This is a genomic window from Burkholderia sp. KL41, assembly GCF_057005415.2.
The window spans coordinates 3,170,414-3,226,601 of the sequence record NZ_CM174446.1 but is presented as its reverse complement, the minus strand read 5'-3'; the positions used below and the strand labels follow the sequence as shown (position 1 = coordinate 3,226,601).

At 67.5% G+C, this 56,188-nt stretch carries 50 protein-coding genes, 1 tRNA gene, 3 pseudogenes and 1 riboswitch (1 of these 55 only partly in view); of the genes and pseudogenes, 24 read left to right on the top strand and 30 right to left on the bottom strand.

What is annotated here, in order from left to right:
• The 8 genes from lnt to PQB87_RS15165 all read right to left on the bottom strand — a co-directional run.
• Positions 1-544, bottom strand: partial view of an apolipoprotein N-acyltransferase gene (lnt, locus tag PQB87_RS15200; RefSeq protein ID WP_489242341.1) — the start only. 1,145 nt of this gene lie to the left of the window's left edge; the window shows 544 of its 1,689 coding nt (coding positions 1-544); its start codon is at positions 542-544; its stop codon lies off the left edge, out of view.
• A 52-nt stretch (positions 545-596) separates the two neighbouring features.
• Positions 597-1,484: a CorC family transporter gene (locus PQB87_RS15195; protein ID WP_021160150.1), complete on the bottom strand. Its 888-nt coding sequence runs from the start codon at positions 1,482-1,484 to the stop codon at positions 597-599.
• A 305-nt stretch (positions 1,485-1,789) separates the two neighbouring features.
• Positions 1,790-1,939 (bottom strand): hypothetical protein, encoded by a 150-nt coding sequence (locus PQB87_RS15190; RefSeq protein ID WP_174415894.1) that lies wholly within the window; start codon positions 1,937-1,939, stop codon positions 1,790-1,792.
• A 70-nt stretch (positions 1,940-2,009) separates the two neighbouring features.
• Positions 2,010-2,642, bottom strand: a complete 633-nt coding sequence (locus PQB87_RS15185; protein ID WP_027789177.1) for a gamma-glutamylcyclotransferase — start codon at positions 2,640-2,642, stop codon at positions 2,010-2,012.
• A 12-nt stretch (positions 2,643-2,654) separates the two neighbouring features.
• Positions 2,655-3,431 carry an rRNA maturation RNase YbeY gene (ybeY, locus tag PQB87_RS15180; RefSeq protein WP_048025976.1) on the bottom strand — a complete coding sequence of 259 codons (777 nt, stop codon included), beginning with the start codon at positions 3,429-3,431 and terminating at the stop codon, positions 2,655-2,657.
• A gap of 147 nt (positions 3,432-3,578) precedes the next feature.
• On the bottom strand, positions 3,579-4,625 hold the full coding sequence (locus PQB87_RS15175; RefSeq protein ID WP_021160154.1) for a PhoH family protein: 1,047 nt from the start codon (positions 4,623-4,625) through the stop codon (positions 3,579-3,581).
• Positions 4,626-4,650: 25 nt separating this feature from the next.
• Positions 4,651-6,024, bottom strand: a complete 1,374-nt coding sequence (gene miaB / locus PQB87_RS15170; RefSeq protein ID WP_060083095.1) for a tRNA (N6-isopentenyl adenosine(37)-C2)-methylthiotransferase MiaB — start codon at positions 6,022-6,024, stop codon at positions 4,651-4,653.
• 218 nt (positions 6,025-6,242) lie between these two features.
• Positions 6,243-7,175: a LysR family transcriptional regulator gene (locus PQB87_RS15165; protein WP_059688779.1), complete on the bottom strand. Its 933-nt coding sequence runs from the start codon at positions 7,173-7,175 to the stop codon at positions 6,243-6,245.
• A gap of 144 nt (positions 7,176-7,319) precedes the next feature.
• Here PQB87_RS15165 and PQB87_RS15160 point away from each other — a divergent pair, with 144 nt between their 5' ends.
• The 3 genes from PQB87_RS15160 (at position 7,320) to ribB (ending at position 10,561) form a co-directional block, all read left to right on the top strand.
• A complete protein-coding gene (locus tag PQB87_RS15160) occupies positions 7,320-8,495 on the top strand; it encodes an MFS transporter (RefSeq protein WP_489242337.1) in 1,176 nt (391 codons plus the stop codon).
• Positions 8,496-8,702: 207 nt separating this feature from the next.
• On the top strand, positions 8,703-9,395 hold the full coding sequence (locus PQB87_RS15155) for a helix-turn-helix domain-containing protein (RefSeq protein ID WP_021160158.1): 693 nt from the start codon (positions 8,703-8,705) through the stop codon (positions 9,393-9,395).
• A gap of 188 nt (positions 9,396-9,583) precedes the next feature.
• Positions 9,584-9,732, top strand: a riboswitch (FMN riboswitch).
• Between the two features lie 118 nt (positions 9,733-9,850).
• Complete coding sequence (ribB, locus tag PQB87_RS15150) at positions 9,851-10,561, top strand: 3,4-dihydroxy-2-butanone-4-phosphate synthase (RefSeq protein ID WP_027789183.1); 711 nt, start codon at positions 9,851-9,853, stop codon at positions 10,559-10,561.
• Between the two features lie 106 nt (positions 10,562-10,667).
• On the opposite strand, the gene PQB87_RS15145 is transcribed toward ribB, so the two are convergent.
• Positions 10,668-11,354: an HAD family hydrolase gene (locus PQB87_RS15145; RefSeq protein ID WP_059688781.1), complete on the bottom strand. Its 687-nt coding sequence runs from the start codon at positions 11,352-11,354 to the stop codon at positions 10,668-10,670.
• A gap of 126 nt (positions 11,355-11,480) precedes the next feature.
• On the opposite strand from PQB87_RS15145, the pseudogene PQB87_RS15140 reads away from it, so the two are divergent.
• Positions 11,481-11,645, top strand: a pseudogene (locus PQB87_RS15140) (pyridine nucleotide-disulfide oxidoreductase); the annotation flags it as partial.
• Positions 11,646-11,737: 92 nt separating this feature from the next.
• On the opposite strand, the gene PQB87_RS15135 reads toward PQB87_RS15140, so the two are convergent.
• The 3 genes from PQB87_RS15135 to glpD form a co-directional block, all read right to left on the bottom strand.
• Positions 11,738-12,454 (bottom strand): MIP/aquaporin family protein, encoded by a 717-nt coding sequence (locus PQB87_RS15135; protein ID WP_021160162.1) that lies wholly within the window; start codon positions 12,452-12,454, stop codon positions 11,738-11,740.
• An 82-nt stretch (positions 12,455-12,536) separates the two neighbouring features.
• Positions 12,537-14,039 carry a glycerol kinase GlpK gene (gene glpK, locus PQB87_RS15130; RefSeq protein ID WP_059688782.1) on the bottom strand — a complete coding sequence of 501 codons (1,503 nt, stop codon included), beginning with the start codon at positions 14,037-14,039 and terminating at the stop codon, positions 12,537-12,539.
• Positions 14,040-14,145: 106 nt separating this feature from the next.
• On the bottom strand, positions 14,146-15,669 hold the full coding sequence (gene glpD, locus PQB87_RS15125; RefSeq protein ID WP_174415891.1) for a glycerol-3-phosphate dehydrogenase: 1,524 nt from the start codon (positions 15,667-15,669) through the stop codon (positions 14,146-14,148).
• 162 nt (positions 15,670-15,831) lie between these two features.
• On the opposite strand from glpD, the gene PQB87_RS15120 reads away from it, so the two are divergent.
• Positions 15,832-16,200 carry a hypothetical protein gene (locus PQB87_RS15120; protein WP_059688784.1) on the top strand — a complete coding sequence of 123 codons (369 nt, stop codon included), beginning with the start codon at positions 15,832-15,834 and terminating at the stop codon, positions 16,198-16,200.
• Between the two features lie 96 nt (positions 16,201-16,296).
• Here the strand turns inward: PQB87_RS15120 and PQB87_RS15115 are convergent, their stop codons facing one another.
• Positions 16,297-16,494: a hypothetical protein gene (locus tag PQB87_RS15115; protein ID WP_021160166.1), complete on the bottom strand. Its 198-nt coding sequence runs from the start codon at positions 16,492-16,494 to the stop codon at positions 16,297-16,299.
• 303 nt (positions 16,495-16,797) lie between these two features.
• On the bottom strand, positions 16,798-17,577 hold the full coding sequence (locus PQB87_RS15110; RefSeq protein WP_027789189.1) for a DeoR/GlpR family DNA-binding transcription regulator: 780 nt from the start codon (positions 17,575-17,577) through the stop codon (positions 16,798-16,800).
• A 221-nt stretch (positions 17,578-17,798) separates the two neighbouring features.
• Here PQB87_RS15110 and PQB87_RS15105 point away from each other — a divergent pair, with 221 nt between their 5' ends.
• The 3 genes from PQB87_RS15105 to PQB87_RS15095 all read left to right on the top strand — a co-directional run bounded on the left by PQB87_RS15105 (position 17,799) and on the right by PQB87_RS15095 (position 21,171).
• Positions 17,799-19,439, top strand: a complete 1,641-nt coding sequence (locus PQB87_RS15105; protein WP_489242331.1) for a gamma-glutamyltransferase family protein — start codon at positions 17,799-17,801, stop codon at positions 19,437-19,439.
• Between the two features lie 327 nt (positions 19,440-19,766).
• The gene (locus PQB87_RS15100; RefSeq protein WP_027789191.1) at positions 19,767-20,594 is read left to right on the top strand and encodes a ferritin-like domain-containing protein; all 828 of its coding nucleotides are present in this window, start codon (positions 19,767-19,769) and stop codon (positions 20,592-20,594) included.
• Between the two features lie 70 nt (positions 20,595-20,664).
• Complete coding sequence (locus PQB87_RS15095; protein ID WP_489242329.1) at positions 20,665-21,171, top strand: hypothetical protein; 507 nt, start codon at positions 20,665-20,667, stop codon at positions 21,169-21,171.
• Here the strand turns inward: PQB87_RS15095 and PQB87_RS15090 are convergent.
• From PQB87_RS15090 to PQB87_RS15080, 3 genes are all read right to left on the bottom strand, one after another.
• The gene (locus PQB87_RS15090; protein ID WP_153488796.1) at positions 21,165-22,619 is read right to left on the bottom strand and encodes a DEAD/DEAH box helicase; all 1,455 of its coding nucleotides are present in this window, start codon (positions 22,617-22,619) and stop codon (positions 21,165-21,167) included. The two genes, PQB87_RS15095 and PQB87_RS15090, sit on opposite strands and share 7 nt — an antisense overlap.
• Before the next feature lie 134 nt (positions 22,620-22,753).
• Positions 22,754-24,052 (bottom strand): c-type cytochrome, encoded by a 1,299-nt coding sequence (locus tag PQB87_RS15085; protein WP_021160171.1) that lies wholly within the window; start codon positions 24,050-24,052, stop codon positions 22,754-22,756.
• A 19-nt stretch (positions 24,053-24,071) separates the two neighbouring features.
• Positions 24,072-24,836, bottom strand: coding sequence for a c-type cytochrome (locus PQB87_RS15080; RefSeq protein WP_027789194.1), 765 nt, complete (start codon positions 24,834-24,836; stop codon positions 24,072-24,074).
• A 373-nt stretch (positions 24,837-25,209) separates the two neighbouring features.
• On the opposite strand from PQB87_RS15080, the gene PQB87_RS15075 reads away from it, so the two are divergent.
• Complete coding sequence (locus PQB87_RS15075; protein ID WP_146253697.1) at positions 25,210-26,142, top strand: CopD family protein; 933 nt, start codon at positions 25,210-25,212, stop codon at positions 26,140-26,142.
• Between the two features lie 184 nt (positions 26,143-26,326).
• On the opposite strand, the gene dgoD is transcribed toward PQB87_RS15075, so the two are convergent.
• Positions 26,327-27,475, bottom strand: a complete 1,149-nt coding sequence (gene dgoD / locus PQB87_RS15070) for a galactonate dehydratase (RefSeq protein ID WP_021160175.1) — start codon at positions 27,473-27,475, stop codon at positions 26,327-26,329.
• A gap of 214 nt (positions 27,476-27,689) precedes the next feature.
• Here dgoD and PQB87_RS15065 point away from each other — a divergent pair, with 214 nt between their 5' ends.
• The gene (locus PQB87_RS15065; RefSeq protein WP_230942834.1) at positions 27,690-28,322 is read left to right on the top strand and encodes a FadR/GntR family transcriptional regulator; all 633 of its coding nucleotides are present in this window, start codon (positions 27,690-27,692) and stop codon (positions 28,320-28,322) included.
• Between the two features lie 27 nt (positions 28,323-28,349).
• Here the strand turns inward: PQB87_RS15065 and PQB87_RS15060 are convergent.
• A pseudogene (locus PQB87_RS15060) lies at positions 28,350-28,609 on the bottom strand (DUF1272 domain-containing protein).
• 154 nt (positions 28,610-28,763) lie between these two features.
• Between PQB87_RS15060 and PQB87_RS15055 the strand changes: the two are divergent.
• Entirely contained in the window at positions 28,764-29,111 is a 348-nt protein-coding gene (locus PQB87_RS15055) for a GFA family protein (protein ID WP_059688787.1), read from the top strand.
• Between the two features lie 34 nt (positions 29,112-29,145).
• Here PQB87_RS15055 and PQB87_RS15050 read toward each other — a convergent pair whose 3' ends face one another.
• Positions 29,146-32,253 (bottom strand): transglycosylase domain-containing protein, encoded by a 3,108-nt coding sequence (locus tag PQB87_RS15050; RefSeq protein WP_489242324.1) that lies wholly within the window; start codon positions 32,251-32,253, stop codon positions 29,146-29,148.
• Positions 32,254-32,673: 420 nt separating this feature from the next.
• Here PQB87_RS15050 and PQB87_RS15045 point away from each other — a divergent pair, with 420 nt between their 5' ends.
• On the top strand, positions 32,674-33,066 hold the full coding sequence (locus tag PQB87_RS15045) for an MAPEG family protein (protein WP_060067204.1): 393 nt from the start codon (positions 32,674-32,676) through the stop codon (positions 33,064-33,066).
• Between the two features lie 9 nt (positions 33,067-33,075).
• On the opposite strand, the gene PQB87_RS15040 is transcribed toward PQB87_RS15045, so the two are convergent.
• Positions 33,076-33,993, bottom strand: a complete 918-nt coding sequence (locus PQB87_RS15040; RefSeq protein ID WP_059688790.1) for a LysR substrate-binding domain-containing protein — start codon at positions 33,991-33,993, stop codon at positions 33,076-33,078.
• Positions 33,994-34,192: 199 nt separating this feature from the next.
• On the opposite strand from PQB87_RS15040, the gene PQB87_RS15035 reads away from it, so the two are divergent.
• The 4 genes from PQB87_RS15035 (at position 34,193) to PQB87_RS15020 (ending at position 38,787) form a co-directional block, all read left to right on the top strand.
• Complete coding sequence (locus tag PQB87_RS15035; RefSeq protein ID WP_059688791.1) at positions 34,193-35,509, top strand: MFS transporter; 1,317 nt, start codon at positions 34,193-34,195, stop codon at positions 35,507-35,509.
• Positions 35,510-35,572: 63 nt separating this feature from the next.
• On the top strand, positions 35,573-37,045 hold the full coding sequence (locus PQB87_RS15030; RefSeq protein ID WP_301860917.1) for an amidase: 1,473 nt from the start codon (positions 35,573-35,575) through the stop codon (positions 37,043-37,045).
• Between the two features lie 116 nt (positions 37,046-37,161).
• Positions 37,162-38,364, top strand: coding sequence for a porin (locus tag PQB87_RS15025; protein WP_489242321.1), 1,203 nt, complete (start codon positions 37,162-37,164; stop codon positions 38,362-38,364).
• Positions 38,365-38,502: 138 nt separating this feature from the next.
• Positions 38,503-38,787, top strand: coding sequence for a PAAR domain-containing protein (locus tag PQB87_RS15020; RefSeq protein WP_059688793.1), 285 nt, complete (start codon positions 38,503-38,505; stop codon positions 38,785-38,787).
• Between the two features lie 58 nt (positions 38,788-38,845).
• On the opposite strand, the gene PQB87_RS15015 is transcribed toward PQB87_RS15020, so the two are convergent.
• Both PQB87_RS15015 and PQB87_RS15010 read right to left on the bottom strand, forming a co-directional pair.
• On the bottom strand, positions 38,846-39,157 hold the full coding sequence (locus tag PQB87_RS15015; RefSeq protein WP_489242319.1) for a cupin domain-containing protein: 312 nt from the start codon (positions 39,155-39,157) through the stop codon (positions 38,846-38,848).
• Between the two features lie 67 nt (positions 39,158-39,224).
• Positions 39,225-39,908 (bottom strand): DJ-1/PfpI family protein, encoded by a 684-nt coding sequence (locus tag PQB87_RS15010; RefSeq protein ID WP_111938848.1) that lies wholly within the window; start codon positions 39,906-39,908, stop codon positions 39,225-39,227.
• Positions 39,909-40,025: 117 nt separating this feature from the next.
• On the opposite strand from PQB87_RS15010, the gene PQB87_RS15005 reads away from it, so the two are divergent.
• Both PQB87_RS15005 and PQB87_RS15000 read left to right on the top strand, forming a co-directional pair.
• On the top strand, positions 40,026-40,997 hold the full coding sequence (locus PQB87_RS15005) for a GlxA family transcriptional regulator (protein WP_059485393.1): 972 nt from the start codon (positions 40,026-40,028) through the stop codon (positions 40,995-40,997).
• Positions 40,998-41,178: 181 nt separating this feature from the next.
• Entirely contained in the window at positions 41,179-42,153 is a 975-nt protein-coding gene (locus PQB87_RS15000; RefSeq protein ID WP_027789208.1) for a LysR family transcriptional regulator, read from the top strand.
• 85 nt (positions 42,154-42,238) lie between these two features.
• Here the strand turns inward: PQB87_RS15000 and PQB87_RS14995 are convergent, their stop codons facing one another.
• The 7 genes and pseudogenes from PQB87_RS14995 to PQB87_RS14965 form a co-directional block, all read right to left on the bottom strand.
• The gene (locus PQB87_RS14995; RefSeq protein WP_489242316.1) at positions 42,239-44,431 is read right to left on the bottom strand and encodes a WD40 repeat domain-containing protein; all 2,193 of its coding nucleotides are present in this window, start codon (positions 44,429-44,431) and stop codon (positions 42,239-42,241) included.
• A 275-nt stretch (positions 44,432-44,706) separates the two neighbouring features.
• Positions 44,707-45,957 (bottom strand): IS256 family transposase, encoded by a 1,251-nt coding sequence (locus PQB87_RS14990; RefSeq protein ID WP_489242314.1) that lies wholly within the window; start codon positions 45,955-45,957, stop codon positions 44,707-44,709.
• 44 nt (positions 45,958-46,001) lie between these two features.
• A pseudogene (locus PQB87_RS14985) lies at positions 46,002-46,519 on the bottom strand (transposase family protein); the annotation flags it as partial.
• 98 nt (positions 46,520-46,617) lie between these two features.
• Positions 46,618-46,694: transfer RNA gene (locus tag PQB87_RS14980), tRNA-Met, on the bottom strand.
• A 155-nt stretch (positions 46,695-46,849) separates the two neighbouring features.
• Positions 46,850-48,508, bottom strand: coding sequence for an MFS transporter (locus PQB87_RS14975; protein WP_059688797.1), 1,659 nt, complete (start codon positions 48,506-48,508; stop codon positions 46,850-46,852).
• Between the two features lie 225 nt (positions 48,509-48,733).
• On the bottom strand, positions 48,734-50,281 hold the full coding sequence (locus PQB87_RS14970) for a sensor histidine kinase (protein WP_059688798.1): 1,548 nt from the start codon (positions 50,279-50,281) through the stop codon (positions 48,734-48,736).
• Between the two features lie 17 nt (positions 50,282-50,298).
• Positions 50,299-51,027 (bottom strand): response regulator transcription factor, encoded by a 729-nt coding sequence (locus PQB87_RS14965; RefSeq protein WP_059485396.1) that lies wholly within the window; start codon positions 51,025-51,027, stop codon positions 50,299-50,301.
• Between PQB87_RS14965 and PQB87_RS14960 the strand changes: the two genes are divergently transcribed.
• From PQB87_RS14960 to sucD, 6 genes are all read left to right on the top strand, one after another.
• Positions 51,026-51,166, top strand: a complete 141-nt coding sequence (locus tag PQB87_RS14960) for a hypothetical protein (protein WP_153488778.1) — start codon at positions 51,026-51,028, stop codon at positions 51,164-51,166. The genes PQB87_RS14965 and PQB87_RS14960 overlap by 2 nt on opposite strands.
• A 50-nt stretch (positions 51,167-51,216) precedes the next feature.
• Positions 51,217-52,287, top strand: a complete 1,071-nt coding sequence (gene recA, locus PQB87_RS14955; RefSeq protein ID WP_021160193.1) for a recombinase RecA — start codon at positions 51,217-51,219, stop codon at positions 52,285-52,287.
• Positions 52,287-53,156: a recombination regulator RecX gene (gene recX / locus PQB87_RS14950; protein ID WP_489242310.1), complete on the top strand. Its 870-nt coding sequence runs from the start codon at positions 52,287-52,289 to the stop codon at positions 53,154-53,156. Before recA ends, recX begins: the two co-directional genes overlap by 1 nt.
• Before the next feature lie 146 nt (positions 53,157-53,302).
• The gene (locus PQB87_RS14945; RefSeq protein WP_042975512.1) at positions 53,303-53,911 is read left to right on the top strand and encodes a DUF2889 domain-containing protein; all 609 of its coding nucleotides are present in this window, start codon (positions 53,303-53,305) and stop codon (positions 53,909-53,911) included.
• A gap of 68 nt (positions 53,912-53,979) precedes the next feature.
• A complete protein-coding gene (gene sucC / locus PQB87_RS14940) occupies positions 53,980-55,146 on the top strand; it encodes an ADP-forming succinate--CoA ligase subunit beta (protein ID WP_006477915.1) in 1,167 nt (388 codons plus the stop codon).
• 64 nt (positions 55,147-55,210) lie between these two features.
• Positions 55,211-56,092, top strand: coding sequence for a succinate--CoA ligase subunit alpha (gene sucD, locus PQB87_RS14935; RefSeq protein ID WP_006477916.1), 882 nt, complete (start codon positions 55,211-55,213; stop codon positions 56,090-56,092).
• The last annotated feature ends 96 nt before the right edge of the window (positions 56,093-56,188 follow it).

Genomic DNA, 56,188 nt, shown 5'->3' with positions numbered 1-56,188 from the left:
GCGGATAGCCGCTTGCGAGCCACGGGAAGCCGGTGAAGACGGTGCCGCGCAGCCATTCGCCGAGTGCCCATGCGCTCGCGAATGCGAATGCGCCGTGCCAGGTCGGCGAAAACGGCCGCGGTTCGGGCGTGCGGCGATGCCACGCATGGCCTGCGCAGAACGACCACAGCCCGGCGGAGAACGCCGGGTACAGCGACAGGTACAGCGAGAACAGCACGAGCGCGCCGCCCGCGAGCGGCGCGGCCATCTCGCCGTAGACGTGCATGCTGATGTAGAGCCACCAGATGCCGCTGATGAAGTTGCCGAAGCCGAACGCGCCGCCGGTGAGCGCGGCGCTGCGCCAGCTCGCCGTGCGCGTGAGCTGCGCGAAAAACCAGACGAATACGACGAGTTGCAGCCAGCCGCCATGCGGCGTCGGCGCGAAGCTGAGCGTATTGGCGGCGCCGGCGAGCAGCGCGGCCGGGTAGTGCCAGCGCGGCAGCGCGCGCCCGGGGGGCGGCGCGAGAAGGCCGCCAGCCGGGCGGGACAGGATCGGATCGTCCATGTGAAGCGAAAGTGGGCGAGCGGTTGTGGAACGCGCGGCTGGCGCGCGACGGTCAGTCCTCGTGCGAGGTTTCGGCGCGACGGCTGGCGAGCGGGTTGCGGCGCACCAGCAGCACGTGGACCTGGCGCGCATCGCCGCGCTGGATCTCGAACACGAGGTTGCCGAGCTGCAGCTTCTCGCCGCGATGCGGGACGCGGCCGAAATGATGCGTGATCAGTCCGCCGATCGTATCGACTTCGTCATCCGGGAAATCGGTGCCGAACGTCTCGTTGAACTGTTCGATCTCGGTGAGCGCACGCACGCGGTAGCGGCCGTCGGGCCCCGAGATGATGTTGCCGGCTTCCTCGTCGAAATCGTATTCGTCCTCGATGTCGCCGACGATCTGCTCGAGCACGTCCTCGATCGTGATCAGGCCCGCGACGCCGCCGTATTCGTCGACGACGATCGCAAGGTGGTTGCGGTTCACGCGGAAGTCGTGCAGCAGCACGTTCAGGCGCTTCGATTCGGGAATGAACACGGCCGGGCGCAGCATCCCGCGCACGTCGAATTCCTCTTCGGCATAGAAACGCAGCAGATCCTTCGCGAGCAGCACGCCGATGACGTTGTCGCGGTTCTCCTCGTACACGGGGTAGCGCGAGTGCGCCTTTTCGAGGACGAACGGGATGAAATCCTCGGGCTTGTCGGCGATGTTGATCGCGTCCATCTGTGCGCGCGGCACCATGATGTCGCGCGCGCACAGGTCGGACACCTGGAACACGCCTTCGATCATCGACAGCGAATCGGCGTCGATCAGGTTGCGTTCGTGGGCGTCCTGGAGGATTTCCAGCAGCTCGCCGCGGGATTCGGGCTCGGGCGAGATGAAGTCGGTCAGGCGCTCGAGCAGCGAGCGCTTTTCTTGCGGTTTGTCGGTTGGCTTACGACTGGGATACGAATCGTTCATGGTGGTGCGCCCGGGTCATGCCGGAGCGCGCTGTCACGGAGTAGGCAAGGATACACCAAGGGCACGACGCGACCGTGTCACACCGGCCGCACGGCCAGGGTGGGCAGCGCGTACGGGCCCCGCTCTCGGACGGCCGCGCCGGGCGCGACATCGTCCTCGCGTCCATCCTATCCCAGAAAAGGGCGGCGGGGCAGCGGCGAAAAAAACGGGTGCGGAGGGGAAGCGGAGCCGTGACGCGGAAAAGCGTTCGGCCGAGGCGGTGAGCGGCGGCATTCTGCCGCATGCGGACTTCGCCCGGCCGCGGTTCAGAACCGCATGCCGGCCGAGCAGCCGCCTGCGGCCGCGCCGTTGGTCGCGGCGCCGCCGCAGCCGAGTATTCCGCAGCCGGACAGCGCGACGCTCGCGGCGACGATCAGCGCGGCAACCCTGCAACACGACCAGCGAGACGGTTTCATCGGTCTTGACCTCGCAAGAATGCGCCCACGGCGCGGCAGCGCGTGGCGGCGAGCCGGGCGCCGTGCCGCGTCACCGGCATCGCGCGAGCAGCCCTTCCAGCGCGCGATCGGGGATGCCGCTCGCGCGCAGCGCGTCGACCGTGCGGCTGACGTAGTCGAGCGTCGTGCCGTAGCGGCCGGCCGCGCAACTGAACACTTCCTTGACGACGGGGTCGGACAGCTTGCCCGTATAGGTCGGCGCTTCGCGGCGCATCACGAACGCGAGGGCGTTCACGCGCTCGCCGTTCTCGAGCGAGCACGGCAGCCATGCGGGCCGGTACGAACCCATCGGCATCTCGCGTTTCCACAACGTTTCGAGGTGCGGTTGCGCGGTCGGGCCGGCGAGCCGGAACGCGATGCCCGAGCACGAGCCGCCGCGATCGAGCGCGAGCACGAGGCCCGGGCGTTCGGGCGTGCCGCGGTTCACGCGCGACCACAGGTAGAGCCCGCGATGATAGCCGTGCACCTTGCCGCGTATGGCTGCGACGGTCGGCAACCCCGGGTTCCAGATCAGCGAGCCATAGCCGAACAGCCACAGATCCTGACGGCCGTCCCAGTCGCGCATCGTGTGCGCGAGCGACGCCGCGAGTTCGTCTTCCGTCAGCAGGCGCCCGTCGCCGATCGACGGCGGGTAGGCGGGCGAGAGCGTCGCGGCGTTGCGCATCGTGCGGACGGCTTACTGGTACGGGTTCGGGAAGCCCAGCTTCGCGAGGATGTCGACTTCGAGCGCTTCCATTTCGGCTGCGTCCTCGTCGCTCGTCTCGTGGTCGTAGCCCTGCGCGTGCAGCGCGCCGTGCACCAGCAGGTGCGCGTAATGGGCGGTGAGCGGCTTGTCCTGGTCGTGCGCTTCCTTCTCGACGACCGGGCAGCACAGCACGAGGTCGCCGATCACGGTGCCGTCGGGCGCCGCGTCGTACGCAAAGGTCAACACGTTGGTCGGATAGTCCTTGTGGCGGTAGCCGGCGTTCAGCGTGCGGCCTTCTTCTTCGCCGACGAAGCGCACGGTGAGCTGCGCGCTGGCGAACAGCGCCGGTTCGAGCCATTCGGCGATCAGCTTGCGCTTGGGCAGCGTCTTGCGCACGTCGCTCGTGATCTCGTCGCCGTACTGCACGGACAGGTCGAGCTCCGGCTCGCGCAGTGCGTCTTCGGTGTCGTCCTCGCGCGGTGCGGGCTCGGCACCCACGTGCAGCGTCACGCTGTCGTAGTGCTCGGGCTGCAGCGCGATCTTCGCGCGCATGGCCGGATCGTTGTGCTGCGCGACGATCGCGACGGCGGCTTCCCCGGAACTGCCCGACAGGTCGAACATCAGGCTGCGGCCGTCAGGGAAGTCGATGCGCAGCCCTTGCGCGTTGACGGTCCGGGCCTTGCCTTTCGCATCGAACAGCGAAAGGCGGGGGGAGGCGGGCGCGGCGGACTGGGCGCGCCCGGACTTGCGGGAACGGGAGGATTTCATGACGCGTGTGGCGATTGGGACGCGTTGAGGATACACCAAACGGCCGATCGCACCCGAATTCGCACAGGCGAAAAAAAAGCCCGGCGCGCCGTCTGGCGGGCCGGGCCGGGCTGTCAGGCCGGGCGGCGTGCAGGTGCCGCCGGCCGGTCAGCCGTCCTGGTGCTGCGCGTGGAATTCGTCGTACGCCTCGACGATGCGCGCGACGAGCGGATGGCGCACGACGTCCGCGCTCGTGAAGCGCGTGAGCGCGATGCCGCGCACGCCGCCGAGCACCTGCTGCGCCTCGACGAGGCCGCTCTTGTGGCCGCGCGGCAGGTCGACCTGGCTCGTGTCGCCGGTCACGACCGCCTTCGAGCCGAAGCCGATCCGCGTGAGGAACATCTTCATCTGCTCGGGCGTCGTGTTCTGCGCCTCGTCGAGGATGATGAACGCGTGGTTCAGCGTGCGGCCGCGCATGTACGCAAGCGGCGCGATCTCGATCATCTGGCGTTCGAACATCTTCGCCGTCTTGTCGAAACCGAGCAGGTCGTACAGCGCGTCGTACAGCGGACGCAGATACGGGTCGACCTTCTGCGCGAGATCGCCCGGCAGGAAGCCGAGCCGCTCGCCGGCCTCGACGGCCGGGCGCGTCAGCACGATCCGCTTGACCTGGTCGCGCTCGAGCGCGTCGACCGCGCAGGCGACCGCGAGGTAGGTCTTGCCGGTGCCGGCCGGCCCGATGCCGAACGTCACGTCGTGCGACAGGATCTGCTTCAGGTATTCGCGCTGCGCCGGCGTGCGGCCGCGCAGGTCGGCACGCCGCGTGTAGAGCTTCGGCGCGGGCTCCTCGTCCGGCTCGCTGGCGTCGAGCTGGACGACGGGGTCGTCGAACGGATGGTCGGGGTCGCCGCGGAAGCGCACGTCGAGCGTGTCCTGGCGGCCGTTGCCGCCCGTGTGGCGCACTTCGACCAGCGCGAGCTGGATGTCGTCGACCGACAGCGCATCGCGCGCGCGGTTGTAGAAGTTCTCGAGCGCGGCGAGCGCGAGCTTGGCGCCGCGCCCGCGGATCGCGATCCGGTGGCCGCGTCGCGACAGCGTGACGTCGAGCGCCTGTTCGATCTGCCGCAGGTTCTCGTCGAGCGGGCCGCAGAGGTTGGCGAGGCGTGCATTGTCGTCGCGCGGCGCGACGAATTCCAGTGCTTGGGTCGGCTTCAAAGTGGCGTCGGGCTCCAGTGGAACGTCAGTGCGTGGCCGCGCTCGCGTCGTCGCTCACGAGCACGAGCTCGCCGCGCAGCGAATGCGGGTACGCGTGGTTGATCTTCACGTCGATCATCTGGCCGATCAGGCGCGGGTGCGACGCGAGCGGCGCCGGGAAATTCACGACCCGGTTGTTCTCGGTGCGGCCCGCGAGTTCGTTCGGGTCCTTGCGCGACGGGCCCTCGACGAGGATCCGCTCGACCTTCCCGACCATCGACTGGCTGATGCGCGCGACGTTTTCCTCGATGGTCGCCTGCAGATGTTGCAGGCGTTTGAGCTTGACCTCGCGCGGCGTGTCGTCGTGCAGGTTCGCGGCCGGCGTGCCGGGGCGCGGGCTGTAGATGAACGAGAAGCTGGTGTCGTAGCTCATCTCGTGCACGAGCGCCATCATCTTCTCGAAATCCTCCTCGGTCTCGCCGGGGAAGCCGACGATCATGTCGGTCGACAGCGACAGGTCCGGGCGGATCGCGCGCAGCTTGCGGATCACCGACTTGTATTCGAGCACCGTGTAGCCGCGCTTCATCGCCATCAGGATGCGGTCGGAGCCGTGCTGCACGGGCAGGTGCAGGTGGCTCACGAGCTTCGGCACCTTCGCGTAGGTGTCGATCAGGCGCTGCGTGAATTCCTTCGGGTGCGACGTCGTGTAGCGGATCCGCTCGATGCCGGGGATGTCGGCGACGTATTCGATCAGCGTCGCGAAATCGGCGATCTCGGACGAGCCGGCCGCCAGCGCGCCCCGATAGGCATTCACGTTCTGGCCGAGCAGCGTGACTTCGCGCACGCCCTGGTCGGCGAGGCCGGCCACTTCGGTCAGCACGTCGTCGAGCGGACGCGACACTTCATCGCCGCGCGTGTACGGCACCACGCAGTAGCTGCAGTACTTCGAGCAGCCTTCCATGATCGACACGAACGCGCTCGGCCCCTCGACGCGCGCCGGCGGCAGGTGGTCGAACTTCTCGATCTCGGGGAAGGTGATGTCGACCTGCGCGCGGCCGCTCTCGCGGCGCGCGTCGATCATCTGCGGCAGGCGGTGCAGGGTTTGCGGGCCGAACACGAGGTCGACGTACGGCGCACGCGACACGATCGATGCGCCTTCCTGGCTCGCGACGCAGCCGCCGACGCCGATCAGCAGGCCCGGCTTCGCTTCCTTCAGCTCGCGCACGCGGCCGAGATCGGAGAACACCTTCTCCTGCGCCTTCTCGCGCACCGAGCACGTGTTGAACAGGATGATGTCCGCGTCTTCCGGCGTGTCGGTCTTTTCGAGGCCTTCGGCCGCATTCAGCACGTCCACCATCTTGTCCGAGTCGTACTCGTTCATCTGGCAGCCGAAGGTCTTTACGTAAACTTTCTTGGTCATGGGGATTCGCCGTTCGCAGTGGTTGACCTGGGGGCGTCGTCAAGAGTGAATCGGGACGGCCGCGCGCGCTGCACGCGGATGGCGCGCAGCCAGCATGTGAAAAGCCGTCGGGAAAGCTTTCCATTATAGCTTTTCACGCTGCCCGGGACGGGCGGCGGGTTGCGGCCGCGCGACGCCGGCCGGCGCGTTCCGACCCTCGAGCCGCGATGCGCCGGCCGTCAGCGGCACGCGTTCAGCAGGTCGTCGTGCGCCGCTTCCTCGCGCGCGAAGCGTTCGGCGAGAAAGTCGAGCAGCACGCGCACGCGCGGCGCCATGTAGCGCTTGCCGGGATAGATCGCGTGCAGCGGCGCGCTCTGGTGCCGCCAGTCGGGCAGCAGGACCTTGAGCCGCCCGGCGCGGATGTCGTCGGCGACATCCCAGATCGAGTTCAGCACGATGCCGCGGCCGCGCAGCGCCCATTCGCGGGCGAGGCCGCCGTCGTTGGTCTCGAACGCGGTGGCGAGCGGCACCGTGCAGGTCTGCGTGTCGTCGCCGCGCGTGAAGCGCCACGTGTTCATCGGCCCGGACGCGACCGTGATCACGTTGCATGGAAATCGGGCCAGATCGTGCGGATCGCGCGGCATGCCGTGGCGTTCGACGAACGACGGCGCCGCGCACGGCACGCGCCGGTCCGCGGCGAGCCGGCGGGCGATCAGCGCGCCGTCGGGCGGCGCGGCGAAACGGATCGCGAGGTCGATCTCGTCCTGCCACAGGTTCACCGTCGAGTCGGACGCCGTCAGCGAGAACGTCACGTCCGGGTGAAGCGCGGTGAATTCGTCGAGCCAGTCGAGCAGCCGGCGGCGGCCGAAATCGGACGTCGCCGACAGCCGCACCCGGCCGGCGACCACGTTGCGGCCGGCCTGGAGCAGCGCGTTTGCGTCGTCGAGCGCCTGCAACGCCTGCCGGCAGCCGTTCAGGTACAGGCGGCCCTCGTCGGTGAGCCGCAACTGCCGGGTCGAACGGTCGAACAGCCGGGTGGCGACCGCCGCCTCGAGCTTCGCGAGGCGCGCGCTCGCGGCGGCCGGCGTGAGGTTCAGCTTGCGCCCGGCGGCGGACAGGCTGCCCAGTTCGGCCGCCTCGACGAACAGCCGGATATCGCCCAGTCGGTCCATGCGATTTTTCGGAAATATTTGAAAATGGTTCAAACGCCACGCCAATTATCAAATATCGATGTCTTCGGGACAATGCGCACATCCTGCCTTTTGTGCGGTGCGGCACCGACCGGGCGCCGCGTCCGCCGCCTTCCGGAGAACGTCATGCCCATTCCGTTACTGGCGCTTGCGATCAGCGCCTTCGCCATCGGTACCACCGAGTTCATCATCATGGGCCTGCTGCCCGAAGTGGCGCACGACCTGGCCGTGTCGCTGCCGTCGGCCGGCCTGCTGGTCACCGGCTACGCGCTCGGTGTCGCGGCCGGCGCGCCGCTGCTCGCGGTGCTGACGAGCCGCATGCCGCGCAAGGCCGCGCTGCAGCTGCTGATGGCGATCTTCATCGTCGGCAACGTGCTGTGCGCGACCGCGTCCGGCTACGCGATGCTGATGGTCGCCCGCGTCGTCACGTCGTTCGCACACGGGTCGTTCTTCGGGATCGGCGCGGTGGTCGCCGCGTCGCTCGTGCCGGCCGACAAGCGCGCGAGCGCGATCGCGCTGATGTTCACGGGGCTCACGCTGTCGAATGTGCTCGGCGTGCCGTTCGGCACGTTCGTCGGGCAACTGCTCGGCTGGCGCGCGTCGTTCTGGATCGTCGCCGTGCTCGGCGTGCTGGCGCTCGGCGGCGTCGCCGCGCTCGTGCCGAACCGTCACGACAGCGGGCCGGCCGGCCTCGGCCACGAAGTGCGCGTGCTGAAGGAGCCGCAGGTGTGGCTCGCGCTGTTGATGACCGTGCTCGGCTTCGGCGGCGTGTTCGTCGTGTTCACGTACATCGCGCCGATTCTCGAGACCGTGTCGGGTTTCTCGCCGCGCTCGGTCGCGCTGATCCTCGTGCTGTTCGGCGCGGGGCTGACGATCGGCAACACGCTCGGCGGCAAGTTCGCCGACCGCGCGCTGATGCCGTCGCTGATCGCGATCCTCGTGGCGCTGATGGCCGTGATGGCCGTCTTCGCGAAGACGAGCCACCTGCCGGTCGCGGCCGCCGTCACCGTGTTCGTGTGGGGGATCGCCGCGTTCGCGACGGTGCCGCCGCTGCAGGCGCGCATGGTCGAGAAGGCCGCGAGCGCGCCGCATCTCGCGTCGACGCTCAACATCGGCGCGTTCAACGTCGGCAATGCGGGCGGCGCGTGGCTCGGCGGCCTTGCGCTGGAACACGGCCTCGCGCTCGATGCGCTGCCGTGGGTCGCCGTCGCGGTGACGTTCGCGGCGCTCGTCGTCACATGGTTCGCGATGCGGCTCGACACGCGCGGGTCGGCACGCGGTGCGGCGCCGGCGCCGCAATGAGCGAGCGCGGCGCGACGCGATAGCGGCAGGAAACGGGGCGCGAGAAACGCATTCCTCCGCGATGCTGATAACGGTGTGAAGATAACTTCGTTTGCCGGTGCAAGGCCGGGTGATAGCGTTTCGATACGCGCCGTTGCTGGCGCAACCCGATTCCCTATCCCGGCTTACCCCATACGCAGGGCCGCACAGCGGCCCGGAGGCAATGCTATGTCTTCATCCCTGGCGCTCGTGCGCGACGTGTCTTCCTTCGAGTCCGGTGACGCCGCCGATGCGCGGGCGTCCGCGTCGCTCGACGTTCTCGAGCAGGTCGTCGGCGTGAACCTCGCGCGCTTGCGTGCCGAGCGGCAGTTGTCGCTCGATGCGCTCGCGCGGCTGTCCGGCGTGTCGCGCGCGATGCTCGCGCAGATCGAGTCGGCGCGCAGCGTGCCGTCGATCAAGGTGCTCTGCAAGATCGCCGCGGCGCTGAAGGTTTCGGTCGCCGCCTTCCTGCGCCGCCATGCGGTGAACGGCTTCGAGCACCTGGCGGCCGAGCGCGCGTCGCGCGTCGTCAGCTCGAACGGCCGCTTCTCGGCACGCGCGCTTTATCCGGAAGGCGAGCCGGCCGCGGCCGAATTCCACGAGCTGCGGATCGCGCCGCTGCACACGGAGCCCGGCGCACGCCGCGCGCCCGGCACGACGGTCAACCTCGTCGTCAGCGAGGGCACGCTCGAAGTCAGCGTGCACGACCGCCGCCAGTTGCTCGCGACCGGCGATGCGATCGTGTTCGATGCCGACCAGCCGTACAGCCTGCGCAACCCGGGCGACAGCGAGGCGCGCGCGTTTCGCGTGACGGTGAGCCCCGAGGTGCCGCCGCGCTGGCTCGTGCCCGATGCGGCACACGCCGCGCATGCGGCCGGCTGATCGCGCAGGCCGCCCGGAGCGGGCCGCGTTCCCGTCGTTCGGGCGGGAGCGCGGGTCGTCCGTCGGCCGTTCGGACGATGCCGTTAGACGGGGTCGTCGGTAAGGTTTTAGCTGGAGTTCACTGCGCCGCGCGCGCAGCTGTTGTATGCTTGGCCCGCCGCTGACGGGGTTGTCCCGTCCGGCAATCAGTGCGTCTTCAGGGCGGGGCGAAATTCCCCACCGGCGGTAGGCTGGCGTAAGCCGGCGAGCCCGCGAGCGCCCGCGCATCCGCGCGGGGTCAGCAGATCTGGTCGAATGCCAGAGCCGACGGTCACAGTCCGGATGAGAGAAGATGTGCAGATAGTCATGTCCGCCAGGGCCGCTTCGCCACATGTGCGAAGCGGGTTGTCGTTCTGTCTGTTTGCAATGCCCTGAAACGTTTTTCGCCCAAACCGTATTTGCGAGGAGCGTTTCACATGTCCTTGATGTCCGTTTCGTCGGCACCTGCCGACGCCTTTGCCGATCTCCCGTTGCTGGATTCCGAACCGGTGCCGCCGCGCATCGCCGCCGCGCTCGATGCGATGCGCGCAGGCCGTGCGGTCGTGCTGCAGGACGACCACGACCGCGAGAACGAAGCCGACCTGATCGTTGCCGCCGAGCGCATCACGCCCGAGACGATGGCGCTGCTGATCCGCGAGTGCAGCGGCATCGTGTGCCTGTGCCTGACCGACGACACGGTGCGCGCGCTCGAGCTGCCGCCGATGGTGCAGACCAACGAGAGCCGCAATGGCACCGCGTTCACCGTCTCGATCGAGGCACGCGAAGGCGTGCATACGGGCGTATCGGCGGCCGATCGCGTGACGACGATCCGCGCGGCGATCGCCGAAGGGGCGAAGCCGCACGACATCGTGCGCCCCGGCCACGTGTTTCCGTTGCGTGCGCAGCCGGGCGGCGTGCTGGCACGCCGCGGTCACACCGAAGGCACGGTCGACCTGTCGATCCTCGCGGGCCTGAAGCCGGCCGGCGTGCTGTGCGAGCTGATGAATCCCGACGGCACGATGACGCGCGGCGACGATGTCGAGCGTTTCGCGCAACGGCACGGGCTGCCGATGCTGACGATCGCGGAACTCGTCGAGTTCCGCGAGGCGCTGGCCGCCGCGCGCGAGCGCTGCTGCGAACCGGCCTGAGTGAAGGGAAGGGGAAAGCGGGCGCGTTCATGCGCCCGTGGCACGGCGTGCGTGAAGCGGCGCACGCCGGACAGGCCCGGTCAGCCTGACCGGGCCGGAACGACCGTCAGGACTGTACGTCCCCGAATTCGCCGCGCATGCCGGCTTCGACGAACGCCGGCAGCTCGTCCATCCTGCGCATGATCCGCGTGATGCCCATCGCGCGCAGCGCGTCCGCGTAGTTGTCGGGGATGTGGCTCGCGCCGACGAACGCGATCGTCTTCATGCCCGCCGCACGCGCGGCATTCAGCCCGGACACGCTGTCTTCGACGACGATGCAGCGCGCCGGCGCGACGCCGAGCGTTTGCGCCGCATGCAGGTAGACGTCGGGGTAGGGCTTCGGCCGCGCCACCTGCTCTGAGCTGAACACGCGATCGCCGAAGATCTCGGTGAGCGATGCGCGCTTCAGCGAACTGCGCACGCGCGCGAGCCGGCTGTTCGACACGACGGCCGCCGGCAGGCTCACCTGCAGCAGCGCGTCGCGCACGCCGGTGATCGGCGCGAGCGATTGCGCCAGCGCGCTCTCGATGTTGTGCTCGATCGTTTCGATGAAGTTGGCGGGCATCTCGATCCCGAAGCGGGATTCGATCCCGGCCAGGAAGCGCGACGTCTGCTGGCCGAACGCCGACTTCGCGGCGGCTTCGAAATCGATGTTCGGGAACGTGGCGGACAGCGTATCGAGCAGCACGCGGTCGGCGATGACTTCGCTGTCGACGAGCACGCCGTCGCAGTCGCAGATGAGGTGATCGAGCATGGTGGTGAAGAAGCGGAATGTCGGCGACGCAGATCAATTCGCCATCATACGTGCTTTCACGCGCATGCCGCGAGACGCTTCGGCAAGTTTTCCCGATGCCGCGCGTGCCGCCTGGCGATTCCGGTCGCGCGGCTCGTCGCCGCGCGCGGGTTCGGCCGTGCGGCGGGGTTCGTCGAGGAAATGCGCGTGGCGAGCATGCTGGTCGAACGCGGGATCGATGCGAGCCCGGCGGCCGTGGCGGATGCGGGCGTGACGCTGAAGTCGCTCGTGTCGGCCGGGGGCGACCGGTAGCGCGAACGTGGCGGGGGAGGCGCGAAGAAAGGAGCATGAAGCGCGCGGCGGTGGCGGCCGCGCGCTTCGGTCAGGCCGAGATCAGGTCGCGATCAGGCCATCGCGTGCAGGTGCAGGTACAGGCCGGCCGCCGCGGCGCCGCCCAGCAGCGGGCCGACGACGGGCACCCACGCATAGCGCCAGTCGCTGTCGCGCTTGCCGGGGATCGGCAGCAGCGCGTGCATGATGCGCGGCGACAGGTCGCGCGCGGGGCTCATCGCATAGCCGGTCGGGCCGCCGAGCGAGATGCCGATGCCGAGCACGAGCAGGCCGACGGGCAGCGCGTCGAGCGCGCCGAGGCCGACCTGCGGCGACGCGAGGTACAGCACGCCGAGGATCAGCACGAAGGTGCAGATCGCTTCGGTCAGCACGTTGTGCGTGACGCTGCGGATCGCGGGCGCCGTGCAGAACACCGCGAGCTTCAGGTCCGCATCGGCTTCCTTCGCGAAGTGCTGGCGATACGCGAGCCACACGAGCAGGGCGCCCGCCATCCCGCCGAGCATCTGCGCGAGGATGTAGCCGCCGACTTTCGACCACGCGAACTTGCCCGCGAGCGCGAGACTGATGGTGACGATCGGGTTCAGGTGCGCGCCGCTGAACGACGCGGTCACGTAGACGGCGACGAATACGGCCATCGCCCAGCCCATCACGATCACGATCAGGTCCGCGCCTTTGCCCTTGGTCTTTGCAAGCAGCACGTTTGCGACCGCGCCGTTGCCGAGCAGCACGAGGATCGCTGTGCCGATGAACTCTGCAATATAAGGTGACATGGTTGTCTCTCGTATGTCATCGCGGACTCGCGCGCGAGCGCGGTCCGCCGGTGTTGTTGTATTTCGTATGGATGGCTGACGATTACTGGGTATCGTCGGCCCACGCCTTCGCGGCGCGTACCGCGCGCTGCCAGCCGGCCATGCAGCTTTCGACCTGCTCCTTCGGCATCGACGGCGAGAAGCGGCGATCGAGCTGCCACTGGTCGCGCACTTCGTCGAGGTTCTTCCAGTAGCCGATCGCGAGGCCCGCGAGGTAGGCCGCGCCGAGCGCGGTCGTCTCGGTGATCTGCGGACGCACCGCGTCGACGCCGAGCAGGTCGGCCTGGAACTGCATCAGCAGGTCGTTCGCGCTCGCGCCGCCGTCGACGCGCAGCTCGCCGATGCTGATGCCCGAATCGGCTTCCATCGCGGCCAGCACGTCGAGCGACTGGTACGCGATCGAATCGAGCGCCGCCCGTGCGAGGTGCGCGGAGGTCGTGCCGCGCGTGACGCCGAACACCGAGCCGCGCGCCCGTGCGTTCCAGTGCGGCGCGCCGAGGCCGGCGAACGCGGGCACCAGGTAGACGCCGTCGGTGTGCGGCACGCTCGCGGCGAGCGCCTCGATTTCGGCGGCCGACTTGATGATGCCGACGCCGTCGCGCAGCCACTGCACCACCGCGCCCGCGATGAAGATGCTGCCTTCCAGCGCGTACTGCACGTTGTCGCCGATCTGCCAGGCGATCGTCGTGACGAGGTTGTTCTTCGATTCGATCGGCTTGTCGCCGGTGTTCATCATCAGGAAGCAGCCGGTGCCGTAGGTGTTCTTCACCATGCCGGACTGCGTGCACATCTGGCCGAACAGCGCCGCCTGCTGGTCGCCCGCGATGCCCGCGAGCGGGATCTTCGACGCGAACACGGTGGTCTTCGTGTGACCGTAGATTTCCGACGATGCCTTCACGTCCGGCAGCATGCTGCGCGGGATGTCGAGCAGCTCGAGCAGTTCGCTGTCCCACTCGCGCGTGTGGATGTTGAACAGCATCGTGCGCGACGCGTTCGTCACGTCGGTCACGTGCAGTTCGTGCTTCGTGAAGTTCCACACGAGCCAGCTGTCGACGGTACCGAACGCGAGCTTGCCCTGCCTGGCCTTCTCGCGTGCGCCCGGCACGTTGTCGAGGATCCAGCGGATCTTGGTCCCGGAGAAGTACGAGTCGATCGGCAGGCCGGTCTTCGCGCGCACCTTCGCCTCGAGGCCCTGTGCTTTCAGCGAATCGCAGAAGTCGGCCGTGCGGCGATCCTGCCAGACGATCGCGTTGTAGACGGGCTGGCCGGTCTCGCGATCCCAGACGATCGTGGTTTCGCGCTGGTTGGTGATTCCGATCGCGGCGATCGACGTGCCGTTCAGGCCCGTGCGCGTGACGGCTTCGGCGGCGACGCCGGCTTGCGTCGACCAGATTTCCTGCGGGTCGTGCTCGACCCAGCCGGGTTGCGGGTAGATCTGCTCGAATTCCTTCTGGGCGATCGATACGATATTGCCCTGGCGATCGAACAGCATCGCGCGGGAACTCGTGGTGCCCTGGTCAAGCGCGAGGATGTACTGATCCTGCATGTCTCTCATCTCCATCCGTGGATTTGGCTTAGTTGTGATGCGCGCCGCATGTGGGGCGGCGCGTCGGTGAGTCAACGTCGGTACGGCAACTGCTACTGCATTCGGGTCAGGCCTGCGGCGCGTGCGCGGCGGCGAACCACGCGTCGATCGCGGCCGTCACCGCGTCGAGCGTGCCCGGCGCGATGTGCAGGCCGAGCTTCGAGCGGCGCCACAGCACGTCCTGCGCGCAGGTCGCCCATTCGGCGTCGCGCAGGTAGCGCAGTTCGGCGTCGTGGATGCCCGGGGCGATTTCGGTGCCGAGATCGGCGAGCGACTTCGCGCCGTCGATCACGCGCTCCGCGCGCGTGCCGTACGCACGCGCATAGCGGCGCGCGAGCGCGGCGGGCAGCCACGGGTGGCGTTTCGCGAACGCGGCGGCGAACACGTCGAAGTTCGCGTTCGCGATGTCGCCGCCCGGCAGCGCGACGCCGGCCGTCCAGGTCTTCGCGTCGCGGCCGAGCGCGCGGCTCAGCATGTCGCCGGCTTCTTCCGCGAGCTTGCGGAACGTCGTGATCTTGCCGCCGAACACCGACAGCAGCGGCGCACCCGCGCCTTCGTCCATTTCGAGGCGGTAGTCGCGCGTGACGGCCGATGCGTTCGCGGCGTTCTCGTCTTCCAGCAGCGGGCGCACGCCCGAGTAGGTCCAGTGCACGTCGGCCGGCGAGATCTTGCGCTTGAAGTAGCGGTTGATCGAATCGCACAGGTACTGCGTTTCGTCGCGATCGATCGCGACCTTCGCGGGATCGTTCGTGTATTCGACGTCGGTCGTGCCGATCAGCGTGAAATCGTGTTCGTACGGAATCGCGAAGATGATCCGCTTGTCCGGGTTCTGGAAGATGTACGCGTGATCGTGATCGAACAGGCGGCGCGTGACGATGTGGCTGCCCTTCACGAGCCGCACGCTGTGATGCGCGCCGCGGCCGAGCGCGCCGTGCAGCAGTTCGCCGACCCACGGGCCGGCCGCGTTCGCGATCGCACGCGCATGCACGACGCGGATCGAACCGTCGGCGTTCTGCAGCCGCGCTTCCCATTCGTCGCCGCGACGTTCGGCGGATACCAGCTTCGTGCGCGTCAGGATCTCGGCGCCGCGCTCCTTCGCGTCCAGCGCGTTCAGCACGACGAGGCGCGCGTCGTCGACCCAGCCGTCCGAATAGACGAAACCGCGCTTGATCGAATCGATCAGCGGCGCGCCGGCCGCGTGGCGGCGCATGTCGATGCCGCGCGAGCCGGGCAGCAGTTCGCGTTTCGCGAGGTGATCGTAGAGGAACAGGCCGAGACGGATCAGCCAGGCCGGACGCAGGTTCGGCATGTGCGGCATCACGAAACGCAGCGGCCCCATGATGTGCGGCGCCGCGCGCAGCAGCGTCTCGCGCTCCTGCAGCGCCTTGCGCACGAGCCCGAACTCGTTGTACTCGAGGTAGCGCAGGCCGCCGTGAATCAGCTTCGTGCTGCACGACGACGTGTGCGACGCGAGATCGTCCTGCTCGCAGAGCAGGACCGACAGGCCGCGGCCGGCCGCATCGCGCGCGATGCCCGCGCCGTTGATGCCGCCGCCGACGACGAGCAGATCGTAGCGATTCGGTTGGGTCACCTGCTGTCCTTATCGTCTGAGGGAAATGGTTGAACAGAAAATGTTCGAATTCGAAATTTAACGAACGAAATCGAAAAAGTAAAGTTCGATAAAGCGGGGCCAGTAGCGCGCCACGCGATCCCGGACGATACTGGCGGAATCGACCGTTTCACGAGGTGAATCATGCGTATTGGGATGTGGGCCGGCGTGTGCGCCGTCCTTCTGGCGGGGTGCAGTGCCGGTATGCCGCCGCTCGTCGGCAACTGGCGCACGCCGTCGTTCGTCGACCTGCAGACGTCGTGCGGCGGCGCGGCGCGCGACTGGGGCACGGACGCGCAGCCGGTCTATTCGACGCTGTACGACGCGTATGTGGCGAAACGGTATCGCGGGCTGACCGAAGCGAACTATTGTGCGTTCGTAAACGAACTTTCGACGCGCTATGCGGCGCCCGACGCGGCGGCGCGTGCCGGCTGGATCGCGTATTTCAACGGCGCGCGCGCGCAAGCCATCAGCTGGCGGGCGGCGGTCGATCCGACGCTGCGCGGCGGCTGAAGCAGGTGGGGGCGACGAGGCGGGGAAGCGAGGAAGCAGGAACGGCCACGCGGCCCGGAATCCGGGCCGCGCGGTCAGGTCGGCAACGGTGTGGTTTTACGAATAGCGGTATTTGATGGATCGCAGCGCGGCGTCGCCGGTCTCGGTCACGCAGTACTTGCGCCCCGATCCGAGCCCTTCCAGGCGGACGAGCTGCTGCTCCAGCAGTGCGTCGATTTCGTCCCGATCCATCGAGGTTTGATCGGGAGCGTCCTTCACAAGCAATAGCGTGGCGAATTCATGCGGACTCAGCATCGTTCTCTCCATGGCGACCAGTCAGCCCGCGCGGCCGGCGCGACTGCCGGCGCGCGATACCCAGCGGGGTATGGTTTGGGGGGAAAAGCTGCATTCGCCGGCCATGCCATTCGTCCGCGCCCTGGCACAGGCGGAACGGTCGGACGGGCCGGGGAACTGGAGTCTAGTCGAGCACGCGGGCAACCACAAATCGTGCCCCGTTAATTTTCCGTTTGACAGCCGGGCCCCGCGCAAGCGGTTTGCTCGCAGCGCCAACTTCTTGATTTCACTTGAAGTTTCAGGTGCGGTGCAGCATCCCGGCCGTCACTCCGCGACGTACACCTGCGTGCCGGCGGTCGCCACCGCGTCGGCCATCTCCGGCGGCAGCGGCTTGTCGGTGAAGAGTGCGTGCACCTGGCTCAGGTGGCCCTGGCGCACCAGCGCCGGGCGGCCGACCTTCGAATGGTCGGCGACGAGGTAGACCGTGCGCGCATGCTGCATGATCGCCTCGGCCACACGCACCTCGCGCGTGTCGAAGTCGCGCAGCGTGCCGTCGGCCTCGATCGCCGACGTGCCGATGATCGCGTAGTCGACCTTGAACTGGCGGATGAAGTCGATCGCGAGCTCGCCGACGATCCCCTTGTCCCACGGCCGCACGATCCCGCCCGTGATCAGCACCTCGCAGTCGGGGTAGCCGCTCATCATCGACGCGACGTTCAGGTTGTTCGTGATCACGTGCAGCCCGTGGTGGCGGTTCAGCGCGCGTGCGACTTCCTCGGTGGTCGTGCCGAGGTTGATGAACAGCGACGCCTGATCGGGAATGTGCGACGCCGCGAGCGCCGCGATGCGCCGCTTCTCGTCATGGAACATCCGCTGGCGCGCCGTGTACGACACGTTCTCCGAGCTGGTCGGCAGGCTCGCGCCGCCGTGATAGCGGCGCAGCAGGTTCAGGTCGGCGAGCCAGTTCACGTCGCGGCGGATCGTCTGAGGCGTCACCGCGAAGTGCGCGGCGAGATCGTCGACGGTCACGAAGCCGTCGCGCTGCACCCATTCGAGCAGTTCCTGCTGGCGCGCGTTGAGGGTGAGGCGGGGATCTCGGGTCATGGCTCGGTGGTCGTGTCGTGAGACGGAGCGGGTATTGTAAGGGCGGCAACGCCGTTAGGCCGGTATGGCCGGCAGGGTCGCCTGCAATTCATGCGGAAATTGCATTGATTCATGTGACAAATGAATTTGTGCGATTGCACTGATCGCGCTGCAATGGCGGATTGCCCGCGCGCGCGGGTGCGCGCCCGGCGCTTCATTCAGCTTTCGACGAGGTGGAACCGATGACTGGCTTCAACTGGCACAACCCGTATCCGACGACCCGCATTCCTGTGTTCGCGCGCAACGTCGTGTCGACGTCGCACCCGCTCGCCGCGCAGGCCGGGCTCCGGATGCTGTGGAAGGGCGGCAACGCGGTCGACGCGGCGCTGGCCGCCGCGGCTGCGATCACGGTCGTCGAGCCCGTGTCGTGCGGGCTCGGCGGCGACGCGTTCGCGCTCGTGTGGGACGGCGAGCGGCTGTCCGGGCTGAACGCGTCGGGCGTCGCGCCGGCCGCGTGGAACGTCGACTATTTCCGCCGGCGCCACGGCGAGGCGGCGAACGGCATCGCGAACAAGCCGACACGCGGCTGGGATACCGTCACCGTACCGGGCGTGATCGCGGGCTGGGAAGCGCTGCATGCGAAGTTCGGTTCGCTGCCGTTCGCGGACCTGCTCGAGCCGGCGATCGAGATCGCGGAGCGCGGTTATGCGGTGCCGCCGATCGTCGCGCACAAGTGGGCGGCCGCCGTGCCCGAGCTGCAGGGGCTGCCGGGCTTCGCGGAGACCTTCATGCCGCGCGGCCGCGCGCCGCTCGTCGGCGAGCGCGTGCGCCTGCCCGGTCATGCGCAGACGCTGCGCACGCTCGCGAAGGAGGGGGCCCGCGCGTTCTACGAGGGCGCACTCGCCGAGCGCATCGCCGCGTTCTCGCGCGAAGGCGGTGGCGCGCTGACCGCGGCCGACCTGCGAGCGTACCGGCCGGAATGGGTCGAGCCGATCGGCAAGCGCTTCGGCCGCCACACGATCCACGAGATTCCGCCGAACGGGCAGGGCATCGCCGCGCTGATCGCGCTCGGGATCGCCGAGCACGCGGGCGTGACGGAATGGCCGGTCGATTCGGTCGACTCGCAGCATCTGCAGATCGAGGCGATGAAGCTCGCGTTCGCGGATGTCTATCGCTACGTCGCCGATCCGCGCGCGATGGAGGTCACGCCCGAACAGATGCTCAACGACGCGTATCTCGCCGAACGCGCGAAGCTGATCGATCCCGCGCGCGCGACGCACTTCGGCGCCGGCCGGCCGCATTCGGGCGGCACGATCTACCTGTCGGCGGCCGACGAGCGCGGGATGATGGTGAGCTTCATCCAGTCGAACTACATGGGCTTCGGTTCGGGGCTCGTCGTGCCCGGCACCGGCATCGCGCTGCAGAATCGCGGGCACGGCTTCTCGATGGACCCGGCGTCGCCGAACGTCGTCGCGGGCGGCAAGCGGCCGTTCCACACGATCATCCCGGCGTTCGTCACCGAGGAGGCCGACGGCCGCACGCAAGCCGTGATGAGCTTCGGCGTGATGGGCGGCGACATGCAGCCGCAGGGGCACCTGCAGACCGTCGTGCGGATGCTCGGCTACGGGCAGCAACCGCAGGCCGCCTGCGATGCGCCGCGCTGGAAGGTCAACCGCGACTTCACGCTCGACGTCGAGGCCACGATGAATCGCGCGACCGTCGATGCGCTGGCCGCGCGCGGCCATACGATCAAGTCGATCGACGATCCTTACATGGATTTCGGTTCCGGGCAGTTCATCTGGCGTCTCGACCGAGACGATCGCGAGCGCGGCTACGTGGCCGCGAGCGACAGCCGGCGCGACGGCCTGGCGGCAGGTTTCTGACGGATTGCCGCCGGCTTTCACCGGCATTTCCTGCGCTTCACGGGCGGCCGGACGGCCGCCCGTTTCGTTTGTCGCGGCCCGTATCGTCGAGCGGGCGCAAGCGGTTTGAAGGACTCATCTAACGAACGGCAACAGACGTCGTGGAACTGCGCTTGTCAGGTATGGTCAGTGCTCTGGAGCACGAACATCAAAGTCCGGCTAAGATGCCAGCATGGTTCGGCCGGACCAATCCACTATAAACGCAAGTAAAACGCCGCCTGCGGGTCGGTCGGCGCCTGTGCCGAAGGCATGGGCCGGCCCCCGTGCGACGACTGGGAGCGCACCACCATGGACACCAAAACGACGCATGTGATGCCGTGGCGCATCGAGGACATCGACCTGAACCGGATCGATCGTCAGCGTGCCGCCGCGAACGAGGATCTGTTGTTGCTGCTGTGCGCGTCGTCGTTCATCGAAAGCGGCTCGGATCTCTACACGAGCAATCTGAGCCAGTTCTTCAACGACGATCCGGAAGTCTCCGCATGGCTCAACAATGCATGGGAGCACGAAGAATTGCAGCACGGGCGCGCGCTGAAGGCGTACATCGCGCACGTGTGGCCCGAGTTCGACTGGGATACCGCGTTCGCGAATTTCTTCGCCGAGTATTCGTTGACCTGCAAGGTCGAGGCATTCGAGAAGACCCGCGCGCTCGAGATGGTCGCACGCTGCGTCGTCGAGACGGGCACGGCCACGCTCTATCGCGCGATCAACGAATGCTCGGACGAGCCCGTGCTGAAGGAAATCACCGACAACATCCGCACGGACGAAGTGCGTCACTACAAGCACTTCTTCAAGTTCTTCAAGAAGTACAACCAGCTCGAAGGCAATGGCCGGCTCGCGGTGCTCGGCGCGCTCGCGCGCCGCGTGATGGAAATCAAGAACGAGGATTCCGAGATCGCGCTGCGCCATGTGTTCGCGGTCCGCTATCCGGATCGTGTCGGCGACAGCCAGTACAACCGAGAGCGCGCCGCGCGCATCAGCAAGCTGGTGCGGCGCAACCTGTCGGCCGACATGTGCGTGAAGATGCTGCTCAAGCCGCTCGACCTGCCCGCGAAGATCCAGCCGGGCGTCCACTATCCACTCACGAAGATCACGCGGCACGTGTTCCTGCGCTGATCGCCGCGGCGCGGCCCGTCGCGCGTATGCTGCGGCTTGTTCATCCGCTTTCCACCGGGGCCACGCCATCATGACCGATACCCATCGCCACGCACTCGAACAATGGACGTTCGATGCGTGGCCGCCGGCCGTCGTCTCGCTGTTCGACGGCACGGCGCTCGAGCGTCATGCCGACTTCGCCGCATCGCTGATCGTCGCGACCGACGACGGCCAGTTGCGCACGACGCTGCTCGGCGTCGGCGAGATCTATGCACACGATGCGCGCACGCTGCTGCTTGCGCTCTGGCCGCAATCGCGTGCGGCGCGCGCGGTCGCGCAACGGCGCACGGCCGCGCTGACGCTCGTCGCGGACGGCGCGTTCTTTCAGGCGCAATTGACGATGGAGCCGCTCGAAGGGGACTTCGGCGGGCTGGCCGGATTCGCTGCGACGATCGCGCATGGCGATGCGCAGCGGGTCGGCTATGCGCGTCTCGCGACAGGCGTCACGTTCACGCTGGAAGGGGAGCGCACCACGGTGCTCGAACGCTGGCAACGCCAGGTCGAGCACCTGCGGCGCGCGGCCGCGCGGCTTCAGTGACCGCGCTGGCCGCTGCGCGACGAACGGTTGCGGTTCGGGTGCGCGGCGTTGCCGTTCGCGGGGCGTGCGCCATTGCCGCCGCCCGCCGGGCGTCCGCCGCTGCCGCCGGCACCGCCTTGCGTGCGCGGCTTCGCGGCCTTCTGCTGCGATGCTTTCGGCTGTGCGTTGCCGTCGCGTTTCGCGGCCGGCTGGCCTGAGCCGCCCGCACGCGGCTGGCGATTGCCGCCACCGCCACCGCCGCCGCCGCCACCGCCGCGCGGCTGCTGTTGCCCGCGGCGCTGCTGGATCGGTTCCGGCTTCGCGTTCGGATCGGGTTCGAAGCCCGCGATCACTTCCTGCGGAATCTCGCGCTTGATCAGCCGCTCGATGTCGCGCAGCAGCTGCTTTTCGTCGACGCACACGAGCGACACGGCTTCGCCGGTCGCACCCGCGCGGCCCGTGCGGCCGATCCGGTGCACGTAGTCTTCCGGCACGTTCGGCAGGTCGAAGTTGACGACGTGCGGCAACTGGTCGATGTCGATCCCGCGCGCGGCGATATCGGTCGCGACGAGCACCTGCAGCGTGCTGTTCTTGAATTCCGCCAGCGCGCGCGTGCGGGCCGACTGGCTCTTGTTGCCGTGGATCGCCATCGCGCTGATGCCGTCCTTCGTCAGCTGCTCGGCAAGCCGGTTCGCGCCGTGCTTCGTGCGCGTGAACACGAGCACCTGGAACCAGTTGTGTTCGCGGATCAGGTGCGTGAGCAGTTCGCGCTTGCGGTCGCGGTCGACCGGGTGGATCTTCTGCGCGACGCTCTCGGCGGTCGTGTTGCGGCGTGCGACCTCGATCAGCGCGGGCGAATCGAGCAGGCTGTCGGCGAGCGCCTTGATCTCGTCGGAGAACGTGGCCGAGAACAGCAGGTTCTGGCGCTGCGGCGGCAGCTTCGCGAGCACGCGCTTGATGTCGTGGATGAAGCCCATGTCGAGCATCCGGTCGGCTTCGTCGAGCACGAGGATGTCGAGGTCCGACAGGTCGATCGTCTTCTGCTGCATGTGATCGAGCAGGCGGCCCGGCGTCGCGACGACGATGTCGACACCGCGCTTGAGCGCGTCGATCTGCGGATTGATGCTGACGCCGCCGAACATCACGGTCGAGCGCAGCTTCAGGTACTTGCTGTAGGCACGGACGCTTTCCTCGACCTGGGCGGCGAGTTCGCGCGTCGGCGTGAGGATCAGCGCGCGCACCGCGCGCTTCGCGCCGCGATGCTCGGCGTAGAACGTGTGCAGGCGTTGCAGGATCGGCAGCGTGAAGCCTGCCGTCTTGCCGGTGCCCGTCTGCGCACCGGCGAGCAGGTCGCCGCCGCCGAGGACGGCAGGGATCGCCTGCTGCTGGATGGGAGTCGGCGACGTATAGCCGAGCTCGTTGACCGCCTTGACGAGCGGTTCGGCCAGGCCGAGAGATTCGAAAGACATAGATACCACTCTTCAGTTTTATGATCGGCGACGTCTCGCGCGGCCCGCGCGGGAGGTGACATCGCAAATTGCAAAATGCAAAAGGGCGCGGCCGCGGTTTCCCGCAGCCGCGCCCCGTGTTTGTCAGCCGCTTCTTAGTCGAGCGGCGCGGAACGCAGGTCGCTCACCTGTTGCGGTGAGATCGGCGTACCGTTGTTGCCCCACGACATCCGGATATACGTGACGACCGCCGCAACCTCCTGGTTCGACAGCGACTGTGCGAACGGCGGCATCCCGTACGGACGCGGATTCTTGAACGTGCTCGGCGGATAGCCACCGTTGAGCACCATGCGGATCGGGTTGACCGCCGATTCCATCACGATCGAGTGGTTGCCCGCGAGCGGCGGATAGGCCGGCGGCTTGCCCGCGCCGGTTTCGGCGTGGCAGGTCGCGCAGTTGTCCGCGTAGATCTTCTTGCCCTGGTCGAACAGCGCGTTGCCGAACTGCTTCGACGGCTCGTACTGCATGTTCTTCGGCGCTTCAGCCTTCTGCGGGATCGACTTCAGGTACGTCGACATCGCGCGCGTATCTTCGTCGCTCATGTACTGCAGGCTGTTGTGCACGACGTCGGCCATCGGGCCGAACACCGCGCCCTTGTTCGACACGCCGGCTTGCAGCAGGTCGGACAGCTCCTGCACGTGCCAGTCGCCGAGGCCGAGTTCCTTGTCGTTCGTCAGCGACGGCGCATACCAGTTCTGCAGCGGGATCAGGCCGCCCGCGAAGGCTGCCGAGCTCACCGGGCCGCCCATCATGTTGATCGACGTATGGCACATCGAGCAGTGGCCGAGGCCCTCGACGAGGTACGCACCGCGGTTCCATTCGACCGACTTGGTCGGATCCGGCTTGTACTCGCCTTCCTTGAAGAACAGCGTGCGCCAGCCGATCAGCAGGTTGCGGTTGTTGAACGGGAACTTCAGTTCGTGCGGACGGCTCGGCACCGACACCGGCGCGACCGAGCGCAGGTACGCGTAGATCGCGTCGGAATCCGCGCGCGTGACCTTCGTGTAGCTCGCGAACGGGAAGCCCGGATAGAGCAGGCTGCCGTCCTTCGAACGGCCGGTGTGCATCGCGCGGTAGAAGTCGTCCGACGTCCACTTGCCGATGCCGTCCTTGTCGTCCGGCGTGATGTTCGGCGTGTACATCGTGCCGAACGGCGTCGCCATCGGCAGGCCGCCCGCGAACGACTTGCCGCCGCGCACGGTGTGGCACGCGATACAGTCGCCGACGCGCGCGAGGTACTCGCCCTTCTTGATCAGCGCAGCCTGGTCGGCCGGCGTGGCCGCGACGGCGGCAGCGCCGTGCAGCGTGTCGTTGCCCGGCCACAGGACCGGCACGAGGGCGGCGGCCGCGACGATCGCGACAGCCGAGAGTGCAAACAGGGACTTGCGTTTCATTGTGTCTGTCTCCCTTGCCTTATTGCGGTTCGCTGCCGCAGGCGAGCGGAGTCTTCATCGAACGCGCCGGAGCCGGCACGGGGTTGGCGGGCGCCGGTTGCGCGGCGAGCCATGCGGTCACGGCCGTCACGTCTTCGTCGGAAAGCTTCGAAGCGACTTCATGCATGCAATCGGGCGCCTTCGCGTGGCGGTTGCCCGAGCGCCATGCACCGATCTGCGCGCTCAGGTAGTCGGCGTGCAGGCCGACCAGGCCCGGGATCGCCGGCTGCATGCCGGTGAGCGTCGCGCCGTGGCAGGCCACGCAGGCCGGCAGCTTGCGGGACGGGTCGCCTTGCGTGACGAGCTGCTTGCCGCGCGCGAGCGTCGCGGCCGGCAGCGTCGGCTTCGCCGGCGTCGGGTACGGCGGGCGTTCGGCCGAGAAGTGCTCGGCCATCTCGCGCAGGTAGTCGTCGTTCAGGTACGTCAGCAGGTAGTTCATCGGCGGGTACTTGCGCCGGCCGTCACGGAAGTTGACGAGCTGGTTGTACAGGTACTCGGCCGGCTTGCCGGCAAGACGCGGGAAGTAGTCGTTGTCCGTACCCTGGCCATGGACGCCATGGCAGGCCGTACAGCCGCGCACGCGCTCGGCCATGGTATCGGGTGCCTTGAGCGGCGCCTGCTGGGCGTGCGCTTGCTCCGTGGGCTTGGTCTGCGCTTGGGCAGCGCTCATAAGGCCCGCGCCGCCGAACATCAGAACGGCGAGCAGCGGACGGAAGAGGCGTCTTGAAGACACACGAGACTCCATGTTTATTCGACGGGGACCTGTCCGGGCTACGATCGGCTCGGCGCATGACGGCAAGGCAGCCGGGCTGCTGCGACGCGGCATTCTATCATCGATGGGTAATGACGGCTATTTGGCAAAAGGACATCGGTTCCTGTCCGTTTGCGACTTGCGACAATTTGACGCGCATTGCGCCGCACCTGTGTGAACCGGCGTGCGTTTTCACCATCGAAGACCGTACACTCGCGGGTCGCGCGGCGCCGCCTCCGCCGCAGGTCCAGTCATTTCTCCCGTTTCCGGATTCATCGATGACGTTTTCTACCGTGCCGTTGCCTTCCTCACGCTGTCCGTCCCGTTGCCGCTTCGTCGGCCTGCCGCTTTCGGGAGGGTGTGCGCGATGAAGTTCGACAGCTTGTGGATCGGTCAGGTCGCGCTCGCGGCGCTGATGGACGCCGCGTTCGCGATGGCGGTCGGCTCGGCGCTGCTCAAGGCTTGGCTCGGCAAGGACGGTGCACGTCCGGTCGTCGCGCCGTCCCATCCCGCGTGGCTGCGCGCGCAACATTCGCTGGTTGCGGCGGCGCTGGCGCTGGTGCTCGCGGATCTCGGCTGGCTCGTCTACGAGGCCGCGACGATGAGCGGCGCGGGGCTCGGCGGCGCGTTCGCCGCGATTCCCGTGATGCTGACGCAGACCCATACGGGCTTCGCATGGAGCGTCGCATTCGCCGGCGCCGTGGTGCTCGCGATCGTCGCGCTGGCGAAGCCGGAAGGTCCGGCCGCGCACGCGGTGCTGTGGCTCGCGGTGATCGTGGTCGCGGCCGGCAAGGCTTCGCTCGGCCATGCGGCCGATACGGGCGCGCTGTCCGCGGCGGTCGGCGTGCAGACGCTGCACCTGCTCGCGACCGCCGTGTGGGGCGGCCTCGTGCTCGCGGGCGGGCTCGCGGTGCTGCCGGCGCTCGGTTCGTCGGTCGCGCGCGGCGCGCTGATCCGCATCGGCCAGCACCTGTCCCGCACGTCGATCGTCGCGGTCGTGTTCGTGCTCGGCACCGGCGCGCTCAATGCGATCCGCGGGCTCGGCGGGTCGCTTGCGCCGCTCGACGGCAGCACGTGGGGGCGCGTGTTGCTGCTGAAGCTGCTGCTCGTCGCGCTCGCGCTCGTGCTCGGCAGCCTGAACCGCTTCTCGGCGCTGCCGCGCCTGCGCCGCACCGCGTCGACCGAGGATGCGCACACGTTCCGCAACATCCTGCATCTCGAGGCGCTGACGATGATCGGTGTGTTCGTCGCGGCCGCGGTGCTGTCGTTCAGCGTGCCGGGGTTCGCGGCGCTCGGCTGACGGCCGGTTGCGCGCGGCGCGACGCCAGGCCGCCGACGCGCATCCGCCACATGCATTCACCATGTGCCCGGCGCCGCGCCGGGCATGCAAAAACGGCTGCCTGTCGGGCAGCCGTTCTCGTATCGATACTTGTCGCGACTCAGCGCGACTCAGCGCGACTCAGCGCGCACGCCGCGCATCGCGCTCACCACTCGGCGACGCTGCCGTCCGCGTGGCGCCACACCGGGTTGCGCCAGCGGTGGCCCGTCTTCGCCATCTCGCGCACCTTCTCCTCGTTCACGTCGATGCCGAGCCCCGGGCCCTGCGGGATCGCGACGAAGCCGTCCTCGTAGCGGAACACCTCGGGGTTGCGCAGGTAGTCGAGCAGGTCGTTGCCCTGGTTGTAGTGGATGCCGAGGCTCTGCTCCTGGATGAACGCGTTGTAGCTGACCGCGTCGAGCTGCAGGCACGCGGCGAGCGCGATCGGGCCGAGCGGGCAGTGCAGCGCGAGCGCGACGTCGTAGCTCTCGGCGAGCGTCGCGATCTTGCGGCACTCGGTGATGCCGCCCGCGTGGGACGCGTCGGGCTGGATGATGTCGACGTAGCCGCCCGCGAGGATGTGCTTGAAGTCCCAGCGCGAGTAGAGCCGCTCGCCGAGCGCGATCGGCGTGTTGGTCTGGTTGACGATGTCGCGCAGCGCCTCGGCGTTCTCCGACAGCACCGGCTCCTCGATGAACATCAGCTTGTACGGGTCGAGCTCCTTCGCGAGTACCTTGGCCATCGGCTTGTGCACGCGGCCATGGAAGTCGACGCCGATTCCGACGTGCGGGCCGACCGCGTCGCGCACGGCCGCGACGTTCGCGATCACCTGCTCGACCTTGTCGTAGGTGTCGACGATCTGCAGTTCCTCGGAGCCGTTCATCTTCACGGCCTTGAAGCCGCGCTCGACCACCGCGCGCGCATTGTTCGCGACGTCGCTCGGCCGGTCGCCGCCGATCCACGAATACACCTTGATGCGATCGCGCACCTGGCCGCCGAGCAGCGCATGCACCGGCACGCCGTGATGCTTGCCCTTGATGTCCCACAGCGCCTGGTCGACGCCCGCGATCGCGCTCATCATGATCGGGCCGCCGCGGTAGAAGCCCGCGCGGTACATCACCTGCCAGTGATCCTCGATCAGCAGCGGGTCGCGGCCGACGAGGTAGTCGGCCAGCTCCTGCACGGCGGCCTCGACCGTGTGCGCGCGGCCTTCGACGACAGGTTCGCCCCAGCCGACGATGCCCTCGTCGGTTTCGATCTTGAGGAACAGCCAGCGCGGCGGGACGACGAAGGTTTCGAGGCGGGTGATTTTCACGATGCGGGTCTCCAGGATTGACCGGCGCGGGCAGTCGGGCGCCGCGCGCGGTCGCGTGCTTTCGCGGTTATCCTAGCGCAGGCCGATAAAAAATAGTATTAATAGCACTATTGTGCAGATAGTGGGCAGCCGGACCACCCGGGTACCGGCATAACGGAGAACGATCATTCGACGCGACCTGCATGGACAGACGGCCTTCAGGCTTGCCACGGCGATCCTGCGCGGCGACTACCCGCCCGAATCGCTGCTGCCGAGGGAACCCGATCTGATGGAGATGTACGGCGTGAGCCGCACGGTGATGCGCGAGGCGCTGCGCACGCTCACGTCGAAGGGGCTCGTCGAGTCGCGGCCGAAGATCGGCACGCGCGTGCGGCCGCGCGGCGTATGGAACCTGCTCGACGCCGACCTGCTCGACTGGTATGCGCGCGTCGCGCCGCCGCTCGCGTTCGCGCTGAAGCTGCAGGAGATGCGCGAGATGGTCGAGCCATACGCGGCCGCGCTCGCCGCGCGCATGCATACACCGGAAACGTTCGATGCGATCGACGGCGCGGCGTGCGCGATGGCCGCCGCGCGCAACGTCGACGAATGGGTGCGTGCCGACCTGCGCTTTCACCTGAGCGTGCTCGAGGCCGGCGGCAACGAGCTGCTGGTGCCGCTCGGCACGCTGATCGATCGCACGCTCGAGGCGCAGCTGCACCTGAATGCGCGCCGCGCGGACGTGTACAACGCGTCGCTCGCCGAGCACACGGCCGTCAGCGACGCGATCCGCGTGCGCGACGAGGACGGTGCACGCCGCGCGATGGCGGCGCTGCTCGCGGTGACGCGCGCGCGGATCGAGATGTCGTGACGCGAAACGGCGGGCGGCGCGGCGCGGTCAGGCGTTCGCGCAGCCGCCCGGCCTGTGGATGCGCTCGGTCGACGCCGGGTACTTCGCGAGCAGGCTCGCCGGTCGCCGCGGGCGCACGACGAAGTCGCCGCCGCAGTTCGGGCAGCGGCCCTTCAGCACGTCGTCGGCGCAGGTCGCGCAGAACGGCTCGCCGCCCGCGTGCATTCGAACGTACAGATGCGGGCATCCGCCGAATCGGGCGGCAGGTCCTTGTCGCGGCATTCGCAGCCGGGGCGCATTTCGAGCATGACGGTTTTGCTTGGTTCGGACAGGGGCGGGAAGGGCGCCGCCGGACATTGCGTGCGGCGCATCTGCGCGCTACTGTACCCGCCTGGATCGGCCTGGCCAACGGTGTCCCGCCGGGGCGCCGCCGATGCGCACGGGCCGCACCGGGAGACGACCATGCTTTATCGCGGAAGCTGTCATTGCGGAGACGTGAAGTTCGAGGCGGAAGGCGACCTGCAGGGCGTGATGGCGTGCAACTGCTCGATCTGCCAGCGCAAGGGCGCGCTGATGTGGTTCGTGCCGCGCGATCACATGACGCTGCTCACGCCCGACGCGCATCTCGCCACCTACATGTTCAACAAGCACGTGATCAAGCACCGCTTCTGCAAGCGCTGCGGGATTCACACGTTCGGCGAGGGCGTCCACCCGAACGGCACCGCGATGGCCGCGATCAACGTGCGCTGTCTCGAAGGTGTCGATCTCGACGCGCTGCCGGTCACGCACTACGACGGCCGCTCGCACTGAGCGGCGCGTCGGCGCATGACAGGACGCGCGGCCGTCAGGACGGTTGCGCGGCCGCGGTGCCCGTCGCGGGCGCTGCCGCCTGCGGGGCGGCGCCCGCGGTGTGCGTGCCGGTGCCGGCCGGGCGTTCGATCAGCGGCGCGAGTGCCGGCGCCATCGACTTCAGCAACTGCACGGCCATCGCGCTCGTGAAGTCGTAGCGTGCCGCGTACGGTTCGTGCGCGGTCGCCGTCAGGACCCCGAAGAACCGGTCGCCGAGCACGAACACGAACGTGCCGCTGCGGTTCACCTTGCGCGACTCGATCAGCCGCGCGCCGCGTGCATAGACGTTGAAGCGCTGGTCGCCCGTCCCGGTCTTGCCGTACACGTCGAGCGTCTTGCCGTCGGGCAGCGTGAAGCCGCCCGCGAGGCGGCGCGCGGTGCCGTTGAGCACGACGTCGCGCAGCAGCGTGTGCGCGACGTTGACGATCTCCAGCGACAGCATCGGTTGCGGCTGCGCGGCCGCGCGCACGAAGCGCGTTTCGTACGGCGTGCCCTTCGCGAAGTCGAGCCGCGTGATCGTCTCGGTCGGCGCTTTCTGGCCGCCGTTCGCGATCAGGCCGATCAGTTTCGCGAGCGCGTCGGGCTGGTCGCCTGATGCGCCGATCGCGGCCGCGTACGACGGCGTGACTTCCGCGAACGGGTAGCCCAGTGCCCGCCACGACTTCGTGATCTCCGCGTACGCGCGCAGTTCGACCATGCGACGGATGCGGCGGTCCTGGGTCGCGTGGTAGCGCGTCTTGTACAGCCACGAGTACGTGTAGAAACGCGCGTCGCGGCTGTCGCGCTGGACATCGGCAAGCGGCGCCGCCGGGTGGGCGCGCAGGTAGTTGAGCGTCCACAGCGCGAGCGGATGCACGCTCGCGATATAACCGCGATCGTTGAGGTTGAAGCGGTCGATCGCATACTTCGCGTAGAGCCTGGCGAGATCGTCGTCGGACAGCGTCGCGGCCGGCGTGCCCTTCAGTTGCGCGCGCATCTGCGCGTCGAACCATGCGAGCGATTCGTTCGGCGCGACGCTGCGCAGCACCGTCGCGATCTTCGGCGGCGACTTGCGCACGTCCTTCAGCATCAGCGCGAGCGCGTCGTCGGGCGCCTTGCCCGCATAGCGCGTGTAGTAGCGCTTCACGTAGACCTGGCTTTCGCCGTCGACGAACTGCTGCAGGTAATGCCGGCGCTGTTCGGGGTCGCCGAGCCACGACGACGACGGGCCGGCTGCCTGCAGCGTCTCGTAGTGGACGATGTCGCGCATCAGCCGCACGAACACGAGGTTGACCGAGTGCTCGAAGGCCGCGTGCAGCGTCAGGATGCGGCCGTTGTCCGACTTTTCGAAGTTCGAGAACACCTGTGCGCCGCCGCCCGTGTAGAACACGTCGGGGCTCGCCGAATACTTGCGTTCGACGGCCGCGTCGAGCATCGCCTGCAGCGAGCGGTCGCGCGTATGCGACAGATAGTCGAGCGCCCAGTGCGACAGCCCGTCGATCGGGTCGGGCTTCACGCGGGCCAACTCCGCGTTCGACAGGTTCGCGTAGCGTGCATGCAGGTCGGACACGATCTGCAGGTAGGTGATCAGCGTGCGCAGCTTCGCGGTCGAGCCGAGGTTGATGCGGCCGCCGCGATTGACGTCGAACGGCTCGTTCACGCTGTCGGTCTGCACGCGCAGCAGGTTCGCGCCGTTGCGGTGTTCGTACAGCGTGAAGCTGTACGTGAGGTGCGACGGGTCGTCCTTCGGCGCGAGCATCTCGAAACCGTACAGGCCGGCCGCCTGCGCGCCGTCGCGCGTCGACGCCCGTGCGAGCCGTTCGGCGACGGCCTGCTGCACGCCGTTGTCGAGCGTGCTGGTCGCCTGCAGGTCGAACTGGTCGAGCTGGTACAGGTCGCTGATGCCGAGCGCCGACAGCAGCGACGCGCGCGCGGACGTCACGGCCTTGCGCGACACGAACGACTGCACGTGCGCGGCGGCCGGCGGCGCGCTGCGTTCGATCTGCGCGGCAAGCGCGGCGTCGCGCAGCGCCGGCGAGATCACGCCGCCGTTCGACAGCAGCCTCAGGTAGCTGTCGGTCAGCCGCTCCAGGGCCGGATAGCCGCGATTGAGGAAGTACGATGGCGCGCGCTGCGCGATGATCAGCGACAGCACCTCGCGGAACGCCTTGCCCTGTTCGTCGACGTTGTCGCCCGTCGTCGGCGCGGACAGGATGCGGTTCACGTCGTTGAAGTCGCGGCCGTACCACGCGGCGAGGCCGTCGCCGATGCCGGTGATCTCGCCGATGTGCGGCCGCGCGGCGAGCGGGACGGAATTCAGGTAGCGCACGACGATGGTGCGGCGCGCGAGCATCGTCTGCGGGCCGTTCAGGTACGCACGCACCGACGCCGACGCGATCTGCCGCAGCTTCTCGGGCGGCGTCGCGGTGCGGCCCTCGGGCGAATGGCGGAACTTCTCGATCTGCGTCGCGAGCGTGCTGCCGCCCGGGCGCGCCTGGTGGCGGTTGACGACGTGCAGCGCCTGGTCGGCGAGCGCGCGGCTGAAGCGCCCCCAGTCGATTGCCGGGTTGCGGTTCGGCTCGTTCGCGTCGAGCAGGTAGCGATCCTCGATGAACAGCAGCGAATCGGCGATCACGCGCGGCACCCCGTCGAAGTCGGCATAGACGCGCTGCGGGAACACGGTCGCGAACAGCGGGGCACCGGTCGAGTCGAACAGCGTCAGGCCCGCCTGGTCCTTCTCCTCGAACGGGAGGAACAGCCCGTGATCGCCGATCGACAGCATCCGCTGCGAATCGCGCGCCTGCTTGCCGACGACGAAGCCGCGCGCGAGCAGCCGTTCCTGGAACGCCGGAATCATCGCGTAGCCGAGGCGCTGGTCGTACGGGCCGTTCGCGGGGAAGCGGATGCGATCGCTCGGGCCCGCCTCGAGCGTGTAGCCGACGTCGCGGGTGAGATCGGACAGGTAATGCGCCTGCAGCCGGGACGTTTCGATCTCGCTCTGCACGAGCCGCGCGACGATCGCCGCCGCGATCAGCAGCGCGGCGAGCAGGGACCACTTGACCCACGTCCAGACCGATGCGGGACCGGTCACGCGCGGCAGGATACGATTCAGCGGCCGATTCATGGCGGCGTCTCCCTGAAGGCGCGGGCTCCGGCCGCACCCCATTAAGGATTAGTGTAGTCCTCCGCAGCGGGCTGCCAAGGGCGTCGACTACCGAGATGCGTCGACGCAACGTGCATGCCTGTGAGGCGCGGCAACGGGCGCCGCGCCGCGATGGTGCGCGCCGCTGCGGCTTAAACGTTTGCGCGTTGCGCGCGGCGACGTCCGCGTGGCAGGGGCGGCGGCGGGCAGGCCCGCGTGGCCGGGCCGACGGACGATGCACGGATTTCGTGCGCTGCGGCATCGTTCCAATTCGGGCCGGAACCCGTTCGTGAAAGGGGGGCGTCGCACGGCGACGCTACGGGTTTCCGCGATAGCCGCGCGCGCCGGCGGCGGGTACGATCGCCGGATGTGCGGCGCATGTCCGCTTCCGCCAGGAGTCCCATGGCGATCCATCCCGTCGCACTCGTGTGCACGGCCATCCTCGGGCTGCTGCTGTTCGGGCTCGGGTTCGTCGTGTCCGTCACGCGCTTTCGATGCACTATCGGGGCCGGGTGTGCGTCCGATCCGACCAACGGGCTGCACAAGATCGTGCGCGCGCACGGCAACACGGCCGAATACGCGCCGTTCCTCGCGGTGCTGTTTCTCCATTTCGGCGCCCACGATCCGTCTCGCGCGATCCTCGCGCTGATCGTCGCGGCAACCGTGTGCCGCTGCCTGCTGGTCATCGGATTGCTCGCGTGGCCGACGATGGCCAACCCGAATCCGGTGCGTTTCATCGGCGCGCTCGGCACGTATCTGTGCGGCGCCGCGCTGTGCATCGCGCTGTTCGTCTGAACGGCGGCGCTACCGCCACAGCAGCGTCGCGCGATCGTGCCGGCGCACGGCTTCGACGAAGCAGTGGATCAGGTAGTCGCAGGCAATCGTGTTCAGCGCATCGCGGCGCGTGAGCACGCCGACCGACACGGCCGGAATCGTTTCCTCCACGTCGATCGCGACCATCCGCTCGCGAATCCAGTCGATTTCCATGAAGCTTTTCGGCACGCACGACACGGTGTCGGTGTGCACCGACAGCGAAAACGCCGCGCTGAACGACGTGCATTCGACGATCGGCTGCGGCGCCGGATAACCGTGCGCGACGAACACGTCCTGCAGCAGCCGGCCGATGCTTTCAGGCGACGTGTTGAGAATCCACTGCGCGTCCTGCAATTGCGCGAGCGACGTGCAGTGACGCAGCGGATTGCTCGCGCGCGTCATCAGGATCAGTTCCGATGCGAGCAGCGGCCGGAACGTGAACTCCGGCGACAGCCGGGTCGCATCGACGATCGCGATCACGAAGTCGAGCGAGCCGTCGCGCAGCCGCGGCAGCGCCGTGTCGAGAAATCCTTCGCGCACGTCGAGGCGGATCGTCGGCATGCGCTGGCGGAACGCGTCGAGCGCGGCCGGCAGGAAGCCGAGCGACATCAGCGGCGTCAGCGCGCATGCGAGCGCACCTTCCTTGCCGCCCGACAGCTGGATCACGTCGTCGCGCGCGTGCTGCATCTCCGCGAGGATCAGCCGCGCGCGTGCATAGACGGCCTGCCCGAAACGCGTGAGCTGCGCGCCGCGTGCGTTGCGCGTGACGAGCGGCACGCCGAGATCGAGTTCGAGTTCGCGGATCGCCTTCGTCAGCGCGGGCTGCGACAGGTGGATCGCGCGCGCGGCCGCGCGCAGGCTGCCGTGTTCGGCGATGGCGGCAAGCGCCCGGAGCTGGTGGTGTTTCACGGCGAGGCGGGGCGCGGCGGCGGTGGCGACGTTCGTATCCTACACCGCGTTTCCGCGCGGAAAGCACGCGATAACCGTGCGTTATCACGATCGAAAAATGTCGCTCCGGGCTGCGTATTTTGAATGCCTAGACTGCATGCGCAGGCCGTCCAACGGGCCGTGCACACGACACGCATAACCAGTACGGAGACATACCTTCATGAAGGCGCCCCGAGCAGGCAGCATGTTCGGCGGGCATGTCGGCGACGTTGCCGCATCCCCGTCCAATCGTCAGCTGATTGTCGCGATCACGATCGGCAACGGCCTCGAATTCTTCGATCTCACCGTGTTCAGTTTCTTCGCGGTGCTGCTCGGCAAACTGTTCTTTCCCGCGGTCTCCGCGCAGCAGCAGTTGCTGATGTCGGTCGCGACCTTCGGCGTCGGCTTCATAGCGCGGCCGATCGGCGGTGTCGTGATCGGGCTCGTCGCCGACCGCTTCGGCCGCGTGCCCGCGATGAACCTCACGCTGGTCACGATGGCGATCGGCACCGGGATGATCGGCGTGCTGCCGACCTATGCGCAGATCGGCATCGCGGCGCCCGTGCTGGTCGTCGTCGCGCGGCTGCTACAGGGCTTTTCGGCCGGCGGCGAGGTCGGCGTATCGACGTCGCTGCTCGCCGAACGCGCGCCGGCCGGCGAACGCGGGTACTACACGAGCTGGCAGTTCGCGAGCCAGGGTGCCGCGGCGCTGGCCGGTTCGTTCGTCGGCTTCCTGCTGTCGCATTTCCTCGATACCGCCTCGCTCGAAGCGTGGGGCTGGCGCGTGCCGTTCCTGCTGGGCGTGCTGATCGCACCGATCGGCCTGTACCTGCGCGCACGCTTCAGCGCGCTCGAGCAGCACGCGCCGGCCGCGGCCGCGCGGCGTTCGTCGGCCGTGCTCGGCACCGTGCTGCGGCGCGACGGCGGCGCCGTGCTGACCGCGCTCGGCCTCGTGGTCGGCGGCACGGCCGCGCACTTCATCGTGCTGTATTACATGTCGACGTATGCGATCAAGGTGCTGCACCTGCCGATGGATACCGCGCTGTGGTGCGGGATCCTGTCCGGCGCCGTGATGTTCGTCGCCGCGCCGGTCGGCGGGCGGCTGGCGGATCGCAACGGCAGCAAGCGCGTCGCGCTGTGGTCGCGCCTCGCGCTGACCGTGCTGATCCTGCCGGGCTTCTGGCTGATCCGCGCGGTGCCGTCGATCGCGACGATGTACGCGGTCGTGATGCTGCTCGCCGCGCTGCACTCGATCAACGCCGGCGCGAACGGCGTGATCCTCGCCGAGCTGTTCCCGAAGAGCACGCGCGCCACCGCGCTGTCGATCGCATATGCGGGCGGCGTGTCGATCTTCGGCGGCTTCGCGCAGTTCATCGTCACGTGGATGATCGGCGCGACCGGCAATCCGGCGGCGCCCGCGTGGTACGTGATCGTCTGCGGCGTGCTGTCGCTCGTCGCGCTCGCGTTCGCATCGGATCGCAGCGAACACGATGCGTGACCGCTGCCGCCGCCTTCCTTCCCGCTTTATTTCCCGCTTTCTTCCTTCTTCGCCCCGAACCGTATGACCGCCACCGTTTCGCTATCGTCCCCGCCCGCCGACGTGATGGCCGGCGACCTGTGCGACCTGTCCGCCCGCACGATGCTCGACCTGCTGAAGACACGGCAGATCAGCGCGTGCGACCTGCTCGATGCGCATCTCGCGCGGATCGCGACGGTCAACCCGCGCGTGAATGCGCTCGTGACCGTCGTCGATCCCGACGTGCTGCGCGCCCGTGCGCGCGACATCGACGCCCGCTGGATGCGCGGCGAATGGCAGGGGCCGCTGCACGGGCTGCCGGTATCGCAGAAGGATCTCACCGCGACGCGCGGCGTGCGCACGACCTACGGTTCGCCGTTGTTCGCCGATCACGTGCCGCTGCATGACGCGCTCGTCGTGCGCCGCTGCGCGAGCGCCGGTGCGCTGATGATCGGCAAGTCGAACACGCCCGAATTCGGCGCCGGGTCGCATACGTTCAACGACGTGTTCGGCGCGACGCGCAACCCGTGGGACCTGACGCGTTCCGCGGGCGGCAGCAGCGGCGGCGCGGCGGCCGCGCTCGCGTGCGGGATGAATCCGCTCGCGTGCGGCAGCGACATGGGCGGTTCGCTGCGCAACCCGGCCGCGTGGAACAACGTCGTCGGATTGCGGCCGTCGCCGGGCCGCGTGCCGCGCGCGCCCGACCTGAACGGCTGGGCGACGCTCGGCGTCGACGGGCCGATGGCGCGCGACGTGGCCGATACCGCGTTGCTGCTGTCGGCGATCGCCGGGCCGGGCGGCGAGACCGCGACCGAACTCGCGGACCCGGGCGCACGCTTCGCGCAGCCGCTCGAACGCGACTTCCGCGGCACGCGCATCGCGATGTCGCGCGGCCTGCCCGGCGTGCCGGTCGATCCCGAGATCGCGCGGGCGGTCGATGCGCAGGCGCGTGTGTTCGCGGCGCTCGGTTGCGAAGTCGAATTCGACGATCCCGATCTGTCGGACGCCGAGGACGTGTTCCGCATCGAGCGCGCATGGATGATCGGCACGCTGGTCGACGGGTTCGACGATGCGCAACGTGCGGCGCTGAAGCCCGAGATTCACGATGAATACCGGCTGCATCGGTCGCTGACGGCCGCCGATCTCGGCCGCATGTTCGTGCGCAAGACGCGGCTGTTCGAGCGGATGCGCGCGTTCATGCAGCGCTACGCGTTCTACGTGCTGCCGACGACACAGGTGATGCCGTTCGACGTCGGCCTGCGCTCGCCTGCGCACGTGCAGGGGGCCGCGAGCACGTCGTACATCGACTGGATGCGCGTGTGCTGGTACCTGTCGTCGACCGAGGCGCCGATCCTGTCGGTGCCGTGCGGCTTCGGCGCGACCGGTTTGCCGATCGGCATGCAGATCGTCGGCCGCTATCGCGACGACTGGGGCGTGCTGCAGTTCGGTCACGCGTACGAAGCCGCGGCCGGCCGCCGCCGGGCCCCGCCGGCGGTCGTCGCCGACGCGATGCGCTAGCCGTCCTCCCCGATTTACCCCTGACCGTTCCGGTTTGCTCCGGAGCAGGCCGCGCGCCTGCGGGGGACGCGCACGCCTGCGTTTTGCCATTCGACCCGCGCAATGGAGACCTTCCGATGAAAAAACGGCTGTTGGCAGGCGCGGGCGTCGCGCTGATCTCGGGTGCGGCGCACGCACAGAGCAGCGTGACGCTGTACGGCATTATCGACGAAGGGCTGACCTACACGAGCAACGTTGCGGTCGCCGGCCCGAACGGCACCGTGAGCGGCAAGCCGGCGTGGCGGATGCTCGGCGGCGTGCAGCAGGCGAGCCGCTGGGGGCTGCGCGGCGTCGAGGATCTCGGCGGCGGGCTGGCGGCCGTCTTCACGCTCGAGAACGGCTTCGACCCGAGCACCGGCAAGCTCGGGCAGGGCGGGCTGATCTTCGGCAAGAAGGCGTTCGTCGGGCTGTCGGGGCCGTTCGGCACCGTCACGCTCGGGCGCCAGTACGACACCAACGTCGACTTCCTCGGGCCGCTCGAGGCCGCCGCGCTGTTCGGCGGCTACATGGTTGCGCACCCCGGTGATCTCGACAACGTGAACAACGCGAACTCGACCAACAACGCGATCAAGTTCACCAGCAACGACTACGGCGGATTGCGCTTCGCGGCCATGTATGGCGTGGGCGGCATCGCGGGCGCGGCGACGCGCAACCAGGTGTGGTCGATGACGGCCGGCTACACGCGCGGGCCGCTCGTGGTCGCGGCCGGCTACCTGAATGCGCGCAACCCGAACGTGTCGTTCTTCGGCACGACCGGCAGCCCCGCGCCGGTGGTCGGCGGCGTGCCGGGCAACAACATGCTGTCGCCCGTGTATTCCGGTTATGCGTCGGCGCGCACGCTGCAGGTCGCGGCGGCGGGCGGCACCTACGCGATCGGCGCGGTGACGCTCGGCGCGATGTATACGAACACGTCGTTCCGCGGGCTCGGCGACCTGTCTTCCGGGCCGAACCCCGGCGGCGTGTCCGGCAACGCGGTGTTCAACAACGTCGAGGCCAGCGTGCGCTACCAGTTCACGCCCTACCTGTTCGGCGGCGTCGCGTACGACTACACGCGCGGCGGCGGCGTGAACGGCCGCGACGGCGCGACGTACCACCAGGTGGCGGCCGGGCTCGACTATTTCCTGTCGAAGCGCACCGACGTGTATGCGACCGCCGTCTTTCAGCGCGCATCGGGCACCGATTCGACGGGGCACGCGGCGGTTGCCGCGATCAACGGCCCCGGCGCGTCCGCGAACGACCGCCAGTTCGAGGCGCGGATCGGCATCCGGCACAAGTTCTAACGGATGCGGCGATCGGCAGGCGGCGGCCGCGAGCGGTGATATGCTCGCGGCACGCCCGCGATCGACGGGTGGATTCCGATTGCCCGCGTGCGGCCGTGATGCTGCGCTGCACGGCATTTCCGAGGGAAGAACCGACACATGAGCCGCAAATTCATTCTGAAGGGCGACACGACCGACCACGGCGGTGTCGTGCTCGACGGGATCGCCAATTCGTCGTTCGACGGACGCGAACTCGCCTATCTCGGCGGGTCCGTGTTCTGCGCCGCCTGCAAGTCGCCCGGCGTGATCGTGTCCGACGGCGGCGAGCGGACGATGACCGTGATGGGCAAGGTCGTCGCGCTCGAACACGACCTGTGCCAGTGCCAGTGCACGCCGCAGCCGAAGCTGATCGCGTCGCAGGCCACCGGGACGATCTCCGGATGAAACCCGCCGCGCGGATGCGGTCGGCATCCACGTGGCCCCGGCGCACGGCCAACGGCCGTCAGGCGCTGCCTTCGGTTTCGATCACGAGGATGCGTGCTTCGCCGAGCGGATGCGCGACATGCTCGGTGCCGGCCGTCGCGTGGAACACGTCACCCGTTTCGAGCACCGTCGCGTGCTCGACGCCTGCTTCCCGATAACGCATCTCGACGCGACCGTCGAGCACCGCGAACACTTCCTCGCCGTCGTTCAAGTGCCATCGATACGGCTGGTCGGTCCAGTGCAGGCGAACCGTGATGCCGCCCAGGTTCGCGATGTCGAGCGCGCCCCACGCACGGTCCGCGGTGAACGCGGCGCTGCGGACGATGTTCATCGATATGTTCTCCGGCGCGAGTGCGCGTCGTCTTTCTGTCATCGAGGCAATTTCCCCGTACCCGCATTCAGCGCGACACCGCGCGCAGCGCCTGTTCGATCGTCGCCTTGCGCTTCGCGAAACTGGCCGCCGAACGTTCGGTGACGCGCTTCACGACGGCTGCCGGCGCGGTGTCCGGCGAACCGGCGTCGAACGGCGGTGCGGGCGCGTATTCGAGTTGCAGCTGGATCGCCTGCGCTTCCTCGTCGCCGGCCAGTTCCGCGGCGATCGTCAACGCGAAGTCGATGCCGGCCGTGACGCCGCCGCCCGTGATCAGGTTGCCGTCGCGCACCACGCGCTCGCGCACCGGCACCGCGCCGAGCGGTTCGAGCAGCGTGTGGAATGCCCAGTGCGTCGTCGCGCGCCGGCCGCGCAGCAGGCCGGCCACGCCGAGCAGCAGCGCGCCCGTGCAGACCGACGTCACGTAGCGCGCGGTGGCCGCGCGCTGCTGCACGAAGGCGATCGTTTCGGCATCGAGCAGCAGTTCGTTGATCCCGATGCCGCCCGGAATGCAGATCACGTCGAGCGGCGGGCAATCGTCGAACGTGCAGGTCGGCGCGAGCGCGAGCCCGCTGCTCGACGCGACGGTGTCGCGCGACTTCCAGACCAGGTGGACGGCCGCGTCGGGCAGTGATGCGAGCACGTCGTGCGGGCCGGTGAGATCGAGTTGCTGGACGCCCGGGAACACGAGAAAGCCGATATGCAGGGTCATGCGAAGACTCCGGTTGGAAGGGGGGCGCACCGTTGCCGGCGCGGGATGGACAGATCGATTCTAGGCGCGTAGTGTTTGGCGAAATTGCCATATCACCCACGTTTTCAGCCAATCGCCATGCCTGCCGCCCCGCGTTCGATCCTGGTCCTCGCGTTCCCTCGTGCCCAGCTGCTCGACGTGTCGGGGCCGCTGCAGGTGTTTGCGTCCGTCAACGAGCTCGCGCTGGAGCGCGGCCAGCCGGCGCCCTACGCGCCGCGTGTCGTCGCGGCCGAGGCGGGGCCCGTCGAGACGTCGTCGGGTCTCGTCGTGATGGCCGAGTCGCTGCGCTCGGCCGCACGCCATCCCGATACGCTGATCGTCGCCGGCGGCAAGGGCGTGCATGCGGCATCCCGGGACGCGCGGCTGGTGCGCTGGGTGCGGCAGCAGGCGGCGCGCACGCGGCGCGTGGCGTCCGTCTGCACCGGCGCATTCCTGCTCGCCGAGGCCGGCCTGCTCGACGGGCGCCGTGCGGTCACGCACTGGGCGCGCTGCGACGAGTTCGCGGCGCGCTATCCGAACGTGCGCGTCGAATCCGATCCGATCTTCATTCGCGAAGGCGCGTTGTGGACCTCGGCCGGCGTGACGGCCGGCATCGATCTCGCGCTTGCGCTGGTCGAGGAGGACCTGGGGCGGGCGACCGCGCTCGACGTCGCGCGCGAACTCGTCGTGTTCCTGAAGCGCCCGGGCGGACAGGCTCAGTTCAGCACGATGCTGTCGATGCAGCGCACCGACGACCGGTTCGGCGAACTGCATGCGTGGATGGCGGAGCACCTGACGGCCGACCTGTCGGTGCCCGCGCTGGCCGAGCGCGCAAGCATGAGCGAGCGCAGCTTCGTGCGCCACTACCGCGCGGGCACCGGCCGCACCCCCGCGCGCGCGGTCGAGCAGCTCCGCGTCGAGGCCGCGCAGCGCCTGCTCGGCGAAACGGCATGGCCCGTCAAGCGGATCGCCGCGCGTTGCGGCTTCGGCTCCGAGGAGACGCTGCGACGCTGTTTCGTGCGGGTGCTCGGCGTGTCGCCGCAAGGCTATCGCGAGCGATTCGTGCGATAACGCACGGCGTGCGGCTGCGCTCGGGGCCGGAACGATCGCCGAGTGCGACTGAACGAAAATCGATCGATTTCCAGTCCGAAACGCAGAAACTATTCAGGATCAGAGAACAATGGACGGGGGCTTGTGCCGTGCCCGTCGCGCGCTCTATTCTGTTCCGTTGGCGATTCGAAGGGGGAGCGGCATGGACCGAATCCAGGCAATGGAAGTTTTTACCCGTGTGGTCGACGCGAACAGCTTCACACGCGCGGCCGACACGCTCGCGATGCCGCGCGCGTCGGTGACGACCATCATTCAGAACCTCGAGGCGCTGCTGGGCGTGCGCCTGATGCACCGGACGACACGCAGGCTGTCGCTCACGCCGGAAGGTGCGGCGTACTACGAGCATTGCACGAAGATCATCTCGGAGATCGCGGAGGCCGACGCGAGTTTCCAGACGGGCAACCGCAAGCCGAGCGGCGTGCTGCGTGTCCACATGCCGAGTTCGCTCGGGCGGCGCATCGTGCTGCCGTCGCTGTCGATTTTCCGGCAGCGCTACCCCGACATCACGCTCGAACTGGGGCTCTCCGACCGCTACGTGGATCCGGTCGAGGAGGGCATCGACTGCATGATCCGGGTCGGGCCGCTCGAGGATTCGTCGATGGTCGCGCGGCGGATCGGGATGCTGAAGCGCGTGACCTGCGCGTCGCCCGATTACCTCGCGCGTCACGGCGAGCCGCACGAGATTGCCGATCTCGCCGACCATCACGCGGTGAATTTCCGTGCGAGCCACGGCGCGCGTGCGATTCCGTGGGTGTTCATGATCGACGGCAAGCCGTTCGAGGTGCGGATGAACGGCAGCGTCACGGTCAACGATTCGGATGCCTATGTGACGTGCGGGCTCGAAGGGTTCGGGATGATCCAGCCGACGCTGTTCATGGTGCTGCCGAACCTGCTCGACGGCTCGCTGGTCGAGGTGCTGCCTGACTGCAATCCGAAGCCGAAGCCGATTTCGATCGTCTATCCGCACAACCGGCACCTGTCGCAGAAGGTGCGTGTGTTCGCCGACTGGGTCGCGGAGGTGTTCGAGGCGACGCCGTCGCTGGAAGGCGGGGAGAACTGGCGCGGGCGGGTGGGAGCGCAGGCGGCGAAGCTGCAGCGCGGGGCGGTGGCGGCGTGAGGCGCCGGGGCGCGGCCGGGGTGGCCGTGCCGCCGGTCACCGCGGTGTTGGCGTCCCGGAAAAGCCGCGTGTCGATGCCACGGTTTCAGTTGCGGGATTGATCCGGAACAGCGCCTTGCCCCGCGCGATCGCGCAGTGCGGCGGGCAATTTCCACAGCATCAGTTCGCGCGTGCCGATTGCCCACAGCGCAGAACCGTCCCACGAAAAGGCCAGCGCCTGGATCTCGCTGTTTTTGGGTAGCGACGATGCGTCGAGCTGTACGGGCGTGCGGCCCTGTGCGACATCCCAGAGTGCCACGCGATGTTTCCAGCCGCCCGCTTTGCAGGTCGTACCCATCGCAAGGAAGCGACCGTTTGCCGAACGGGCGGCGGCCTTGAAGGTGTCGGCAGCGCCCAGCAGGGCCGACAGTACGTGCCCGTTCTTGAGATCCACCACGTGCATGCCGGCGAAGCGCGCCCGTTTCGGGCCCGGGTCCTTCACGGGAGGTGGCGTGCTGCCGTCGTCGTCGAGCAACAGCGCGAAGCCTGTCGCGATCCATTGACCCTGCGGCGAGCCGAGCGGCTTGGGCACCCATTGCGCGACGCCGGCGGCGCTGAAGGAATCCGGTGTGCCGATGCGCCGGGGCAACGCGATCGTACGCAGCGTGCGGCCGGTGCGGGCGTCCAGCTCGGCGAGCCCTTGCGCATCCTCCGTCCAGTAGCTCCCGGAAGGCCGCCAGCGTACCGGCCAGATCAGCGCATTGCTGCCGTTGCTGATCTCGTCCATCAGCGACTGGCGTACCGACGACAGCGTCGTGACGAACGGCCATGGATCGTCGTTGCCCGGCGGCGGTGACGCCGGGCGCTGCACGGTCAGGAACTCGGAGCCGACCGGATTCGTGTCCTTCTCGCCATGCCGGAGGTCATGCCAGAAATTGGCCGGCAGATCGTCATCGAGAATCCAGGACATATCGCTCATCTGATGGTCTCGCCAATCGGTCTCGCTCGGCCAGACGACTTCATGACGATCGACCTTGCTGCTCGCGATGTCGTATCGGTACAGGCATGGCTTGCTCTTGGCGTCGGGCTGGCCGTCGAACCAGACGGCGCTGCCGTCGCCGTTGATCATCATCTGTCGCGGCCCCTCCTTGCCGTGCCAGATTTCGTCCGCCTGCAACGCGCCGTTGGCCGCGCGCAGCCGCCACACGTACTCGTTCCAGCCGCGGTTGTCGGCCACCTGGGCGCTGAACAGCAGGCTGCCATCCGGCAGGCCGAGGATGTCGTGCGGGTACAGCAACGTGCGTTGCGACGGGTCGGTCACGAACGTGTCCCAGCGGATGATCGACGGCTTGATTACCGGGGCGCTCGGGTCCGGCGCCACCGGCTTGATGGCGGGGGGCGGCATCGACGGTGCCGAGGGCAACTGCCATGCAGCGGGCGACGTGGCGATTTCCAGCGTGGCCGGCAGTGCGGACAACGCGTCGGTCAATGCCGTGAACACGTCGGCCGGGACGACGGAGATGCCGGTCCTGCTGGATTGCGTCCGGTTGCCGCTGAACACGTCCAGGTCCTGGAGTGTCAATGCTTTCCACAGGCTGTAGTCGGGGTTGGGCCGGGAGTCGATGCGACCGAACTGAACGACCGTCGCCGGATGCCCGAATATGGCGCTCGTGTCCTGCACCCTGACGGACAGCGCGCTCCGGTACTGGCCGGTGATGCCGTCGCTGTGATCCTGACGGGCCTCCCAGAACGCGTAGGTGGGTTGCAGCGCGGGCAGGCCGGAGCCGCGGAACAGCCGGTCGACGCGGGCCCGAGCCTGATCCATGCGCCAGTCCAGTTCCTGACGGGTGATTGCGCCTTGTTGCAGCGCCTGCTGCAGTTTCGGCAGGGTCGCATGGTCGGCGATGGCTGCGCGCAGGTCCGGCCGGCGCGACAACAGGACATGGCTCCAGGGGGCCGGCATATTCTGCAACTGCCAGCTATTGGCACTGGCCTTGACCGGGCTCGTCCGTTGCAGCACGCGCTCCACCAGCGGCTGCACCTGATCATAGGGAGCGGAGACCAGCAGGAACACGGCTCCTGCATAAGCTTGCCGGTTCTTGCCATTGTCCCAGATCAGCACCTGTTCGCCTCGACGGGCGGCTACTTCGTAATCGTCATCGTGCCCGGTGTCGTGCAGTTGCTCGAATCTCCAATGCAGGCCGTCGACGGTGGTGTCTGGCAGCGGGTCGGCCCGGCAGGCGAGCGGGATTGCGATGCCGATCAGAATCGACAGGAAGCATGCGAGGCGTTTTCTCATTGACGTTATGCCCGGATGCAGCGGGAATTTGGACGTACCGATTCTAAGCGCGGTGTCGTGTGCGTACTGCGGTGTGCCGGGCGGCATTGCGCGGGGTATCGATTTTTGCGCCGTTCGGTATCACCGCGTACAGGCGTCGATGATGCCTTGCTTGAGATTGATGCGAAATTTGTTCAGGTCGCCGGGTGCTGAGCGCAGCTTGAAGAGATTGAGGGCGACCCGGAGATACCAGATGCGGGGGTGTCAGGATTTCCGTGTTCAAGGCGGGTTGAGATTCACACGGATGGTCGAACGAATCGATCCTCGTAAAGGATGGCGAACTGGTTCATAGCCGCCTTCCAGTCATGAGCAGCACGCCCCCAATCGGCGGTGATGTTGCGCAGTGCCAGCCAGATGAGCTTGGTGGCAGCCTCATCGGTCGGGAAGTGTCCTCGAGTCTTGATGATCTTGCGCAGCTGCGAGTTGATGTTCTCGATGGCGTTCGTAGTGTATATAACCTTGCGAACCGCCGGCGGAAACGCGAAGAACGGAATCACACGATCCCAGGCGTTGCGCCATGCCGCACTGACTGTCGGGAATTTCTGGCCCCATGGCCCTGCGGCAAAGGCGTCGAGTTCTGCCTGAGCCGCCTCCGCACTCGGTGCGCAGTAGATTGGGCGAATCACTGCGGCTAATCCTCGACGGTCTTTCCAGCTGGCGTAATCGAGGCTGTTGCGGATCAGGTGAACGATGCAGGTCTGCAGCGTGGTCGCCGGAAACACGGCAGCCAGCGCCTCGGGCATGCCTTTGAGGCCGTCGGTCACGGCGATTAGGATGTCGTGAACGCCACGTGTCTTGAGATCGTTGAACACCTTCATCCAGAACTTGGCGCCTTCGGTGCCTTCGATCCACAAGCCTAGAATATCGCGCGTGCCGTCGGGCAGAACGCCCAGCGCAAGGTAGATCGCCTTGTTGCGCACCACGGCGTCTTCGCGAATCTTGACCCGCAGCGCGTCAAAGAACACCACCGGATACATCGGCTCGAGCGGCCGCGCTTGCCAGGCGGTCACTTCGGCCATGACCTCGTCGGTGACCGAGCTGATGAAATCGGGCGAAACCTCGGTACCGTATTGCTCTTGCAAAAATCCCTGAATCTCACGCACGGTCATGCCCCGGGCGTACATGGCGACGATCTTGTCGTCGAAGCCCGTGAAGCGTCGTTCGTGTTTGGGAATCAGCAGCGGTTCGAAGCTGCCGTCGCGGTCACGAGGCACCTCGATACGGATCGGGCCGTCCTCGGTCAGCACCGTCTTGGCGCCCGTGCCATTGCGCTGATTGGTTACGGCGCTCGGCTTGGCCGCGCCAGGCGGGTAGCCCAGATGATGACTCATCTCACCGCCCAGTGCTCGCTCGATCAGCGCCTTCTTGAGGGCCATCGTTGCGGCGTTGATCGCTTCGGCCGTCATCGGACCGCTGCCGAATTGCTCAAGCAACGCGGCGGGAATCGCCGGCAGGTCTATCGGTTTGGCTTTCGGTTTGCGAGGCATATAGTCTCCTTCGGAGCATCATATGCCTTGAACACGAAATTGCTGACAGGCCCGACGAGGGCGGTCACGGCCACAGCCTCCGAATCGCGATGCTTCTCGAACCGGCAACGCTTGTAATACGCTTGCCGGCTGATGCCCATATAGCGGCAGGCCCGCTCGACGCTCAGCTTTTCGATCCGCTTTTGCGCGACGACCTGCCCGAAGGCTTTTTTACGGTGATCCCGTAATCCTTGCGCATCACGTCGAGCACGGCCTCGAACAGCGCAGCCTTCTCCTGCGCTTCGCGCAATTGCGTTTCCAGTTCCTTGATGCGCTGCTCGGGCGTGGGCGGCTTCGATCCTTGCTTCGGCATGGTGGAGTCCGATGAGGCACGACCGGATGGATCGGCCCAATCCTGCAAGCCGTGCTTGCGTAACCATACCAGCACGGTCGAGCGACCCTGGATGCCGTAGCGTCGCTGCGCCTCTTTGTACGTCAGCTCGCCTTTTTCGACCTGCGCCACGACCGACAGCTTAAAAGCCAGACTGTAGTCTTGCTGCGTCCGCTTGATCCCTTGCTCCACTTGCCACATCTTCGATTCGTCGAAAAAGTGTCAACCTATTGCAGGACGGGTCAGAGCAAAGAAAAAGGGCTCAGCTTGCGCTGAGCCCTTTCTACATTTGGTGGCGAATCAGGGACTCGAACCCCGGACCTGCGGATTATGATTCCGTCGCTCTAACCGACTGAGCTAATTCGCCGAAGACTTGAATTATGTAGATCGACGCTCGGGCTGTCAACACCTTTTTTCATCTTCCGCGAAAAAAGTTGCCGGCGGCCCGTGCCGGCCTCGCCGTGGGGCGGGTTGTCGTTCGCCGGAACCCGCGTCCGGGAAACGACAACCCGCCCTTCACCCTCAATCCTGCGCGTAGATGTTCGAGTCCTTCGTCTCCTTGACGAACAGCAGGCCGATCACGAACGTGGCCAGCGCGATCACGATCGGATACCAGAGACCCGAGTAGATGTCGCCCTTCGCCGCGACGATCGCGAACGCGGTGGCCGGCAGGAAGCCGCCGAACCAGCCGTTGCCGATGTGATAGGGCAGCGACATCGACGTGTAGCGGATCCGCGTCGGGAACATCTCGACCAGCATTGCGGCGATCGGGCCGTAGACCATCGTCACGTAGATCACGAGGATCGTCAGGATCACGATCGTCATCGGCCAGTTGAGCTGCGCCGGGTCCGCCTTGGCCGGGTAGCCGGCCGCCTTCAGCGTCGACGCGAGCGTCTTGTCGAACGCCGCGCCCTGCGCCTTCGCGTCGGTCGCCTTGCCTTCGTAGGCCGGGATCACCGTGTCGCCCACCTTGATCTCGGCCGTTGCGCCGGCCGGTGCCGCGACGTTCTCGTAGTTCAGGCCGGCCTTCGCGAGCGCGCTCTTCGCGATGTCGCACGAGTTCGTGAACTTCGACGTACCCACCGGGTTGAACTGGAACGAACAGGCGGCCGGATCGGCGATGACCGTGATCGGCGCCTTCTGCGTGGCGATCTCGAGTTGCGGGTTCGCGTAGTGCGTGAGCGCCTTGAACAGCGGGAAGTAGGTCAGTGCCGCGATCAGGCAGCCCGCGAGGATGATCGGCTTGCGGCCGATCTTGTCCGACAGCGAACCGAAGAACAGGAAGAACGGCGTGCCGATCAGCAGCGCGATCGCGATCAGGATGTTCGCGCTCGCCCCGTCCACCTTCAGCGTCTGCGTGAGGAAGAACAGCGCGTAGAACTGGCCCGTGTACCACACGACGGCCTGGCCGGCGGTCAGGCCGACGAGCGCGAGGATCACGATCTTCAGGTTCTTCCACTGGCCGAACGCTTCGGTCAGCGGCGCCTTCGACGTCTTGCCTTCCGCCTTGATACGCAGGAACACCGGCGATTCGTTCAACTGCATCCGGATCCACACCGACACCGCGAGCAGCAGGATCGACGCGACGAACGGCACGCGCCAGCCCCAGCTGCCGAACGCTTCCTCGCCGATGAAGGTGCGCACGCCGAGGATCACGAGCAGCGACAGGAACAGGCCGAGCGTGGCGGTCGTCTGGATCCACGCGGTGTAGAAGCCGCGACGGTTGGCCGGCGCGTGCTCGGCGACGTAGGTCGCCGCGCCGCCGTACTCGCCGCCGAGCGCAAGACCCTGCAACAGCCGCATCGCGATGAAGATCACGGGCGCGGCGATGCCGATCGACGCGTAGCCGGGCAGGAAGCCGACCACGAAGGTCGAGATGCCCATGATCACGATCGTCACGAGGAACGTGTGCTTGCGGCCGACGAGGTCGCCGAGGCGGCCGAACACGATCGCGCCGAACGGCCGCACCGCGAAGCCGGCCGCGAAGCCGAGCAGCGTGAAGATGAAGGCGGCGGTCGGGTTGACGCCGGAGAAGAAGCTCTTGCTGATGTAGGCCGCGAGCGAGCCGGCCAGGTAAAAGTCGTACCACTCGAACACGGTGCCGAGCGACGACGCGAAGATCACCTTCTTCTCTTCGCCCGTCATCGGCGAGTGCGAAATTTGCCCGCCTAACGTTGCCATGAGTCGTCTCCAAGTCCCTTTGTAGGTGTGCGGCCGCCTTGGGTGGGGCGGGCCTGTTGACGATTATTGGTAGGGAAACTTACGGCGGACTGACTCGCGTGTGCAAAGCGGGTGCGCGTTAACTTTCGTCTAATTTTCGGCTTTGAGTGCCTATCGCTCTTTTAACGTCGCCAAAATCGTCGATTTTGACGTAATCGAGGCGGGCCGCGGCGGCGCGCGTCAGGGTTAATCCGGGGCGGCTTCGGTCAGCGGCAGGCTGACGCGCACGAGCGTGCCGGCGAGGCGCGGGGCGTGCTGGTAGACGTGATCGTCGAGCGTCAGCGTGCCGCCGTGCTGCGTGGCGATCTCGCGCACGATCGCGAGCCCGAGGCCGCTGCCGTCGCCTTCGCGGCCGAGGATCCGGTAGAAGCGCTCGACGACGCGCTCGCGTTCGGCGGCCGGGATGCCCGGCCCGGTGTCCTCGACTTCGAGATGCACGAACCGCGCGGCGGGCTCGGCGCGCACGCGCACCGTGATGCGGCCGCCTTCCGGCGTGTAGCGGATCGCGTTGTCGATCAGGTTGCCGAGCATCTCGCGCAGCATCACCGGGTTGCCGTCGACGTCGAGCGGCGTGTCGTCCGGCGGGCCTTCGTAGCCGAGATCCATGCGTTTCGCGAGCGCGGCCTGCACCCAGTCGCGCACCGCGCGCCGCGCGAGCGAGGCGATCTCGACCGGCTCGAACGTCAGCCCGCTCGCGCGGTTCTCGGCGCGCGCGAGCGCGAGCAGTTGCGTGACGAGCCGCGCGGCCTGCTCGGAGCTCGTCGCGATCTGTTCGAGCGAGCGCTGCACGTCGGGCGGCACGGGGTGGCGCAGCGCGAACTCGGCCTGCGTGCGCAGGCCCGCGAGCGGCGTCTTCATCTGGTGGGCGGCGTCGGCGATGAAGCGCTTTTGCAGCGCCATGTTCTGTTCGAGACGGGCGAGCAGGTCGTTGAACGACGTGACGAGCGGCTCGATCTCGGGCGGCGCGCGCTGCGCCTCGACCGGCGACAGGTCGTCGGGCCGCCGCGCGCGGATGTGCGCCTGCAGTGCGTTGAGCGGCGCGAGCCCGCGCGACAGCCCGAACCAGACCAGCAGGATCGCGAGCGGCAGGATCACGAACTGCGGCAGGATCACGCCCTTGATGATGTCGTTCGCGAGCGCGTTGCGCTTGTCCAGCGTTTCGCCGACCTGCACGAGCACGGGCTGTGTGCTGTCCGATTGCGGCAGCGCGACCGTCGTATACGCGACGCGCACGTCGTTGCCGCGCAGCAGGTCGTCGCGGAACATGACGACGCCCGGCGGCGGGCGGTCCTCGTCGCGCGGCAGCGGCATGTCGGCTTCGCCCGCGACCAGTTCGCCGCGGGTGCCGAGCACCTGGAAATAGACGCTGTCGACGTTGTCCGCGCGCAGGAAGTCGCGCGTCTGCTGCGGCAGCGTCAGCTCGGCGACGCCGTTTACCGGATGGATCTGCCGCGCGAGCACGTACGCGTTGGTCTCGAGCGCGCGATCGAACGGGCCGTTCGCGATCGTCTTCGCGACGAGGTAGGTGACGGCGATGCTCATCGGCCACAGCAGCAGCAGCGGCGCGAGCATCCAGTCGAGGATCTCGCCGAACAGCGAGCGCGGGCGCGGCGCCTCGGGCGCATCGGTTTCGTCGGGCGGCGCGAACGGGTTCTCGTAGCGCGCGTCGCGCGCCTCGTCGGCGGCCGACGACGGCGCGCCGGTCGGGTGGCGGGTAGGGGCCGGCGTGGCCATCGCGGCAACGCCCGGGGTCAGCGCAGCGGCGTGCCGGCCACCGCGGGCTGGGGCGCGGCCGAGTCGGCGGGCGCGGCGGGCGCGGCCTTCTCGAGGCAGTAGCCGAGGCCGCGCACGGTCGAGATCCGTACGCCGCTGGGTTCGATCTTCTTGCGCAGCCGGTGCACGTAGACTTCGATCGCGTTGTTGCTGACTTCCTCGCCCCATTCGCACAGATGGTCGACGAGCTGCTCCTTCGACACGAGCCGGCCGATCCGCTGCAGCAGCACCTCGAGCAGGCCGAGCTCGCGCGCGGAGAGGTCGAGCACGCGATCGTTCGCGTACGCGATGCGGCCGACCTGGTCGAACGCGAGCGAGCCGTGGCGCACGACGGTCGGGCCGCCGCCCGCACCGCGCCGGGTCAGCGCGCGCACGCGCGCCTCGAGCTCGTTGAGCGCGAACGGCTTGGCCATGTAGTCGTCGGCGCCGAGGTCGAGCCCCTTCACGCGCTCGTCGACGCTGTCGGCGGCCGTCAGGATCAGCACGGGGAGGTTGGAATTGCGGGCGCGCAGGCGCTTGAGCACGTCGAGCCCGGACATTTTCGGGAGCCCGAGGTCGAGGATCAGCAGGTCGAACGTCTGCATCGACAGTGCCGTATCGGCATCGACGCCGCTCTTCACGTGGTCGACCGCATAGCCCGATTGGCGGAGTGACCGGGTGAGGCCGTCCGCGAGTATGCTGTCGTCTTCCGCGATGAGAATTCGCATGGTGCTGACCGATGGCCGGCAGGGCGTTCGCGCCGGCCGGCTGTCTCCGAAGTTATTCGTGTACAACGCAGCCTGCATTGCGGGCTTGCACAAAACACTGTTTTTTTATACAGTGTCTGCATTCGTGGGCGGCGCTTGAAAGCGGGCGCGCCTCTGACAGACGCTGCTCATCATAGCAAAGGACGATTCATGGAAGATAGCAAGAAGGGCTCCGGGATGACCGCCGAGAAGAGCAAGGCGCTGGCCGCCGCGCTTGCCCAGATCGAGAAGCAGTTCGGCAAGGGCTCGATCATGCGCATGGGCGACGGCGAGGCGGCGGAAGATATCCAGGTCGTCTCCACGGGTTCGCTGGGCCTCGACATCGCGCTTGGCGTCGGCGGCCTGCCGCGCGGCCGGGTGGTCGAGATCTACGGCCCGGAATCGTCCGGTAAAACCACGCTCACGCTGCAGGTCATCGCCGAGCTGCAGAAGCTGGGCGGCACCGCAGCGTTCATCGACGCCGAGCACGCGCTCGACGTCCAGTACGCGTCGAAGCTCGGCGTGAATGTGCCGGAGCTGCTGATTTCGCAACCGGACACCGGCGAGCAGGCGCTGGAAATCACCGATGCGCTGGTGCGCTCGGGCTCGATCGACATGATCGTCATCGACTCGGTCGCGGCGCTCGTGCCGAAGGCCGAAATCGAAGGCGAGATGGGCGATTCGCTGCCGGGCCTGCAGGCCCGCCTGATGTCGCAGGCGCTGCGCAAGCTGACCGGCACGATCAAGCGCACGAACTGCCTGGTGATCTTCATCAACCAGATTCGTATGAAGATCGGCGTGATGTTCGGCAACCCGGAAACCACGACGGGCGGTAACGCGCTGAAGTTCTATGCGTCGGTGCGTCTCGACATCCGCCGGATCGGCTCGATCAAGAAGAACGACGAGGTGATCGGCAACGAAACCCGCGTGAAGGTCGTCAAGAACAAGGTGTCGCCGCCGTTCCGCGAAGCGATCTTCGATATCCTGTATGGCGAGGGCATTTCGCGTCAGGGCGAGATCATCGATCTCGGCGTGCAGGCGAAGATCGTCGACAAGGCAGGCGCCTGGTACAGCTACAACGGCGAGAAGATCGGCCAGGGCAAGGACAACGCGCGTGAATTCCTGCGCGAGAATCCGGAAATCGCGCGCGAGATCGAGAACCGCATCCGCGAATCGCTCGGCGTCGTCGCAATGCCCGATGGTGCAGGCAACGAAGCCGAGGCGGTGGACGAAGAAGAGTGATGGTCGGGCGCCGAGGTCAGGCTGGCGAGCCGGAGGAGAGCGACGCGCCCGAAGCGGCGGGTCGCCCCGGCCGGCGAGCCGGGTCCTCGAGCGCCGATCGGCGGATCGCGGGCAGCCATGCCGCGAACCGCACCGCGACGAGGGCATCCGACGATGCCCTCGTTTCGTTTGAGATTGCCGCACCGGACGATCCGTTCGACGACGATGAATCGTTCGACGCGCACGACCGCTCCCGTCGTCGCGTGTCCGGTGTCAGTTTCCCTGGCGATCGCGCATCCGATGCGTCGGCGCCTGCGACGGAAGATGTCTATACGCGCAGCAGCCAGCATCCGAGCCGCACACGCCGTGCGTCGGGCGGTGCTTCAAGCGCTGCTTCCGGCGACGATCCGGGTGCCGGCACGCGCAAGTCGTCGAAGCCGCCGCGTTCGTTGAAAGGCCGTGCGCTCGGCTATCTGTCGAGGCGCGAATACAGCCGCACGGAACTCGCGCGCAAGCTCGCGCCGTATGTCGGCGAAGACGAGTCCGTCGAGCCGGTGCTCGATGCGCTGGAGAAGGATGGCTGGCTGTCCGATGCGCGTTTTGCCGAGAGTCTCGTGCATCGCCGCGCGTCGCGTGTCGGCGTCGCGCGCATCGTCAGCGAGCTGAAGCGTCATGCGGTCGGCGATACGCTCGTCGAGGAGGTGAACGAGCAGCTTCGCGAGACCGAATGGGCACGTGCGCAGGCGGTCTGGCGCAAGAAATTCGGTGCACTGCCGCAAACGCCGGCCGAGCGGGCGAAGCAGGCGCGCTTTCTCGCGGCGCGGGGCTTCTCGAGCGCGACCATCGTGAAGTTGCTGAAGGTCGGCGACGATTTCCCGATCGACGACTGACCGTGCCGATCGCGCGCGTGGCGCGCGATTTTGCTGCAACGCAACTGCTTCCGGACAGGCGGGAATACCCGCCGTCGCGTCAAAGTGTCTCAAATACCCAATATGCTAAAATCCGTGGGTTTTCCTCTTCGGCCTCAACCTCCAGCATGCCGCTATCCGAGCCCGTGCCCCGTCAGTTGCGACATCGACGCGCAATCCGAGCGGAAGCTTACGAGCGCGGCGACGGCTTGTGGGACATCGAAGCCTGCCTGACCGACCACAAGCCGCGCGATGTCGCGCTTGCGTCGGGCATCCGGCCCCAGGGCCTGCCGATCCACGAACTCTGGCTGCGCGTGACTATCGATCGTGACCTCAATGTCGTCGACGCCGAAGCGTCTTCGGAATGGGTTCCCTATCCCGGTCACTGTCAATCCGCCCCTCCTGCCTATCGGGCCCTCATCGGGCTCAATCTCTTCCGCAATTTCCGCCGCAACGCGAACCGGCTGCTCGCCGGCGTCGCAGGCTGTTCCCATCTCACCGAACTGTGCGCCGTGCTGCCGACGGCAGCGATCCAGGCGTTCGCCGGTGACGTGTGGAACGTGCGCGAGGAGGGCGGCGAAGGGCCGGATCAGGGCGACGTGCACGCCGAACCGCCTTTCCAGCTCGGCCGCTGCCGTGCGTTGCGGTTCGACGGCGAGGTCGTGCGGCAGTATTACCCGCGGTGGTATGGCCCGCTTCGGCCGGATTTGCCCGGTGATGGCAGCACGAAGGAATGAACGGAAATCATTCGAAGAAGCGTCTAAAGCGACTTTTCATCCAACTCTCAGACTGAAGGGAATCACGCATGAAGATTCACGAGTACCAGGGTAAGGAAATCCTGCGGAAATTCGGAGTCGCGGTACCGCGCGGCAAGCCGGCGTTCTCGGTTGACGAGGCCGTCAAGGTGGCAGAAGAGCTCGGCGGCCCGGTATGGGTCGTGAAGGCTCAGATTCACGCGGGTGGCCGTGGCAAGGGCGGCGGCGTGAAGGTGGCGAAGTCGATCGAGCAGGTCCGCGAATACGCGAACCAGATCCTCGGCATGCAGCTCGTCACGCACCAGACCGGTCCGGAAGGCCAGAAGGTCAACCGTCTGATGATCGAAGAAGGCGCGGACATCAAGCAGGAACTGTATGTCAGCCTCGTCGTCGATCGCATCTCGCAAAAGATCGTCCTGATGGGTTCGAGCGAAGGCGGGATGGACATCGAAGAAGTTGCCGAAAAGCACCCGGAACTGATCCACAAGGTCATCGTCGAGCCGTCGACGGGCCTGCTCGACGCCCAGGCAGACGATCTGGCCGCGAAGATCGGCGTGCCGGCTGCTTCGATCCCGCAAGCGCGCGCGATCCTGCAAGGCCTGTACAAGGCATTCTGGGAAACCGACGCATCGCTGGCTGAAATCAACCCGCTGAACGTCTCCGGCGACGGCAAGGTCACCGCACTCGACGCGAAGTTCAACTTCGACTCGAACGCGCTGTTCCGCCACCCGGAAATCGTCGCGTACCGCGACCTGGACGAAGAAGATCCGGCTGAAATCGAAGCGTCGAAGTTCGACCTCGCGTACATCTCGCTCGACGGCAACATCGGCTGCCTCGTGAACGGCGCAGGCCTCGCGATGGCAACGATGGACACCATCAAGCTGTTCGGCGGCGAACCGGCGAACTTCCTGGACGTCGGCGGTGGCGCGACGACCGAGAAGGTCACGGAAGCGTTCAAGCTGATGCTGAAGAACCCGGACCTGAAGGCGATCCTCGTGAACATCTTCGGCGGCATCATGCGCTGCGACGTGATCGCGGAAGGCGTGATCGCCGGTTCGAAGGCCGTGAACCTGAACGTGCCGCTCGTCGTGCGCATGAAGGGCACGAACGAGGACCTCGGCAAGAAGATGCTGGCCGATTCGGGCCTGCCGATCATCTCGGCGGACAGCATGGAAGAAGCTGCGCAGAAGGTCGTCGCGGCTGCCGCAGGCAAGTAACGCTATCGAATACGCATGGCGGCGCGGCTTGCACGCGACGCCAATCGAACAGAGGTCAAAATACATGTCGATTCTGATCAACAAGGACACGAAGGTCATCACGCAGGGCATTACCGGCAAGACCGGTCAGTTCCATACGCGCGCCTGCCGTGAATACGCAAACGGCCGCGAAGCATTCGTCGCGGGCGTGAACCCGAAGAAGGCCGGCGAAGATTTCGAAGGCATTCCGATCTACGCGAGCGTCAAGGAAGCGAAGGCAGAAACCGGCGCGACCGTGTCGGTCATCTACGTTCCGCCGGCAGGCGCAGCTGCTGCGATCTGGGAAGCGGTCGAAGCCGACCTCGATCTCGCGATCTGCATCACGGAAGGCATTCCCGTGCGCGACATGATCGAAGTGAAGGACCGCATGCGTCGCGAAGGCCGCAAGACGCTGCTGCTCGGGCCGAACTGCCCGGGCACGATCACGCCGGACGAACTGAAGATCGGCATCATGCCGGGTCACATCCACCGCAAGGGCCGCATCGGCGTCGTGTCGCGTTCGGGCACGCTGACGTATGAAGCCGTTGCGCAGCTGACGGCACTGGGCCTCGGCCAGTCGTCGGCAGTCGGTATCGGCGGCGACCCGATCAACGGTCTGAAGCACATCGACGTGATGAAGATGTTCAACGACGATCCGGATACGGACGCAGTCGTGATGATCGGCGAAATCGGCGGTCCGGACGAAGCCAATGCCGCCGAGTGGATCAAGGACAACATGAAGAAGCCGGTCGTCGGCTTCATCGCTGGCGTCACGGCGCCTCCGGGCAAGCGCATGGGCCACGCCGGCGCGCTGATCTCGGGCGGTGCGGATACGGCCGAAGCGAAGCTGGAAATCATGGAAGCGTGCGGCATCACCGTCACGCGCAACCCGTCGGAAATGGGCCGTCTGCTGAAGAAGGCACTGTAATATTTCCCCTTGGGTTCGTCCTGCAAAAAACGCCGGCCTTGCCGGCGTTTTTTGTTATGCTCGCGCAATGAATTCGTAAGCACCCACCGGACATGC

Bases quoted from the DNA above. Each gene is read 5' to 3' on its own strand.
- PQB87_RS15195 (WP_021160150.1), bottom strand. From the start codon at position 1,484: ATGAACGATTCGTATCCCAGTCGTAAGCCAACCGACAAACCGCAAGAA.
- PQB87_RS15190 (WP_174415894.1), bottom strand. From the start codon at position 1,939: ATGAAACCGTCTCGCTGGTCGTGTTGCAGGGTTGCCGCGCTGATCGTC.
- PQB87_RS15185 (WP_027789177.1), bottom strand. From the start codon at position 2,642: ATGCGCAACGCCGCGACGCTCTCGCCCGCCTACCCGCCGTCGATCGGC.
- ybeY (WP_048025976.1), bottom strand. From the start codon at position 3,431: ATGAAATCCTCCCGTTCCCGCAAGTCCGGGCGCGCCCAGTCCGCCGCG.
- miaB (WP_060083095.1), bottom strand. From the start codon at position 6,024: ATGACCAAGAAAGTTTACGTAAAGACCTTCGGCTGCCAGATGAACGAG.
- PQB87_RS15165 (WP_059688779.1), bottom strand. From the start codon at position 7,175: ATGGACCGACTGGGCGATATCCGGCTGTTCGTCGAGGCGGCCGAACTG.
- PQB87_RS15160 (WP_489242337.1), top strand. From the start codon at position 7,320: ATGCCCATTCCGTTACTGGCGCTTGCGATCAGCGCCTTCGCCATCGGT.
- PQB87_RS15155 (WP_021160158.1), top strand. From the start codon at position 8,703: ATGTCTTCATCCCTGGCGCTCGTGCGCGACGTGTCTTCCTTCGAGTCC.
- ribB (WP_027789183.1), top strand. From the start codon at position 9,851: ATGTCCTTGATGTCCGTTTCGTCGGCACCTGCCGACGCCTTTGCCGAT.
- PQB87_RS15145 (WP_059688781.1), bottom strand. From the start codon at position 11,354: ATGCTCGATCACCTCATCTGCGACTGCGACGGCGTGCTCGTCGACAGC.
- PQB87_RS15135 (WP_021160162.1), bottom strand. From the start codon at position 12,454: ATGTCACCTTATATTGCAGAGTTCATCGGCACAGCGATCCTCGTGCTG.
- glpK (WP_059688782.1), bottom strand. From the start codon at position 14,039: ATGCAGGATCAGTACATCCTCGCGCTTGACCAGGGCACCACGAGTTCC.
- PQB87_RS15120 (WP_059688784.1), top strand. From the start codon at position 15,832: ATGCGTATTGGGATGTGGGCCGGCGTGTGCGCCGTCCTTCTGGCGGGG.
- PQB87_RS15115 (WP_021160166.1), bottom strand. From the start codon at position 16,494: ATGCTGAGTCCGCATGAATTCGCCACGCTATTGCTTGTGAAGGACGCT.
- PQB87_RS15110 (WP_027789189.1), bottom strand. From the start codon at position 17,577: ATGACCCGAGATCCCCGCCTCACCCTCAACGCGCGCCAGCAGGAACTG.
- PQB87_RS15105 (WP_489242331.1), top strand. From the start codon at position 17,799: ATGACTGGCTTCAACTGGCACAACCCGTATCCGACGACCCGCATTCCT.
- PQB87_RS15100 (WP_027789191.1), top strand. From the start codon at position 19,767: ATGGACACCAAAACGACGCATGTGATGCCGTGGCGCATCGAGGACATC.
- PQB87_RS15095 (WP_489242329.1), top strand. From the start codon at position 20,665: ATGACCGATACCCATCGCCACGCACTCGAACAATGGACGTTCGATGCG.
- PQB87_RS15090 (WP_153488796.1), bottom strand. From the start codon at position 22,619: ATGTCTTTCGAATCTCTCGGCCTGGCCGAACCGCTCGTCAAGGCGGTC.
- PQB87_RS15085 (WP_021160171.1), bottom strand. From the start codon at position 24,052: ATGAAACGCAAGTCCCTGTTTGCACTCTCGGCTGTCGCGATCGTCGCG.
- PQB87_RS15080 (WP_027789194.1), bottom strand. From the start codon at position 24,836: ATGGAGTCTCGTGTGTCTTCAAGACGCCTCTTCCGTCCGCTGCTCGCC.
- PQB87_RS15075 (WP_146253697.1), top strand. From the start codon at position 25,210: ATGAAGTTCGACAGCTTGTGGATCGGTCAGGTCGCGCTCGCGGCGCTG.
- PQB87_RS15055 (WP_059688787.1), top strand. From the start codon at position 28,764: ATGCTTTATCGCGGAAGCTGTCATTGCGGAGACGTGAAGTTCGAGGCG.
- PQB87_RS15050 (WP_489242324.1), bottom strand. From the start codon at position 32,253: ATGAATCGGCCGCTGAATCGTATCCTGCCGCGCGTGACCGGTCCCGCA.
- PQB87_RS15045 (WP_060067204.1), top strand. From the start codon at position 32,674: ATGGCGATCCATCCCGTCGCACTCGTGTGCACGGCCATCCTCGGGCTG.
- PQB87_RS15035 (WP_059688791.1), top strand. From the start codon at position 34,193: ATGAAGGCGCCCCGAGCAGGCAGCATGTTCGGCGGGCATGTCGGCGAC.
- PQB87_RS15030 (WP_301860917.1), top strand. From the start codon at position 35,573: ATGACCGCCACCGTTTCGCTATCGTCCCCGCCCGCCGACGTGATGGCC.
- PQB87_RS15025 (WP_489242321.1), top strand. From the start codon at position 37,162: ATGAAAAAACGGCTGTTGGCAGGCGCGGGCGTCGCGCTGATCTCGGGT.
- PQB87_RS15020 (WP_059688793.1), top strand. From the start codon at position 38,503: ATGAGCCGCAAATTCATTCTGAAGGGCGACACGACCGACCACGGCGGT.
- PQB87_RS15015 (WP_489242319.1), bottom strand. From the start codon at position 39,157: ATGAACATCGTCCGCAGCGCCGCGTTCACCGCGGACCGTGCGTGGGGC.
- PQB87_RS15010 (WP_111938848.1), bottom strand. From the start codon at position 39,908: ATGACCCTGCATATCGGCTTTCTCGTGTTCCCGGGCGTCCAGCAACTC.
- PQB87_RS15005 (WP_059485393.1), top strand. From the start codon at position 40,026: ATGCCTGCCGCCCCGCGTTCGATCCTGGTCCTCGCGTTCCCTCGTGCC.
- PQB87_RS15000 (WP_027789208.1), top strand. From the start codon at position 41,179: ATGGACCGAATCCAGGCAATGGAAGTTTTTACCCGTGTGGTCGACGCG.
- PQB87_RS14995 (WP_489242316.1), bottom strand. From the start codon at position 44,431: ATGAGAAAACGCCTCGCATGCTTCCTGTCGATTCTGATCGGCATCGCA.
- PQB87_RS14990 (WP_489242314.1), bottom strand. From the start codon at position 45,957: ATGCCTCGCAAACCGAAAGCCAAACCGATAGACCTGCCGGCGATTCCC.
- PQB87_RS14975 (WP_059688797.1), bottom strand. From the start codon at position 48,508: ATGGCAACGTTAGGCGGGCAAATTTCGCACTCGCCGATGACGGGCGAA.
- PQB87_RS14970 (WP_059688798.1), bottom strand. From the start codon at position 50,281: ATGGCCACGCCGGCCCCTACCCGCCACCCGACCGGCGCGCCGTCGTCG.
- PQB87_RS14960 (WP_153488778.1), top strand. From the start codon at position 51,026: ATGGTGCTGACCGATGGCCGGCAGGGCGTTCGCGCCGGCCGGCTGTCT.
- PQB87_RS14965 (WP_059485396.1), bottom strand. From the start codon at position 51,027: ATGCGAATTCTCATCGCGGAAGACGACAGCATACTCGCGGACGGCCTC.
- recA (WP_021160193.1), top strand. From the start codon at position 51,217: ATGGAAGATAGCAAGAAGGGCTCCGGGATGACCGCCGAGAAGAGCAAG.
- recX (WP_489242310.1), top strand. From the start codon at position 52,287: ATGGTCGGGCGCCGAGGTCAGGCTGGCGAGCCGGAGGAGAGCGACGCG.
- PQB87_RS14945 (WP_042975512.1), top strand. From the start codon at position 53,303: ATGCCGCTATCCGAGCCCGTGCCCCGTCAGTTGCGACATCGACGCGCA.
- sucC (WP_006477915.1), top strand. From the start codon at position 53,980: ATGAAGATTCACGAGTACCAGGGTAAGGAAATCCTGCGGAAATTCGGA.
- sucD (WP_006477916.1), top strand. From the start codon at position 55,211: ATGTCGATTCTGATCAACAAGGACACGAAGGTCATCACGCAGGGCATT.